Source organism: Rhodocyclus gracilis (genome assembly GCF_009617575.1).
Classification (GTDB): Bacteria; Pseudomonadota; Gammaproteobacteria; order Burkholderiales; family Rhodocyclaceae; genus Rhodocyclus; species Rhodocyclus gracilis.
Window position 1 is genome coordinate 53,512 of sequence record NZ_WIXJ01000002.1, and the last position, 52,135, is coordinate 105,646.

General features: G+C 62.7%; 71 protein-coding genes and 4 tRNA genes (2 of these 75 running past the window's edge). 10 read left to right on the forward strand and 65 right to left on the reverse strand.

What is annotated here, in order from left to right:
• Positions 1-549: the 3' portion of an ankyrin repeat domain-containing protein gene (locus GHK24_RS03365; RefSeq protein WP_153469071.1), read on the forward strand. It extends 270 nt beyond the left edge of the window; the window shows 549 of its 819 coding nt (coding positions 271-819); its start codon lies beyond the left edge, outside the window; the stop codon is at positions 547-549.
• Here GHK24_RS03365 and GHK24_RS03370 read toward each other — a convergent pair.
• From GHK24_RS03370 to GHK24_RS03385, 4 genes are all read right to left on the reverse strand, one after another.
• Positions 546-1,979 carry an exonuclease domain-containing protein gene (locus GHK24_RS03370; protein ID WP_153469073.1) on the reverse strand — a complete coding sequence of 478 codons (1,434 nt, stop codon included), beginning with the start codon at positions 1,977-1,979 and terminating at the stop codon, positions 546-548. The two genes, GHK24_RS03365 and GHK24_RS03370, sit on opposite strands and share 4 nt — an antisense overlap.
• Before the next feature lie 318 nt (positions 1,980-2,297).
• Positions 2,298-2,951 (reverse strand): oxygen-insensitive NAD(P)H nitroreductase, encoded by a 654-nt coding sequence (gene nfsB, locus GHK24_RS03375; protein ID WP_153469076.1) that lies wholly within the window; start codon positions 2,949-2,951, stop codon positions 2,298-2,300.
• 241 nt (positions 2,952-3,192) lie between these two features.
• Positions 3,193-5,244, reverse strand: coding sequence for a TonB-dependent copper receptor (locus GHK24_RS03380; RefSeq protein WP_340666084.1), 2,052 nt, complete (start codon positions 5,242-5,244; stop codon positions 3,193-3,195).
• A gap of 148 nt (positions 5,245-5,392) precedes the next feature.
• Positions 5,393-5,773, reverse strand: coding sequence for a DUF2946 family protein (locus GHK24_RS03385; protein ID WP_153469080.1), 381 nt, complete (start codon positions 5,771-5,773; stop codon positions 5,393-5,395).
• A gap of 612 nt (positions 5,774-6,385) precedes the next feature.
• On the opposite strand from GHK24_RS03385, the gene GHK24_RS03390 reads away from it, so the two are divergent.
• Positions 6,386-6,859, forward strand: coding sequence for a hypothetical protein (locus GHK24_RS03390; RefSeq protein ID WP_153469083.1), 474 nt, complete (start codon positions 6,386-6,388; stop codon positions 6,857-6,859).
• A 4-nt stretch (positions 6,860-6,863) separates the two neighbouring features.
• Here the strand turns inward: GHK24_RS03390 and GHK24_RS03395 are convergent, their stop codons facing one another.
• The 27 genes from GHK24_RS03395 to GHK24_RS03515 form a co-directional block, all read right to left on the reverse strand.
• Positions 6,864-7,250: a hypothetical protein gene (locus GHK24_RS03395; protein ID WP_153469086.1), complete on the reverse strand. Its 387-nt coding sequence runs from the start codon at positions 7,248-7,250 to the stop codon at positions 6,864-6,866.
• A 159-nt stretch (positions 7,251-7,409) separates the two neighbouring features.
• Positions 7,410-7,556, reverse strand: coding sequence for a hypothetical protein (locus GHK24_RS03400; RefSeq protein WP_153469089.1), 147 nt, complete (start codon positions 7,554-7,556; stop codon positions 7,410-7,412).
• Positions 7,553-7,711 carry a hypothetical protein gene (locus GHK24_RS03405; protein WP_153469092.1) on the reverse strand — a complete coding sequence of 53 codons (159 nt, stop codon included), beginning with the start codon at positions 7,709-7,711 and terminating at the stop codon, positions 7,553-7,555. Before GHK24_RS03405 ends, GHK24_RS03400 begins: the two co-directional genes overlap by 4 nt.
• Before the next feature lie 13 nt (positions 7,712-7,724).
• Positions 7,725-7,889, reverse strand: a complete 165-nt coding sequence (locus GHK24_RS13485; RefSeq protein WP_194286365.1) for a hypothetical protein — start codon at positions 7,887-7,889, stop codon at positions 7,725-7,727.
• A 20-nt stretch (positions 7,890-7,909) separates the two neighbouring features.
• A complete protein-coding gene (locus GHK24_RS03410) occupies positions 7,910-8,221 on the reverse strand; it encodes a hypothetical protein (protein WP_153469095.1) in 312 nt (103 codons plus the stop codon).
• Positions 8,218-8,481 (reverse strand): hypothetical protein, encoded by a 264-nt coding sequence (locus GHK24_RS03415; protein WP_153469098.1) that lies wholly within the window; start codon positions 8,479-8,481, stop codon positions 8,218-8,220. The genes GHK24_RS03410 and GHK24_RS03415 overlap by 4 nt, the downstream gene beginning before the upstream one ends.
• Positions 8,474-9,097, reverse strand: coding sequence for a glycoside hydrolase family 24 protein (locus tag GHK24_RS03420; protein WP_228384524.1), 624 nt, complete (start codon positions 9,095-9,097; stop codon positions 8,474-8,476). The genes GHK24_RS03415 and GHK24_RS03420 overlap by 8 nt, the downstream gene beginning before the upstream one ends.
• Entirely contained in the window at positions 9,094-9,426 is a 333-nt protein-coding gene (locus tag GHK24_RS03425) for a hypothetical protein (RefSeq protein ID WP_153469101.1), read from the reverse strand. The genes GHK24_RS03420 and GHK24_RS03425 overlap by 4 nt, the downstream gene beginning before the upstream one ends.
• A 10-nt stretch (positions 9,427-9,436) precedes the next feature.
• Positions 9,437-9,874 carry a tail fiber protein gene (locus GHK24_RS03430; RefSeq protein WP_340666085.1) on the reverse strand — a complete coding sequence of 146 codons (438 nt, stop codon included), beginning with the start codon at positions 9,872-9,874 and terminating at the stop codon, positions 9,437-9,439.
• Between the two features lie 4 nt (positions 9,875-9,878).
• Entirely contained in the window at positions 9,879-10,442 is a 564-nt protein-coding gene (locus GHK24_RS03435; RefSeq protein WP_153469107.1) for a hypothetical protein, read from the reverse strand.
• A 2-nt stretch (positions 10,443-10,444) separates the two neighbouring features.
• The gene (locus tag GHK24_RS03440; RefSeq protein ID WP_153469110.1) at positions 10,445-10,924 is read right to left on the reverse strand and encodes a hypothetical protein; all 480 of its coding nucleotides are present in this window, start codon (positions 10,922-10,924) and stop codon (positions 10,445-10,447) included.
• Complete coding sequence (locus GHK24_RS03445) at positions 10,921-11,322, reverse strand: hypothetical protein (protein ID WP_153469113.1); 402 nt, start codon at positions 11,320-11,322, stop codon at positions 10,921-10,923. The genes GHK24_RS03440 and GHK24_RS03445 overlap by 4 nt, the downstream gene beginning before the upstream one ends.
• Positions 11,319-11,534 carry a hypothetical protein gene (locus tag GHK24_RS03450; protein WP_153469116.1) on the reverse strand — a complete coding sequence of 72 codons (216 nt, stop codon included), beginning with the start codon at positions 11,532-11,534 and terminating at the stop codon, positions 11,319-11,321. Before GHK24_RS03450 ends, GHK24_RS03445 begins: the two co-directional genes overlap by 4 nt.
• Before the next feature lie 59 nt (positions 11,535-11,593).
• Positions 11,594-11,947 (reverse strand): hypothetical protein, encoded by a 354-nt coding sequence (locus tag GHK24_RS03455; RefSeq protein ID WP_153469119.1) that lies wholly within the window; start codon positions 11,945-11,947, stop codon positions 11,594-11,596.
• A 56-nt stretch (positions 11,948-12,003) separates the two neighbouring features.
• A complete protein-coding gene (locus GHK24_RS03460; protein WP_153469122.1) occupies positions 12,004-12,813 on the reverse strand; it encodes a major capsid protein P2 in 810 nt (269 codons plus the stop codon).
• A gap of 138 nt (positions 12,814-12,951) precedes the next feature.
• On the reverse strand, positions 12,952-13,080 hold the full coding sequence (locus GHK24_RS13775; RefSeq protein WP_277986401.1) for a hypothetical protein: 129 nt from the start codon (positions 13,078-13,080) through the stop codon (positions 12,952-12,954).
• Between the two features lie 138 nt (positions 13,081-13,218).
• The gene (locus tag GHK24_RS03465; RefSeq protein ID WP_153469125.1) at positions 13,219-13,857 is read right to left on the reverse strand and encodes a P-loop NTPase family protein; all 639 of its coding nucleotides are present in this window, start codon (positions 13,855-13,857) and stop codon (positions 13,219-13,221) included.
• A complete protein-coding gene (locus GHK24_RS03470) occupies positions 13,854-14,321 on the reverse strand; it encodes a hypothetical protein (RefSeq protein WP_153469128.1) in 468 nt (155 codons plus the stop codon). The genes GHK24_RS03465 and GHK24_RS03470 overlap by 4 nt, the downstream gene beginning before the upstream one ends.
• An 8-nt stretch (positions 14,322-14,329) precedes the next feature.
• Complete coding sequence (locus GHK24_RS03475; RefSeq protein WP_153469130.1) at positions 14,330-14,632, reverse strand: hypothetical protein; 303 nt, start codon at positions 14,630-14,632, stop codon at positions 14,330-14,332.
• Complete coding sequence (locus GHK24_RS03480) at positions 14,622-14,774, reverse strand: hypothetical protein (protein ID WP_153469133.1); 153 nt, start codon at positions 14,772-14,774, stop codon at positions 14,622-14,624. The genes GHK24_RS03475 and GHK24_RS03480 overlap by 11 nt, the downstream gene beginning before the upstream one ends.
• Positions 14,771-14,938 (reverse strand): hypothetical protein, encoded by a 168-nt coding sequence (locus tag GHK24_RS03485; RefSeq protein WP_153469136.1) that lies wholly within the window; start codon positions 14,936-14,938, stop codon positions 14,771-14,773. Before GHK24_RS03485 ends, GHK24_RS03480 begins: the two co-directional genes overlap by 4 nt.
• A 10-nt stretch (positions 14,939-14,948) precedes the next feature.
• A complete protein-coding gene (locus GHK24_RS03490) occupies positions 14,949-16,238 on the reverse strand; it encodes a protein rep (RefSeq protein ID WP_153469139.1) in 1,290 nt (429 codons plus the stop codon).
• Positions 16,235-16,768, reverse strand: coding sequence for a hypothetical protein (locus GHK24_RS03495; RefSeq protein ID WP_153469142.1), 534 nt, complete (start codon positions 16,766-16,768; stop codon positions 16,235-16,237). Before GHK24_RS03495 ends, GHK24_RS03490 begins: the two co-directional genes overlap by 4 nt.
• Before the next feature lie 44 nt (positions 16,769-16,812).
• The gene (locus GHK24_RS03500; protein ID WP_153469145.1) at positions 16,813-16,962 is read right to left on the reverse strand and encodes a hypothetical protein; all 150 of its coding nucleotides are present in this window, start codon (positions 16,960-16,962) and stop codon (positions 16,813-16,815) included.
• On the reverse strand, positions 16,959-17,183 hold the full coding sequence (locus GHK24_RS03505; RefSeq protein ID WP_153469148.1) for a hypothetical protein: 225 nt from the start codon (positions 17,181-17,183) through the stop codon (positions 16,959-16,961). The genes GHK24_RS03500 and GHK24_RS03505 overlap by 4 nt, the downstream gene beginning before the upstream one ends.
• On the reverse strand, positions 17,180-17,461 hold the full coding sequence (locus GHK24_RS03510; RefSeq protein ID WP_153469151.1) for a hypothetical protein: 282 nt from the start codon (positions 17,459-17,461) through the stop codon (positions 17,180-17,182). Before GHK24_RS03510 ends, GHK24_RS03505 begins: the two co-directional genes overlap by 4 nt.
• Positions 17,458-17,619 carry a hypothetical protein gene (locus GHK24_RS03515; protein ID WP_153469154.1) on the reverse strand — a complete coding sequence of 54 codons (162 nt, stop codon included), beginning with the start codon at positions 17,617-17,619 and terminating at the stop codon, positions 17,458-17,460. The genes GHK24_RS03510 and GHK24_RS03515 overlap by 4 nt, the downstream gene beginning before the upstream one ends.
• Positions 17,620-17,833: 214 nt before the next feature.
• Here GHK24_RS03515 and GHK24_RS03520 point away from each other — a divergent pair, with 214 nt between their 5' ends.
• Positions 17,834-18,202 carry a DUF3693 domain-containing protein gene (locus GHK24_RS03520; protein ID WP_194286366.1) on the forward strand — a complete coding sequence of 123 codons (369 nt, stop codon included), beginning with the start codon at positions 17,834-17,836 and terminating at the stop codon, positions 18,200-18,202.
• 144 nt (positions 18,203-18,346) lie between these two features.
• A complete protein-coding gene (locus tag GHK24_RS03525) occupies positions 18,347-18,847 on the forward strand; it encodes a CIA30 family protein (RefSeq protein WP_153469160.1) in 501 nt (166 codons plus the stop codon).
• Between the two features lie 133 nt (positions 18,848-18,980).
• Here the strand turns inward: GHK24_RS03525 and GHK24_RS03530 are convergent, their stop codons facing one another.
• Entirely contained in the window at positions 18,981-19,355 is a 375-nt protein-coding gene (locus GHK24_RS03530) for a carboxymuconolactone decarboxylase family protein (protein WP_153469163.1), read from the reverse strand.
• Positions 19,356-19,535: 180 nt separating this feature from the next.
• On the opposite strand from GHK24_RS03530, the gene GHK24_RS03535 reads away from it, so the two are divergent.
• The 3 genes from GHK24_RS03535 to GHK24_RS03545 are packed head-to-tail and all read left to right on the forward strand — an operon-like array spanning position 19,536 to position 20,750.
• Positions 19,536-19,871, forward strand: coding sequence for an ArsR/SmtB family transcription factor (locus GHK24_RS03535; RefSeq protein ID WP_153469166.1), 336 nt, complete (start codon positions 19,536-19,538; stop codon positions 19,869-19,871).
• Entirely contained in the window at positions 19,861-20,295 is a 435-nt protein-coding gene (locus tag GHK24_RS03540) for a YeeE/YedE family protein (protein ID WP_194286367.1), read from the forward strand. Before GHK24_RS03535 ends, GHK24_RS03540 begins: the two co-directional genes overlap by 11 nt.
• A gap of 11 nt (positions 20,296-20,306) precedes the next feature.
• A complete protein-coding gene (locus tag GHK24_RS03545) occupies positions 20,307-20,750 on the forward strand; it encodes a YeeE/YedE family protein (RefSeq protein ID WP_153469172.1) in 444 nt (147 codons plus the stop codon).
• Here GHK24_RS03545 and kdpE read toward each other — a convergent pair.
• The 15 genes from kdpE to uvrC form a co-directional block, all read right to left on the reverse strand.
• Positions 20,722-21,435, reverse strand: a complete 714-nt coding sequence (gene kdpE / locus GHK24_RS03550) for a two-component system response regulator KdpE (protein WP_153469175.1) — start codon at positions 21,433-21,435, stop codon at positions 20,722-20,724. The genes GHK24_RS03545 and kdpE overlap by 29 nt on opposite strands.
• The gene (kdpD, locus tag GHK24_RS03555; RefSeq protein ID WP_153469179.1) at positions 21,435-24,152 is read right to left on the reverse strand and encodes a two-component system sensor histidine kinase KdpD; all 2,718 of its coding nucleotides are present in this window, start codon (positions 24,150-24,152) and stop codon (positions 21,435-21,437) included. Before kdpD ends, kdpE begins: the two co-directional genes overlap by 1 nt.
• A gap of 272 nt (positions 24,153-24,424) precedes the next feature.
• Positions 24,425-24,724, reverse strand: coding sequence for a hypothetical protein (locus GHK24_RS03560; protein WP_153469182.1), 300 nt, complete (start codon positions 24,722-24,724; stop codon positions 24,425-24,427).
• Between the two features lie 18 nt (positions 24,725-24,742).
• Complete coding sequence (locus tag GHK24_RS03565; RefSeq protein ID WP_228384525.1) at positions 24,743-25,309, reverse strand: PTS sugar transporter subunit IIA; 567 nt, start codon at positions 25,307-25,309, stop codon at positions 24,743-24,745.
• Between the two features lie 12 nt (positions 25,310-25,321).
• Entirely contained in the window at positions 25,322-26,140 is an 819-nt protein-coding gene (locus tag GHK24_RS03570; protein WP_153469185.1) for a TorF family putative porin, read from the reverse strand.
• A gap of 19 nt (positions 26,141-26,159) precedes the next feature.
• On the reverse strand, positions 26,160-26,744 hold the full coding sequence (gene kdpC / locus GHK24_RS03575) for a potassium-transporting ATPase subunit KdpC (RefSeq protein ID WP_153469188.1): 585 nt from the start codon (positions 26,742-26,744) through the stop codon (positions 26,160-26,162).
• Between the two features lie 14 nt (positions 26,745-26,758).
• Positions 26,759-28,825, reverse strand: coding sequence for a potassium-transporting ATPase subunit KdpB (kdpB, locus tag GHK24_RS03580; RefSeq protein WP_153469191.1), 2,067 nt, complete (start codon positions 28,823-28,825; stop codon positions 26,759-26,761).
• A 16-nt stretch (positions 28,826-28,841) separates the two neighbouring features.
• Entirely contained in the window at positions 28,842-30,620 is a 1,779-nt protein-coding gene (kdpA, locus tag GHK24_RS03585) for a potassium-transporting ATPase subunit KdpA (protein WP_153469194.1), read from the reverse strand.
• Positions 30,617-30,709 (reverse strand): potassium-transporting ATPase subunit F, encoded by a 93-nt coding sequence (locus tag GHK24_RS03590; RefSeq protein WP_153469197.1) that lies wholly within the window; start codon positions 30,707-30,709, stop codon positions 30,617-30,619. The genes kdpA and GHK24_RS03590 overlap by 4 nt, the downstream gene beginning before the upstream one ends.
• A 269-nt stretch (positions 30,710-30,978) precedes the next feature.
• A tRNA-Leu gene (locus tag GHK24_RS03595) sits at positions 30,979-31,065 on the reverse strand.
• A 163-nt stretch (positions 31,066-31,228) separates the two neighbouring features.
• Positions 31,229-31,304 (reverse strand) — tRNA-Gly (locus tag GHK24_RS03600).
• A 37-nt stretch (positions 31,305-31,341) separates the two neighbouring features.
• Positions 31,342-31,415 (reverse strand) — tRNA-Cys (locus GHK24_RS03605).
• Positions 31,416-31,478: 63 nt separating this feature from the next.
• Positions 31,479-31,554 (reverse strand) — tRNA-Gly (locus GHK24_RS03610).
• A 144-nt stretch (positions 31,555-31,698) separates the two neighbouring features.
• Positions 31,699-32,283, reverse strand: coding sequence for a CDP-diacylglycerol--glycerol-3-phosphate 3-phosphatidyltransferase (gene pgsA, locus GHK24_RS03615; RefSeq protein ID WP_153469200.1), 585 nt, complete (start codon positions 32,281-32,283; stop codon positions 31,699-31,701).
• Entirely contained in the window at positions 32,283-34,097 is a 1,815-nt protein-coding gene (uvrC, locus tag GHK24_RS03620) for an excinuclease ABC subunit UvrC (protein WP_340642733.1), read from the reverse strand. Before uvrC ends, pgsA begins: the two co-directional genes overlap by 1 nt.
• A 169-nt stretch (positions 34,098-34,266) precedes the next feature.
• Here uvrC and earP point away from each other — a divergent pair, with 169 nt between their 5' ends.
• Positions 34,267-35,472, forward strand: coding sequence for an elongation factor P maturation arginine rhamnosyltransferase EarP (earP, locus tag GHK24_RS03625; RefSeq protein WP_228384527.1), 1,206 nt, complete (start codon positions 34,267-34,269; stop codon positions 35,470-35,472).
• 40 nt (positions 35,473-35,512) lie between these two features.
• Positions 35,513-36,070, forward strand: coding sequence for an elongation factor P (gene efp / locus GHK24_RS03630; RefSeq protein WP_153469205.1), 558 nt, complete (start codon positions 35,513-35,515; stop codon positions 36,068-36,070).
• Between the two features lie 96 nt (positions 36,071-36,166).
• Here the strand turns inward: efp and cowN are convergent, their stop codons facing one another.
• The 13 genes from cowN to rpoE all read right to left on the reverse strand — a co-directional run bounded on the left by cowN (position 36,167) and on the right by rpoE (position 47,134).
• Complete coding sequence (cowN, locus tag GHK24_RS03635; RefSeq protein ID WP_153469208.1) at positions 36,167-36,442, reverse strand: N(2)-fixation sustaining protein CowN; 276 nt, start codon at positions 36,440-36,442, stop codon at positions 36,167-36,169.
• 191 nt (positions 36,443-36,633) lie between these two features.
• Complete coding sequence (gene nagZ / locus GHK24_RS03640; protein WP_228384528.1) at positions 36,634-37,686, reverse strand: beta-N-acetylhexosaminidase; 1,053 nt, start codon at positions 37,684-37,686, stop codon at positions 36,634-36,636.
• The gene (gene acpS / locus GHK24_RS03645; protein ID WP_153469211.1) at positions 37,683-38,060 is read right to left on the reverse strand and encodes a holo-ACP synthase; all 378 of its coding nucleotides are present in this window, start codon (positions 38,058-38,060) and stop codon (positions 37,683-37,685) included. Before acpS ends, nagZ begins: the two co-directional genes overlap by 4 nt.
• Positions 38,057-38,824 (reverse strand): pyridoxine 5'-phosphate synthase, encoded by a 768-nt coding sequence (locus GHK24_RS03650; protein ID WP_153469214.1) that lies wholly within the window; start codon positions 38,822-38,824, stop codon positions 38,057-38,059. Before GHK24_RS03650 ends, acpS begins: the two co-directional genes overlap by 4 nt.
• The gene (gene recO / locus GHK24_RS03655; protein WP_153469217.1) at positions 38,821-39,537 is read right to left on the reverse strand and encodes a DNA repair protein RecO; all 717 of its coding nucleotides are present in this window, start codon (positions 39,535-39,537) and stop codon (positions 38,821-38,823) included. The genes GHK24_RS03650 and recO overlap by 4 nt, the downstream gene beginning before the upstream one ends.
• A gap of 107 nt (positions 39,538-39,644) precedes the next feature.
• On the reverse strand, positions 39,645-40,532 hold the full coding sequence (gene era / locus GHK24_RS03660) for a GTPase Era (protein ID WP_153469220.1): 888 nt from the start codon (positions 40,530-40,532) through the stop codon (positions 39,645-39,647).
• Positions 40,529-41,203 carry a ribonuclease III gene (gene rnc / locus GHK24_RS03665; protein ID WP_153469223.1) on the reverse strand — a complete coding sequence of 225 codons (675 nt, stop codon included), beginning with the start codon at positions 41,201-41,203 and terminating at the stop codon, positions 40,529-40,531. Before rnc ends, era begins: the two co-directional genes overlap by 4 nt.
• A gap of 123 nt (positions 41,204-41,326) precedes the next feature.
• Positions 41,327-42,115, reverse strand: coding sequence for a signal peptidase I (lepB, locus tag GHK24_RS03670; protein WP_167682595.1), 789 nt, complete (start codon positions 42,113-42,115; stop codon positions 41,327-41,329).
• Between the two features lie 29 nt (positions 42,116-42,144).
• Complete coding sequence (gene lepA, locus GHK24_RS03675; protein ID WP_153469226.1) at positions 42,145-43,938, reverse strand: translation elongation factor 4; 1,794 nt, start codon at positions 43,936-43,938, stop codon at positions 42,145-42,147.
• Positions 43,939-44,293: 355 nt separating this feature from the next.
• Positions 44,294-44,545: a glutaredoxin family protein gene (locus GHK24_RS03680; protein WP_340666086.1), complete on the reverse strand. Its 252-nt coding sequence runs from the start codon at positions 44,543-44,545 to the stop codon at positions 44,294-44,296.
• A 1-nt stretch (position 44,546) separates the two neighbouring features.
• Positions 44,547-45,986 (reverse strand): DegQ family serine endoprotease, encoded by a 1,440-nt coding sequence (locus GHK24_RS03685; protein ID WP_153469229.1) that lies wholly within the window; start codon positions 45,984-45,986, stop codon positions 44,547-44,549.
• 103 nt (positions 45,987-46,089) lie between these two features.
• Entirely contained in the window at positions 46,090-46,524 is a 435-nt protein-coding gene (locus tag GHK24_RS03690; RefSeq protein WP_153469232.1) for a SoxR reducing system RseC family protein, read from the reverse strand.
• A gap of 10 nt (positions 46,525-46,534) precedes the next feature.
• Entirely contained in the window at positions 46,535-47,134 is a 600-nt protein-coding gene (gene rpoE / locus GHK24_RS03695; protein WP_153469234.1) for an RNA polymerase sigma factor RpoE, read from the reverse strand.
• Positions 47,135-47,337: 203 nt separating this feature from the next.
• Here rpoE and nadB point away from each other — a divergent pair, with 203 nt between their 5' ends.
• Complete coding sequence (nadB, locus tag GHK24_RS03700) at positions 47,338-48,921, forward strand: L-aspartate oxidase (RefSeq protein ID WP_340666087.1); 1,584 nt, start codon at positions 47,338-47,340, stop codon at positions 48,919-48,921.
• Here nadB and GHK24_RS13870 read toward each other — a convergent pair.
• The 5 genes from GHK24_RS13870 to fabD all read right to left on the reverse strand — a co-directional run.
• Positions 48,893-49,444, reverse strand: coding sequence for a protein YgfX (locus tag GHK24_RS13870; protein WP_340642720.1), 552 nt, complete (start codon positions 49,442-49,444; stop codon positions 48,893-48,895). The genes nadB and GHK24_RS13870 overlap by 29 nt on opposite strands.
• The gene (gene fabF / locus GHK24_RS03710) at positions 49,377-50,615 is read right to left on the reverse strand and encodes a beta-ketoacyl-ACP synthase II (protein WP_340666088.1); all 1,239 of its coding nucleotides are present in this window, start codon (positions 50,613-50,615) and stop codon (positions 49,377-49,379) included. The genes GHK24_RS13870 and fabF overlap by 68 nt, the downstream gene beginning before the upstream one ends.
• A 150-nt stretch (positions 50,616-50,765) precedes the next feature.
• The gene (gene acpP / locus GHK24_RS03715; RefSeq protein ID WP_153469242.1) at positions 50,766-51,002 is read right to left on the reverse strand and encodes an acyl carrier protein; all 237 of its coding nucleotides are present in this window, start codon (positions 51,000-51,002) and stop codon (positions 50,766-50,768) included.
• A gap of 104 nt (positions 51,003-51,106) precedes the next feature.
• Positions 51,107-51,844 carry a 3-oxoacyl-ACP reductase FabG gene (fabG, locus tag GHK24_RS03720; protein WP_153469245.1) on the reverse strand — a complete coding sequence of 246 codons (738 nt, stop codon included), beginning with the start codon at positions 51,842-51,844 and terminating at the stop codon, positions 51,107-51,109.
• Positions 51,837-52,135 carry the 3' end of an ACP S-malonyltransferase gene (gene fabD, locus GHK24_RS03725; protein ID WP_340666089.1) on the reverse strand. The gene runs 655 nt beyond the window's last position, so only the last 299 of its 954 coding nucleotides appear in the window; its start codon lies beyond the right edge, outside the window; its stop codon occupies positions 51,837-51,839. Before fabD ends, fabG begins: the two co-directional genes overlap by 8 nt.

Genomic DNA, 52,135 nt, shown 5'->3' on the forward strand with positions numbered 1-52,135 from the left:
GACACGGCCCTGCGGCTCGCTGCCTTTGCCGGTCAGGAGGCTTTTGTGCATCGGCTGGTCGAGGCGGGGGCGGCGGTCAATATGTACGGCTGGACGCCGCTTGCCTACGCCGCTTACAACGGCCACGCCAGCATCGTTGACTACCTGCTCAAGCGCGGCGCCGAGATCGACGCGCGAACCGAGAACGGCAGCACGGCCCTGATGGTCGCCGCGCGTAATGGCCACCAGGCGGTTGTCGAGGTGCTGCTACAGCATCACGCCAATCCCAATCTCGTCAATGAAAACAACGACGCGGCGCTCGATTGGGCCGAACGCAGCGGCAACACGCAGATCGCAGCGCTGCTGCGGGCGGCGGGCGGTCATGCGGGGAGCGCCATCGTCATCGAGTTGGCGCCGCATTCCACAGCGCCCGCGATGGGAACCGGCGCCGACGCCGCTCCTGTCGTCACGCCGCTGGCCGTCGAGGAAAACGTGGCGGTAAAAACGGAGCCGGCCGCCGCCCACACGCACGGCGCCGGAAATGACGCCAAAAACGGCGTAGCGCGTTAGTCAGATAAGGCCGGAGTGTCCGCCAAGGAGTCCAAGGCGACCGCCCTGATTTTTCCGGACTGCATGAAGCGGTTCAGCACGCGGTAGATTTCCGGATCAAAGGCGGCCGGAGCGTCCGCTATGGCAGCCGTCAGATGTGCCGGAATATCGGCCGCATTGGCGACGCTGCCGAGCCATCGCCAATGATCGAAGAGGTGATGGTCTTCGCGCAGGCCAAATTCGTCGCGCTCGATGTAGCGCACGATCCCCGCATGCGGCCAGTGCTGCAGGCGGATGCGGGCCAGGGCGGCTTGCAAGCGGGCGCCATGCAGCGCCGGACTTTCCTTGCCGACGCACGCGCCGCGGCAGGCACGCTGGCGAAACGCCACGCAGGGCTTGCCTTCGGCGGCATCGCCCAGCCCCAGCAGGCTGAAACACAGATGATTCGCCTCCGCCAGCTTGCGCAGCGCCAGCAGAGCCTCGCGGCGACTGGTGTACAGGCCGTAATCGTCCTGATCAATGACGAAGTTTTCGGGCGCGGCGGCGACGAGTTCCGGGCGAAAGTCACCGAGCGCGCGTTCGTGTAGCCGCCAGGTGTAGAGCTCGGCGGGCAACGGACGCTGCGCGCGGGAAAAGGCGATGTCATTCAGGCGCGCGCCAAACTCGCCGGCGCATTCGCGCCACTCGATGCGTCGCGTGGCGCGAACGAGCGTGCTCTCCCAGCGCGCCGGCGCCAGCAGGCCGAGCACCTGCCGGCGCACATTGGCGCTGCGCGCACTGTGCAGCAGCTTGCCATCGCCATCGTAAAAGGCGAAAGCGCCAGCGGATTCCGGCAAATCATCGGCCAGCGCCGGGTCGAGATGCGGCGGCAGTTCGACGTGGCCGACGATATACGGTACGGCGGCCCAGACTGCGTCCGGCGAAAGGCTCGCACTCCAGCATTGCCAGACGTCCCACAGCACGCGGGCATCGGCCAGCGCACGGTGGCGGGCGTCGACATGGATGCCGTGGCGCTCGATGAGCACCGCGAGGCTGTGCCGGTGATGCTGCGGAAAGAGCCGGCGCGACAACTTCACCGTGCACAGGGATCGCGAGCGAAAGGCAATGCCGAGGCGGGCGAATTCGCGCTTGAGGAAGCCATAATCGAAGCGCGCGTTGTGCGCGACGAGAAGGCGGCCCTGCAGACGTTCGAGCAGGGCAGGGGCGAGTTCGGCAAAGCGGGGAGCGGTCGCCGTCATCGCCGTGTCGATCCCGGTGAGGCCGGTGATGAAGCCGCTGATCGGCTGTTGCGGATCGACGAGGGAACTCCATTCGCGCACGCCGTTTTGATCGACTTCGACGAGGCCGATCTCGATGATGCGATCCACCGCGAAGTTCGCACCGGTCGTTTCCAGATCGATAAAGACGAGCGGCTCCTCAATCAGGGACGCATCGAACGGAGTATCAGCCATCAATCTTTCGCTATCAAAAAATTATTTAAAACAATCAACTGTTGCGCTTTATTAACGCAATGAATGAGGTTTGCTCCGGCCGCGCGATGCGCTCGTAACGATAGAACGAGACGGCGCTCGGCGTATGCAGGCGGGGGGATGCTACTCGTTTCCCCGGCAGGATGGCGCCCGGTTTTAGGGGCAAGCTGGCAAGGCGGGAAGCTGCCCCTATGCCGGGCTAAAGGCCGATGCAGGCCACGGGCGGCGTGGTGATCAGGGCAGGGAGGATGGGTGTGGGGCGCTTGTCCTGGTGGCGACGGAGCCGCGCCCGCCGCAAGTTCAGAGATGGGTGATGATGGCGTCGGCCGGCAGGCGCGACTTCGGCAGCGCGGCGTTGAAATCGTCGCCGCTGCGGTAGCCGAGGCTGGCGATGACGACGCTGGTCAATCCGTCGGCGCGCAAGCCAAGCTCCTCATCAAGCGCTCTGGCGTCGAAGCCTTCCATCGGGCAGGCGTCGATTTCCAGCGCAGCTGCGGCGAACAGGAGGGTGCCGAAGGCCAGATAGAGCTGCTTTTCCATCCAGGGCTGCACGTCCTTGGAGTCGAAGCGGTGCAGGTCGGCGTAGTAGCGACGCGATTTGCGCTGGCCGGCCTTGGCTTCCGGGGTGGCAAAGCGACCGTCCCGGTCTTCCTGCTCCAGAACGGCGGCAAGGTGGCTCTCGTCGAGGGCCTGTCGCGCGCAAAAGACGATGACGTGCGAGGCATTCATGATCTTCGGCTGGTTGTAGGCGAAGCTGCCGTGCGTGGCCTTGGCGATGCGCGCTTTGCCTTCGTCGGTATGGGCGATCACGAAGTGCCAGGGCTGCGAGTTGACCGACGAGGGCGCGTAACGCAGCAGGGTTTCGAGTTGCGCGAAGGTCTCGGCGGGGATTTTTCGCTTCGGGTCGAAGGCTTTGGTGGTGTGGCGCGTGGTGGCGATGCGGGCGATGTCCATGGTGACGCTCCTCGGTTAGCGGGTCAGAGTCCATTAAGGCTGCGCGCGCCGTATGCCTGAGAGCTTGACGCGAGGCATGGGCGCGTTCCGTCTTGCTTGCCGGTGATGGTACCAAATACCCGACGACGGTTGTCGGGATAGCCGTTTCCACCCCGAGAGGGGCGTGCTTCCCGGCGTAAAAAAGGCCTATCCCCAGCCTGTTGCTGCCGGGGATAGGCCCGTTACGGCTCGGCTCTGCCGATCAGAAGGCGATCTGCCCCTTCAGCCAGAAGGTGCGGCCAGGCTCGTTGATGCGGGTGTTCGGCGGGAAGAGGTCGGCGCCCGAGATGCCGCTCGACTGTCCGCTCTTGGAGAGAAACTCGGCGTAAGCCTTGTTGAAGACGTTGTCGACGCCGGCAGTAATCAGCGAACCCTTGGTCGGGCGCCAGCCGGCATTGAGCGAGAAGACGCCAAAGCCACCGCTGCGCCCGAGGTCCTTGCCGTTCGCCACGATGTTGCCGGAGCCCAAGTCGTAACGGTTCTGTGCGGCAACGAGACGCCACAGGGCGCCGTAGGAAAGACGGCCGTCATCGTAATTGATCGCGAGGCGCATTTCGAGCGGCGGTTGTTGCGCCAGAGGCTTGCCGTCGGTGTCGTTGTTGCCGCGCACATAGGCCAGCGTGCCGGTAGTCGTCCACGTGGAGGAGATGCGGTAGCTGGCATCGGCTTCGCCGCCGAAAATCGTCGCGTTGACGTTGCGCGTCTGGCCCTTGTCCCAGTTGATCAGGATGTAGTCGTTGACCTTGGCGTAGAAGGCAGAGAGGGAGGTTTGCCAATCGCCGTATCGCCATTTGCTGCCGACGTCGAGCTGGTTGGTTTTTTCCGGCTTGGTCGACAGGAAATCGCTTTGCTGGGTTGTCGGGTCTTTTTCCAGCAGCTCCCAGTAGTCGGGCAGACGCTCGGCGTGGCCGAGCCCGGCATAGACCGTCGCCCCTTGCCCGGCGATGTCGTGCTCATAGCGGAAGAAGCCGCTCGTCAGGGTGTCGCGCCGCGTCGCGCCTTTGGTGGTGTTGGTCGGGGAGGTGGCGGTGCTGTAGCCATCCGGGCGACGGTCGGTGGCGTCGTGCCAGTCGATACGCAGGCCGCCGATCATGCGTGAGTCTTGCGCCAGATGGTGCGTTGCCTCGGTAAACAGGCCGCGTTGCCCGAATTCGATGTCGTCGCGCCAGGGCAGTGACTCATAGAAGGCGGTGGCAGCGGCGGCGCTCGACTTCATCATCGCGCTGCGGTAACGGTGGCGGTCTTTTTTGGCGTCGCCACCGACGACGATCTGCCAGTCGTCAGCCGGTGTCAGTGTGACGGCGAGACGCCCGCCGGTGGTCGTGCGGTCGGGATTCATGGCGGCATAGGAGGTCGCCGTGTTGGCGTTCGGGCGAAGACTGTAGTTGTCCATAACATGGTCGACGTGGTTGTAGTAGGCCAGCGCCTCGATCTTGTCGACCAGGTCGGAAATGTGTCGCCGCTCGAATTTCAACGACAGGTTTTCGCGCGCGAATTTCGAACCGTCCATCGAGCGGTCGGCGTAGGCGGCCTGGCCGTCACTGCGGCTGTAGGCGAGTTCGGCGAGCGTGTTGTCGTCGGGCGTGAGGCCCAGCGCGAAGTTGCTGCTCCAGCGCGTGTAGCGCGAGTGGATTTTTTGCCCGTTGCCATCGGTGTAATCGTCGGCGTGGGCGCGGGTGCCGCCGAATTTCAGGTAGTAATCAGGCGTGCCGGCACGCGCCGACAGCACTTCGTCGTTACGCCCGGCGCTACCGAGGGTGACGCTACCGTTACCGCTGATGCCGGCTTCGGCAAGGCGCGTCGAGTCGCGTTCGAACAGCACGACGCCCGCCGATTGGCCTGCGCCATAGCGCACGCTCTGCGGCCCCTTGATGACGGTGACGCGGTCGTAGGATTCTGGATAAACGTAGGCTGTCGGCGGGTCCATCCGGCCACCGCAGCCGCCGTAGATTTCCTGCCCGTCGAGCAGGATACCGAGGCGCGATCCGGCAAAGCCGCGCAGCACCGGATCGCCGTCCGTCGCTCCTTTGCGAATGACGGAGAAGCCGGGAATGCTCTTGAGGAAGTCGGCGCCGTCATGTGCCGGCAGTGGCTGGCGCGGTGCTTTCGGGTCGGTGACGACGGTTAGTGGTTGATCCATGCGCGGCGCAGTGACGACCACTGCGTCGAGTGCGCCGGGATCGTGTTCGTCGGCGGCAATGGCATTCATGCAGGGAAGCGCCGCCAACGAGGCGGCGAGGATGGTCTTTTTCACATGTAGTCCTTAACGATACGAGAGACGCGCCGAAACGACGGCCACACAGGGCCGCGATGCTCGGAGCGATCGAATGAGCTGAGAAGCAGGCAGAGGAGGGGGAGCGGCCGTGCAAGGCGCCCCACTCAGGCGTCAGGTAGACGCGGGATCAAGCAAGCGCGGCGGGAGGTGCGCGCGGAGCGTCAGGGCGGTGCTTGGGAGCAAAATCCCGTGGCGGCGGTTCCGCCGGCGGAGCATGCGTCGTCTGCGCGACGTTGCCACCAAGGCAGCCGGGATTACCGGCGCTTAAGCTTGCACAGGCATGTAGCTTGCACCACATGCAGTGCTGTGCTGGGTGGTGCGCGTCTTCCGAATCGGCAGGCGCGACGCTGCCCAGCGAGACAACGCCGGAGGCCGTGCAGATGTCTTCTACCGGAATGGCGCCGCCACGCGCGTCCGCGTACCAATTTGCCAGAGCAGGCGCCAGCGTCGCAAAGACGACAGCAGCAATGGCGAGCCAGCGGACCCAGCGGTGAAAGCGGACGTGCATGCGTCGATCTGCGCTCGTTAGCGGAAGAGATTGGCAAAGGGATCGGACACGCCGTTTGGAGAGCCCACCCGAGAATCCTTTACAGCGCGGCCGTGGACTCGCGGATTGTGCGTCACGATCAATGGCGCCAATCGATCATGTTTCAGAGTGTTTCATAGTATCGTTAATAAAAATTATTCGCAATAATGCAGAGCATTGGCAGATGAGCTTGCAGGGACCCGGAGAGCTAAACGATTCGGTGATGAGGTTCAGCGGCGGAATCTGGCGTCTTCACAACGGTGCGCTCTGCGCTGAGGAAGCGCCGGTGCCTCATTGTCGATGTCGATTTAGTCTGGCGCTGAATATCTGCGTTATCGGCACGGGTGTGGCGCTCGTATCAATCCGGATGTTCTGCGCCTTGGGCTGCGCATTGCGCGCCATATTAAGTCGCATAATTTGTATTATGTTAAGTCGGAAACGGACCAGTAAAAGGCGCAAGACTTCGCCTTTCACACTCGGCGGGCAACTCTCCGCCCTCTGCCCTTGATTTTTGCAACTATCGTCCGTAATGCCTTGGTCATCTGATCGATTAATAAAATCGATCAATCAAGCCACCAACGATAAGAAAAAATCATGGAAAAAAAAGAGCCGCAAACGGCCATCCGGGCGGATCGAGACGAGTGGGCCGAACTTCTGGGCGTATCCCCGACGCCCGCAACGCTGGCGAAGGTCGGCATCAACGAGACGACGTGGACGGCGATCAGGCGCGGGCGTGCGCCTCTTGTTCCAGTCTCAGCGTACCGGGCGGCACGCTTCCATCGCTATGGCGATCTTTCGGAGTTGGCCGGCGGCGAGTGGCGCGGCTTCGCGGTCTGCGACGGCGCTCTGACGGTGCCGGGGGTGAAGCGCCCTATCCCGGCCGGCGAATTGCGGGCGTGGTGGGCCACGCTGGCCGAGTTGCATGCGCTGCGCTTTCAGGTCGTTCAGTTGCAGCGTGACGTTGAGCGCGCCGACGCGGCGCTTGAGGCCGCCGAGCAGCGGGCGGCTTACTACCGGCGCCAGCTGGTGACGGAATCCCGGCTTGCGCTGATGCTGGCCGGGGCGTGAGCCGTCAGAAAGTCAGTTTTCCTACGACTTTCCCTTCCACCGCTATCTCGCAGGTTACATCCCACCACTGCGGCGATTTCTGAACGCTGGTGCAGTGGGCTACGGCTGGCTTTTGGCCGATGGCCCCGGCGGCGGTACCGGCGAACGAGTAGGGATCGAGCGGGCCTTCGATCACGGTCGCCCCGCTGTCCTGAACGATCAGCTTGTAGGCGCGTGAGGTGGTGAAGAAGTTGTCGTCGTAAGTCTTGACGATGTGCCCTGTGACGAAGTGCGATTTCCCTGCGTCGTCAGTGAATCCGAATGCGGGTGATACGTCGCGGCTTTCGGTCGTTGCACACGCTGTCAGTGCCGCCGAAGCGGCGATAGCGATCAGTGTCGATTTGCTCATCATGCCCCCCTTGAATTGACGGCAGCATGCTAGCAAAAAGGCCGGCGATTTGCCGGCCTCTCTGTGTGGGTGCCCTACTTCACTTCTTGACCGCCCTGACGGCGAAGAAGACGGCGGCGGCGACGAGGATCTGTCGCGCGACTCTGCACACCTGGCACTCGGTCATTTGTCGTTGCTCGGCGTCAGCGAAAACATGTCGCGGTACTTCTGCGGCAGGCTACGCACGACGAGGGCGGCGATCAGGGCGCCGGCCGCGACGATGATGGCTTCGCGCAGCACTTCGGGCATTGTCGGGATGATCTTGTTCACGTCCTCACTCCCGTCAGTTGGTCAAGTCGGCGGTGGGCCAGCGCCGCCGACTCTTTTACGTCGCTGATGCGTTCGTGCATGGCGCGCAGGTCGGCGCGGATGCCGCCGTAGATGGCGCCGCCGGTGATGAGTAGGCCGGCGATTTTCATGATCACGTCAGCATCCATGCTACCCCCGCTGTTCCGGCAGGAAGACGGCAGCAGCCCCGGCGGCGGCGACGCCGAGTTGCGTTACTGCGTTGATATGCTCCGGCGGTGCGCCGAAAAGTGCGGCGAGCGCGGCGAGGCCGGCCCAAGTGGATGGTTCGCGAAGGCGGGCGAGTACGTTTTTCATGGTGGTGGCTCCGGGTTGAGTTATTTGGTGAGGTTGGCCCATGCGCCCGACAGGAAAGTGCCAGCCGGGCAGCTGAACGAGGCATCCCAGAGACGGCCGGCGGCAAGGTCTAGCTCGCACTGGGTTTTATTGGTCTGCGGAATACCGACGACTTCGCCGATGCCGATGACGGTACCGGTCACGGCTCCGGCGGCAGCATCGATCGCTCCCTTTCCGATGCCGGACGCAATATCGCCGGTGTTGATGCTGGCGGCTTGCCAGCGTGTGATCAGGTAAAGCGCGAGCAGGCCCATGGCGGCGCCGGCAAGCAGCGGCATGGCAGAGGTTTTCATGCTTCGAATCCGGTGATGGAGGTGAAGCCGCGCACGCCCGTCGACGGGGCGTAGATCAGCTGGCCGTTGCGGTAGTAAAGCCCGCCAATGCCGTCTCCATAGGGGGCGCCGCTGAAAATCTGGTCGGGGGAGCCAGAGACCGGCAGCGGGCCGATGATGCTGCCGCCGCTGCTGCTGGAGCTGCGCTTGTTGGTGAGGACGTAGCCGACGCCGACGACGGCAGCGGCGACGGCGAGCATGGTGGTGAGGTCTTTAGGCATAGGTGCCTCCGGCATCGGCGAAGAGTTGACGCGCTTTTGCGCTTGATATGGTCGGCTGGCCGTAGGGCGAACCGGGGAGGCTGGCCCACTCTTTCGCGCACTTTGCGAGTGCGGTATCGAGTCGGCCGGCGTAAACGTCAGTGAGCGCGCCGCGACGGCGGATCAGCCATGCGGCGGCTTGATCTTGCGAGGCCGGCGAGAAGTCGGGCAGCGACAGCGCCGCCCTCGCCTCGTCCCACGTGCCGGCAAGGAACTGGTAGGCGCCGGCAGCGGTGGAGGTGATCTGGCGTCCGCCAAGCGTGGCGGTGACTTTGCGGCGTGGGTGGTCGCTGTAGTCGTCGAAGAGACCGCCGCCGAAGAGCGTGCGGTAGCCGTCGCGGCCAGCGGTGCCTTCGGCGTTGCGGATCAAGGCGAGGAAGGCTTGCAGGTTGCTGTCGTTCATGTCGATGTTTTTGTTCACAAAATCGGTGGCGGAGTCCCACATGCCGCCCCAGTCGATGCCGTCTGCACTGGTGTCGGTGCTTGTCTCGTCGGTGGCAGCGTTGGCGGCGCGTTGCCATAGCATCAGCAGAATGGCGCCGACGCCAAGACCGATCAGCGCGCCGCGCAGACTCATTTGCCTACCACTGCGGCCAGCAGACGGCGGAAGTAGCCTGGTTTGGCCGGTTCCGGCTCGAAACCTTCTGGCGCGTCTTGCTGGCCGTCTAGGTCGTCGTCTTGCTCCGGGACTGGCTCAACACTCCATGCGCCAGCACGAAAAAATGCGGCGAAGCCAGACGGCACTTCTGCCGGCGGCTCTTCAAGCGTGGCGTGGCGGGGCACGAGCCATGCGCCCGGCTCAAGCGGCGACGGATCGGCACGGCTTGCTCCGGTGTAGAGGCCGGTGTCGCCGTCGTAGTGATAGACCGGTGGCGCCGGCAGTGTTGGTTCGCTGATGTTTTCCATGATTTACCTGTCAGGGCATGTAGGCTATGCAGGGCAGCACGGCGACGTTGCGGGAGCGCGTTTCGGTGCCGCCAGTTGCGCCCGAGTTTATTGGCCCACCGGAAATTGCCGTCATATTCGCGTTGCCGCTGCTGCACTGCACTAGCTGTATTGGCAGTGTGTGACTGTGCGACTGGATAGCTCCTGACTGCGCGCTACCGATCAATCTCCCGGTATCAACGCCTCGGCCGTCGTCGAGGCCGCGCAGAAATTCTCCGCGCAGGTCAGGGATAGAGAACGTCGTCGAGCCATCGCCGGCTCCGTACGTCGTTCCAATCCGGTTGAAAAGCCACGCGTACGCCGTGCGCGACAGCAGTGCGCCGTTGGCTTTGATGTAGCCGTAGGGCGGCGTCGCCGTCAGTTCCCAGACGAAGAGCGGCCGATCCGGCGGCGGCGTTGAGATACCCACGGCGTCAGCCTTCGACGATGACGACGTTGGCGTTGCTGGCGATGCTGCCGATGGCTTGCACGGCATTCGCCGGGCACCAGCCTTCCGCAACGTAGCTGCCGCCCGGTGCGATCTTCACGCCGTTGGCGGCGGTGGCCGGGCCGGCGCCGAAGAACAGATACACGACGCCGGCCGCGTCATTGTTCTGGACCATCAGATATCGGCGCCCCGGCTTTGCAGCGAGGATTTGCGTGCTGGCGTTGGTGACGTTGGCGGTGGTCTGCGTCGCGTTGCCCGTGCTGTTGGTGATGGCGACTGAGCCGGCGGCGCGGTCGTAGCCGGCGTTTCCTGAGGTGATGCCCACCTGGACATCTTGCGCGGTGGCGCTGGTGATAACTACTTCATCAAATCCACCATCCGGCTGACTCCAGAAGCCATCGAGAACGTTCGTTGCGGTGAAGGCCGGCGAGCCGTGGCGCATGAAGATTATCGATACCGGGTTTGCAAGCGACAGGACGCGGAAGTAGCTGCCGGGTACGCCGAGTCGCCATTGCTGGCCGGCGGTGAGTGTTTGTTGGTAGGTCTGCACGATCAGCCTTTCTTAAGTGCGCTTACGGCGACGATGCCGGCGATGATCATTCCGCCGGCGACCATGAAGCGCTGGCCGCTGCTGGCGTCCTGCGCGGTTTTGTAGGCAGAGCCGACGTTTTCAGCCGACTGTGCGACGAGCTTCTGCGATTGCTTGTCGAGTTCGAGCACGTCCTTGGCGAAGCCGAGCAGCTTGTCGATGCCGCTGTAGGCGCTGACGGTGCCTGTTTTCGCGAGGTCGATAGCACCATTGATAGCGCCTTGATCCAGCACGGAGACATTCACGGTCGAAGAATCGGACGAGACGCCAACGCCGGTATCGACGACGAGGCGCTTATCAGTTGTGTTGGTTGTGGTCGTATTGGCTGACGAACTGCTGCTGCCGCCCCCGCCTCCACAACGGTATCCGCCGCCGATCTTTGCAGCGGTGGCCGAGTCGCCGAACGGCTCGCCGATTGCGTAAAGCTGTTGCCGGGTAGTCATAGCGTTTTCCCAAGGATGATGCCGCGCACCTGATAGCCCTGCTGCGCGAGCTTGGAGACAAGCCCACGGCGGCGCGTCTGGATATGCACGGCGGCGGCGCCAGAGGCGCGCGCGGCGTTTTCAATGGCCGGCACGATGGTTGCCGTCAGATCGACGGGCGAGCGAACCGCCCTGCCCGCTCTGATCCACACAATGTCGCCGCCGGTCATGCGCTCGCGCACCAGCGCGAAGGCGCCTACTTGGCCGGCCTCGTCGTCGACGTGGTAGCACTCGGCACCGGCCAACAGATCATCGAGCGACGACAGGCCTCCCGATGTATCTGTTTTCGGCGCGTCGAGGCCAGCCAGCAGCGCGCGGACGGCAGCAGCGGAGGCAGGGCGCAGGGTGATGGCGCTCATTTACGCGACTTCTTCCAGACGGCGTAAGCGGCCAGAGCGGCGAGGCCGATATAGAGCCAGTTGATTGACTTCGCCGAGTTGGCCGTAGAGCCGTGCGTTGCGACGTTCCAGCCAGAGAAGTCGAGCGATGTTATTGAGGTCTGATCGGCGCGGGCGCTCGACGGCGCAGACTTTGGCGAGAGGATTCCGCCGAGCACTTGCGATCCGGCCATGATTCCGACGCTCCATGGGTCGGCTCCCTTCGGGGAGACAGCAGCGGTTTCTCCAGCCATTACTTCACCAGCAGGAGAATGACGCCGCCGACGAGCAGTAGCGGCAGCAGCGAGTTAAGCGACGTGTTGTTCACGATCTGCCCGTTAGGAAGTCGCTGGCCGTTGATGACGACAGGCTGAGTGTTGTTCGCTTTCACAACGCCGCCGATAGCATCGATCATCCGAGGGAAACCGTTGTTAATGATTGAATCCCAGTTGATACCGCCCCCGGAAGACGAGGAAGTTGTGCTGTCAGACCCGAAGGACGGCAGCGGGTCGTCAACGTAGTAGCTTGGAGAGCTATCCATGCCGGAGTAGTTCAGGCCAAAGTCGCTCGGCTTGGTAAGGTTGAATCCGTACAGGTCGTTGCTCATTTTTTGCTCCAAAAAAAGGCGAGGAGCGCCCTCGCCTTTTGGCTCCGCGCGGTGGCTTAGGCGTTGTTCGGCTTGTCGAGCATTTCAACGTACACCTGTATCGAATCTGCCGCCGTCAGGAAAGTGTTGAACTCCAGCGACTTGGCATCAGCCGTCACCAGCACGCCCGACTGGTTGTTATCAACGATCGGGTCGTATACGTAGGTGTTAGCCTGCGGAACCTTGCGATATTCCTGCTGCGAAAAACGAGCGTCGTAGCAGCCCAAATCCCAGATTGCGAGGCCGTTTTTCTTGACTTCGAGGCGGTTCAGGTTGCCGGGCGTTGCGCCGGAAAACGAGGTGCCGGCGTAGAAGAAATGCACCCGCTTGACCAGCGCGCCCATGGGGTTGAAGTTGACGGGGAACTTGCCTGCGACGTTGGAACTGGTCGGGAAGTAGAGGATTTTGTGAATAACGTCGTTACCCTGACTCGCGGTGAAGTAGCCAAAGGAAGTCAGCGTCGGCGCGGTGGCGCCGGTGATGGTGATTTCGACGGTCATATCGTCGAGGTTCGGGAGGTCGTAGCCGCCCAGTTCCTTGCCTTGCAACGTCGGCGCGTCACGCTCGGTGAAGTCGATAGTCAGGTGGTTCGCGTCGTCGAACAGCCCTTTATATTTGTTGATGCGGTCGAGGAACGTGCCAGTGATGTTGTAGACGGTGCGGACGCCGAGCTTGAGCTTGATATCCGTGATCATCGCCTTCGTAAACGTGGTGCCGCCAAGGACGAGAACGAGGCGCGTCAGCGTCAATGCGTACTTCGGAATTTTCACCGTGGCAACGCCCGTATTGACGACGTTATTGAACGGGGGAATTTGCTGAATGATCATTTTTGGCGGACTCCTGTTAGCCGTTCAGGGCGGTGTCGACGAGCGACGAGGTAATGGGCAGCTTGCGGAAGATGTAGATGGCGGCGAGCACGGTGACGGCGCTCATCGCGGCGGCTTTGATGGTGGAGGCGTTCATGGTTAGGCGCTCAGGAGGCTCTTGACCTGATCGGGCAGGTAGGGCTTGGCGAAGTTGATAATGACCAGCGAGATTGCGGTGATGATGACGCCCTTCATGATGGCGTCCGTCGAGGGAATCGGCAGGGACATGTCTTAGGCTCCGGTGGTGTTGGGGTGAGTTAAAAATGAAAACGGCGCCAGATTCACACCTGGCGCCGCCTCATACAATCCCCTGTAAAAAGAGCTACGTAGCTCCTACAGCTATAGCATGTAGCTCCTACATAGCCCTTAAAACTCCAGCCGGCCGCGCCGCGTTTCGCCGGTGTCGGCGCGCTCGATCCACTCCAGCTGTTGCAGGTTGCGTAACTCGTCGGGATCGCAGTCCAACTCGTCTGCCATTACCTTGCGGTCATTGCGACCTTGCAGCCGGCCGCAATGAATCAGCGTTGCGTTGCCGATGATGGTCTTATCGATCAGCGCCGGGCGCTGGCTGATGCCGAAGATTGTCAGCCCTTCGCTGCGCCCTTGCGTGACGCAGAGCAGCCAGCCCGGCGGCGACCAGCCGGCGCGCGTGACTGTCGCCAGCTCTTCGGCAACCAGCGTGCAGTTCTTCCAGTGAAAGGCTAGGCGGCACAGGCGGTCAAACTTCTCTTTGTATGATGTCGGCTCAAATCCGGGGCGGAAGATGGCGCGAAGTTCGCCCGATTTTCCGGCGGCGAGCATGGCGCGGCCAAGGTCGCTGATGCTGGTGAATACCTGGCCGAATGCGGAGTAGTCGCTGGTCGGTTTGGCGTCCCAAACGACAAGCCGGCTTGGTCGGCCGGCTTTGAGTTGTCGCTTGATCCACTCGGTTTTGCCAGACCCGGAGGCGCCGATGACGGCGATGATTCGGGCGAGCGCCGGGGCGCCTGATGTGCGCTTTCTCATGCCGGCATCAGCTGCCCACCGGTGTCGCTGATCGGCAACGCCGGGGCGGCAGCAGTCGGTGCCGGCTTGTCGCCCTGCTCTTTCTTCTCGTCCTCTGCTGTGCGCTCGGCCATGAACGCCTTGTGCGCTTTCGCCGTTTGCACGGCCAGCGGCAGGGCTACGCCAACAAGGGCAATCTCGGCGCCGTACTGAGCCAGCCAGCCGCCGACGTTCCACTGATACTTCGCGGCGACAGGAACATATGCACTCGCCAGCTTAGTGAGCTTGTCTTCGGTGTAGATCGTCGGCAGGTAAGGAAGCAGCGGCGAGGCCATGGCGACGACGACGCCGAAGAGCGCGCGGGTTTCGTCGACTGGATCAACTATCGGCGCGGCAGCAGCGGCGTCGGCTTGGGCTTGCGCCTCGGCGTCCGCTTGGCCGTCTGCCGCCGTTTCGATGATCGCTTCGATTTGATCGGTTTCCATGGCTGGCCTCAGTAGATGTCGAACGCGTTGCGCGTCTTCTCCGGCGCCCTGGGTGGCGGCGCCGGCGGCACTTCAGCCGGCGCCGCCGAGCGTGCTGCGGGCGGCGGGGTGGTATTCGTCGGCGCCGGTTCTTCAAGCGCCTTGATGATCTTCTCGCGGATGCGTTCGTCCGACAGTTCGGATCGGGCGAACATTTGGCAGTGGCAGCGGTTGCAGGTGACGACGGCCAGTTGAGACTTGCTTACGCTCACACGCGCGCGCTCGCTGCCGCATGCGGGGCAGCGGTAAAAGCCGATTGCGTTACTTGCCATGTTGGAGTTCCTTCACTTCTCGGTTGAGGGCGACCAGTGCGGCCAGCACCGGCTCCATGTACTGGGCAGCGACGAGCCGGATGTGCACCGGCGCCTTCTCCCACTCGGCGACGGCCTTCTGTACGCACTGGTCGGCGGTCATGCCGTCAGTTCCTCTTCATTTTTGGCGGCGGCGGCATCGAGCCGGCTTTCGAGTTCTTCCAGTTCGCCCAGGGCGAGCTTGATCAAATCCCACCCAGAGTCTTGCGGGATGCGGCTCTGCGCCTCTTCGATCTTTTCGCGGACGGATCGCAACTGTTCTTTCACGGTTTTCCTCCTAGTTGATGGCGTAGCGGCCAGCGAAGGCGCCACGGATGACGACGGCGCCGCTGTTGGTCGGCGCTATCGATGCGATGGCATTGACGTAGTCGTCAATGTCGGCCTGACACGTTGCGTCGGCCACGTACCGCATGAAGTCGGGCAAGCGGGCGCGGCGCAGGACGGTCTGGAATTGCTCGGTGGTGAGTTCGCCGACTTCGATCTGTTCCGGCAGCCGCGAATCGTCGGCGGCGATTTCATCGTCGGTGCGGTCGCTGTCGACGCCGAGCGCCTTCTTGAGTCCCGGCGTCCACGTGATCGCGCGCTTGCCTGCGATGTGCTTTGCGTATTCGCGGAAGCGGCACGCCGCCCACGCGTCGCCGTTGCCGGCCCATGTGAGCAGCTGGAAGGGCGTGAAGTGCATCAGACCTTGCCGCTCGCCGGCCGCGCCGGTCTTCTGGTAGCTGGCCGTCATTTCTGACGACGCGCCCCAGCGCTCATCCCGGCCATACTTTGCGATGTACTCTGCCGCCTTCGTTCCGCCGCGCACGTTGAAGCTGTGCTTCATCATGTCGGTGACTTTCGAGCGGTCGCCGAAGCCCACCTTCAGCAGCAGATTCACCCACTGCAAGCGAAGCTCGGCTATCTCCGGGCTGTCGAGGTCGCCATGTTCGTTGATCGGAGCGCCCTCGCCCAAGCCGCCGGCCTTGGCGAACACGAGCATGTGGACGTGCGGGTGCCAGCCGTTCTCTTGGCTGATCGTCAGTTCGAGCGCCGACACTCGGCCGACGCAGCCGGCTTGCTGCATCAGGCGCTTCCAGGTGCGCGAGTTCTGCATGCGCTGGCGGACGTTGGCGAAGCGCTCAAGCATTTCGCCGAGGTCGTGGTCAGCTTCGTGCGGAAAGGTCAGCGTGAAGAGGTAGGCCGCACCGCCGTTTCCGACGTGCGCCGTCATGCCGGCGGACAACTCTCGGCGCCGCTCTTCGCAGATGCGCGCCGCGCATACTGGGCACGTCCAGATTTCACCGCAACGGTTCAGGCCGGTGAGGCTGCTACCGCTGCCGTCCGCGTTGCGGAAGACGCCGACGCTACCGCTTTCGCGCTTGAGCGACCGGCAGCACCAACAGGTGCGGTGCTGCTCTTTCCACTCGACGCCCTTCTGCCAGAGCAGCCCTTGCGCGGTGCGCTGGAGGGCGTAGCGCCCCGCCGTCGCGGCTGGCGATTTCGTCTTTGCCGCGCCGCCCGCGTGTAGGGATTTCGTGTAGATACCGAGAGGGCGACCGGCGCCCGCAGAGACGGCCGCGCTCATGCCGCAACCCTCCGGTCGACGGCGCACGAAGCGGCGACGGAAACGAGCCATGCGGCCATTTCGGCCGGCGTGTGTTCGCGCTCTGCCTTCGAGCACTCCGGGTAAGCATTTCTGTTCTTTTTTCTGCTCGTCGCGATCACGTGCGAAGGCTGATCGATGCGCAGTCGGAAGGCCGGCAGCATTGATGGCGAGACGCCGACGACATAGAGCCAAGTGCGCTTGCGCGCTCGATGCCCGAGCCAGTGCTGATCAAGGCAGAAAGTGAAGCCGCCGAACTGGTCGAACCCTTTACCTGGCAGCGGCAGGCCAGCGGCAGGCCATAGCGACGACTGCGCCGGATGTTCGAGCACGCCGCCGAACTGGCGAACGGCATCGATCGCAAAGAAGGCCAACGCCTTTTCATCCTCGCGCGGCTTGGCAAAGGCGCGCAGACGGCCCCAAGCACGGCACGGCGGATGCGCGACGACGGGCAGCGGCCCGGCGTAGGTGCGCGCGTCACGATCGATGTCGTAGACGTCGCAGCCGGGCATGGTCTTGTAGATCGAGTCGCGGCGAGCGAAGAGGACAGCGACCATCATGCCAGCACCGTCCAAAGTACCAGCGCGAAGCCGGTAGCGGCAGCGCCTACGGACGCGACGAGACCGGCGAACTGCAGCCGGCGGCGGCGAATCTCGGCGGAGAAGATGGCCCGCTGAATGGGCAGCATGCGTGGATGGCTCATCATGCCGCCAACCCGATCTGCTGCTTTTCCGGCAGTAGCCGGTTCAGGTACGCCTGCAGTTCGAGCGTGCGCGCCTGAATCGCCTGGCGCTCGAGGTGGCTCAGTTCGTACCAGCGGCAGAAAACGAGATCGATGTCGAGGCCGGCGGCGTTGAGCAAGACGACGCGCACCTGTGCGCCGGTCGCTTGCTCCCACAGGTCGCGGAAGCGGATGTCGGGCATCATGAGGCACCGCCTTCCTCGCGCGCTTCGATCATGGCTTCGGCGAGCGCGTAGCATTCGCGAGCGATGGCGCTGGCGAATTCTCCCGGCTCAAAATCGGGCGCAAGGCTCGCCAGATAGCCCTGCAACGCCTTGCCGGCGAAGTAGTCGCGCAGCGTCATGCCTGGATGCTTGACGGTGAATTCTTCCTGCCCGCTTGAGCAGATAGCCCCTCTGCGTTCGACGTGCCTTATCTGGATGACTTCGCACGGGAAAGCCGGCTGTTTTCCGCTGGCGCTCATGATTTCCGCCTCGCTTCGAAGTCTTGAGCGGTGGCGAACAGCTCGGCCGAGACGCGGTTCTTGGCGCAATAGCGCAGGGTGGCGAACCAGCCCCAGCGCTTCAGGTTCTGCGCGGCGCGGATTGCGGCGGCGGCTGACCCTTTACGATCTGTTTCCATTGCGTTGTCTCCCCAGACGATGGCCCCAGCGTTTCGGTAGGTGCCAGTCCCGGCCCTCGCTACTGTGCTGGGGAGACAGAAAGTGGGCGCGCTTGGGACTGGCGACGCGACTTATAGCGCAACGCTGCCAAACCATGCAAGAGCGCTACGTTATTGCAGCGCTCTTTACCTAGCGCATATCCTCTGCATGTCCATTCAGTCTGGGGAGACGTTCATGGAAACAACTGCTGATGTTATTGAGGCACTAAAGATCAAGCTTGGTGCGAGGTCTGACTATGCCATCGCGAAGAAGATGGGTTGGTCAACGTCCCGCGTTTGTAACTATCGAAAAGGTCGGGCAAACCTTGACGATTTAGCCGCTTTTCAGGTCGCCGAGATTCTTGATTTAGACCCAGCAAAACTGATCGCTCTGAAGCACGCCGTGGCAGCAAAAAACGAGGAAGAACGGGCCACTTGGAAGGCCATTCTTGAGCGTCTCGGCGGCGCTGCTGCCCTTGTCCTGCTTGGCGTTGGTCTTGGTGGATCGCCCTCGCCCGCTCAAGCCTCTCAAACTCAGGCTTCCGAGACTTTTTGTATTATGTAAACTTATAAGCGTGACAGAATAAACGCATGCGCCTTGATCGTTAGCATCAAGCCCCTTCTCCACAACATCGCTCTCGAGCGACAAGTGACAACACAGCGGACGAGCCTGAACGATAATCAGCGCTTCACTCTTGGAAAAACGCAGATGCTCCTGATCGACTTCTCCGATGCGCAGGCAAGTGGCGACTGGCAGGCGATTGGCGATCGTGTCATGGGGGGCGTCTCGCAGAGCGTCTGGCTACCGCAGGAGCTGAGCGGTGCTGCCTGCGCCGTATTCACCGGAGTTGTATCGCTGGCCAACAACGGCGGTTTCGCCTCGGTGCGTAGCCCGGATGTGTCGTGGGACTTGCGCGAGTACCGTGCGCTCCGCCTTACGGCGCGTGGCGATGGGCGGACTTACAAATTGTCCTTGAGCGATGACGCGGCTTTTGACAGCGTGCAGCACCAGAGCATGTTTGCCGCGTTCCCCGGCGATTGGCAGTGCATTGACTTGCCGTTTAGCGGTTTCGTCGCCCGTCGGCGTGGCCGAACGCTAATCGATGCTCCGCGCCTTGATTGCTCGGCGATCCGGCGCCTTGGGCTGATGACCGAACTGCGCCAAGGCGGGCCGTTTCGGCTGGAGTTGCTTCGCGTGGAGGCTGTTTGAGCCAGCGCAGCCAAGGATTGGCGATTTGCGCCCTCCTCCCCGCTGGCTTTTGAGAGGCGAGCGATGCGCGTAGCGTGAGAGGCACATGCAACCCGGCGCTCGATACCGGGTTGCACGCGTAACCGTCTCGGACTCAGGCCGTAAGACGAGCCGCTTCGATCGCCGAAAACTCTTCAAAGGCCGCCAGAGCGTTGGCGGAGTACATCATCGAAGGGCCGCCCCCCATGTAGACGGTCATTCCCAGACACTCCTCGACTTCCGCACGCGTCGCCCCCAGTTTGACCAAGGCTTGGGTATGAAAGCCGATACAGGCATCACATCGCGCGCCCACGCCAAGCGCCAGCGCGATCAGTTCCTTGGTTTTTTTATCGAGCGCGCCGTCGCGGGAGGCGGCGCGGGCGAGTTCGGAGAAGCCCTTCATAACGTCGGGAATATCGACGCGAAGGTGCGCGAGTTGCTTCGATACCGATTGCGTCAGGTCGCGGTAGCTGGTGGTGGCGGTGCTCATGATGTTCCTTTCGTGGTGAGGGTGTGTCGGCGGCGCGTTCTGCACACCGCGAAGATGTGTTTGTCCGGAACATCGCTTGTCGTAAGAGCGCTGACGAGCGAAGCGCGCTAGAATCAAACAATCCACTTGCAAACAATATATAAATATATATATTGTTGTCAACCTCAAACGGCTAAGAACATGGACACCTCAGCGACGATGGTCGACGTTGAAGAACTCCGGGGCGCGGCGACGCGAACTGTCGGAGTGTTGAAAATCCTGGCGAACGAGGATCGGCTCTTGCTGCTCTGCCAGCTTTCGCAGGGCGAGCGCTGCGTCAGTGAGCTCGAAGAACAGCTAGGCATTCGCCAGCCGACTCTCTCGCAGCAGTTGGGCGTCTTGCGTAGCGAAGGAGTGGTCGCCACCCGCCGGCAGGGGAAAAACATCTACTACAGCGTCGCCGAGCCGGCGATGCTGGAGATCCTCGCCCTGCTCTACCGCCTCTATTGCCCACGGAGCGAGTCTGATGGCGATTGACTGGGCCGCTTTCACCCCTTTATCTGCCCTCGCCGGCGGGACGCTGATTGGTCTCGGCACTGCCTTGCTGCTGCTTGGTAACGGCCGCATAGCCGGCATCAGCGGCATTCTGGGCGCCTTGCTGCGGCCGGCGACGGGAGAAATCGCCTGGCGCGTCGCCTTCGTTAGCGGCCTCATCGCCGCGCCGTTGCTGTGGCCCCTGCTGGCGCCGCGGCCGGTCGTGCATGTCGAAGCCGGCGCCCCGGCGTTGCTTATCGCCGGCCTGCTTGTCGGCCTCGGAACGCGCTATGCCTCTGGCTGCACCAGCGGCCATGGCGTTTGCGGCTTGGCGCGCCTGTCGAAACGCTCGCTGGTGGCAACGCTCGTCTTCATGGCGAGCGGGGTGTTGACCGTAGGGATCACCCGCTATTTCTTGTTCGCATGAGACGCACGGCCATGCCACTACTGAACGCCCTGCTATCGGGCCTGATTTTCGGCGCGGGATTACTGCTGTCGGGCATGGCCAATCCGGCCAAGGTGCTTGGCTTTCTTGACGTTGCCGGCGCCTGGGACCCGTCGCTGATGCTGGTCATGATCGGCGCCATTGCCGTCGCTTTCTTGCCTTTTCGCTTTGCCCGTACGCGGACAAAAAGCTGGCTCGGCGAAGCGATGAGCCTGCCGAGACGGCAGCAGATTGACCGCCGCTTGCTTCTCGGCAGCGCGCTCTTTGGGATTGGCTGGGGAATCGCCGGCTTCTGCCCCGGCCCCGGACTTCTCTCCATCGGGCTAGGGCTGCCGCAGGGGCTGCTCTTCGTACTTGCCATGCTCGCCGGCATGGCCTTGTTCGAAGTAATTGAGCGTGCGCGCGCGGCTAAGCCGTCGCCGCCGACGAGTCGCTGACGAAGCGGTAGCCCACGCCGGACTCGGTGAAAATGTGGCGCGGGCGCGTCGGATCGTCCTCGATCTTCTTGCGTAAAAATCCCATGTATACGCGCACATAGTGGCTGTCTTCGACGTGCGACGGCCCCCACACGGCCTTCAGCAACTGCCGGTGCGTCAGCACCGAATCGGGGTTGGCAATGAGATAAGCCAGTAGCCGGAATTCGATCGGCGTCAGGTGAATCGGCTGCCCTTCTTTTTCGATCAGGCGCTTTCCCAGATCGATTCGCAGCTTGCCGAACTCATAGACACTCGCTCCGCCAGCGCTGCCGCGTGCGCGCCGTCGCAAGTGCGCCCGGACGCGCGCCAGCAGTTCAGCGACGCCAAATGGCTTCATCAGATAATCGTCCGCGCCGGCATCGAGCGCCGCCACCTTGTCGGCCTCTGCCGTGCGCGCCGACAGGACGATGACCGGAATTTCCGACCAGGCGCGGAAGTCGCGAATGAAATCGATCCCGTCGCCGTCCGGCAAGCCCAGATCGAGGACGATCAGATCGGGCTGGCGCGTACCGGCTTCGATCAGCCCGCGTTTCACCGAGTCCGCCTCGAACACCTGCCATTGCTCGTCTTCGAGCGCCAGACGAACGAAGCGGCGGATGTGGGCCTCGTCTTCGACGACGATGATCACCGGCTTGTTATCGGCCATTAATGCCCCTCCGCGTTATCCGTCAGTTCGGCGGCGGCGAAATCCGGAGGATTGCCGCGCGGTAGCGAAAACTCGAAGCGCGCGCCGCCTTGCGGGCGGTTGTGGGCGTGAATCTCGCCGCCGTGCGCTTCGATGATGGCGCGACAGATCGCCAACCCGAGGCCGACGCCACAGGTCGAGCTTTCGGCCTGCCCGCGCTCGAATTTGCGGAAAATCAACTCTTCCTTACCCGGCGGGATGCCGGGACCGCTGTCTTCCACCCAGACATGCACCTTACGCTCGGAAAGCTCGGCGCCAATGCAGATCGGCGTTCCCGCCGGCGTATATTTCGCGGCGTTTTCGAGAAGATTGCAGAACACGCGTTCCATCAGGACGAAATCGATCTCCAGCAGGGGCAGGTCGGCGTCGAGCGCCACCTGAATGGGGTGCCGACCGATGCCACGTTCGATGATGCGCAGCGCGCTGACGACCACTTCGTCGAGCGGCTGCCACTGGCGGTTCAGCGTCACCCGGCCGGCCTGCAGGCGCGCCATGTCGAGGAGGTTATTGACCTGACCACTGACGCGCAAGGCTTCCTCTTTCAGCGACTGCGCGATCTCGGCCTGTGCACCACTCGGTGCCGGACGCGTCAGCAGGAGCGAATCTGCCAGCCCGACGAGGACGCTCATCGGCGTGCGCAAGTCGTGCGAAATCGCCGACAGCAGCGAATTGCGCAGGCGCTCCGATTCCATCTGGACGGTGCTGTTGCGCGCCACTTCGACGTAGTGCACGCGTTCGAGCGCAATGGCGATGAGCGAGGCAAAGGTATCGAGCAAACGCCGCTGCTCCGGGATCAGCAGGCGGTCGACACTGCGCAGTTCGAGGGCGAGCACGCCGCGCAGGCGCATCGGCGCTTTCAGCGGCAGATAAAACCCCGGCGTGGCGGCGAGCGTATCCGTGCCCTGCCCTGCGACTTCGCCATGATCGAAGGCCCACTGGGCGATCTCGCGATCGACGATCGGCAGGCCGTTGAGCGAGGGCAGCGGAGCTTGCAGGTGATCGTTGTCGTCGGCAAGGAGGAAGGCCGCCTTCGCGCCGAATTCGGCGACGATGAAACGCTCGCCGATTTCGGCGATCTGCTCCGGCATCAGCGCCGCCGAGAGGTCGCGCGACATTTCGTAGAGCGCGCGCACGCGCTGTTCGCGGCGAGTCGCCACGTTGGCCTGGTATTTGTAGCCTGCCGTCAGCTGACCGGTAATCAAGCCGACCACCAGCATGACGAGGAAAGTCATCAGGTACTGAACGTCGGTGACCGCAAAGGAGATGCGCGGCGGCACGAAAAAGAAGTCGAAAATCGCCACCGACAGGAAGGACGCCAGTACCGATGGCCCCCGGCCATACCGCACGCTGACCAGCACCACCGCCAGCAAAAACAGCATGACAATGTTGGCGAGGTCGAAAATCGGAAAGAGCACAGCCCCGGCCAGCCCGGCCAACGCGCAGGCGACGGCTGCCATGGCATAGGAGGTCCACGGCGTCGTCGATTTTTCGCTGACGGTCTGCCGCTCGAAGCGCGTGCGCTCTTCGTCGCCTTCGCTGCTGGCGACTTCGATGATATCGAGATCACCGGCGATGCGGCCGACGCGCTCGGCGAAGGATCGCCGCCACGGACGCCAGTTGCCGCCGGTACGGCAGACGACGATCTTGGCGAGGTTGTGGTCGCGGGCATATTTGACGACCAACTCCTCCGCGCTGTTGCCGGAGAGCGTCGCCGTCTGCGCGCCGAGGTCTTCGGCAAGCTTGAGATTACGCAGTATGCGGTGACGGTTGCGTTCCGGCAGACGTTGCAGATCGGTGGTCTCGACGTAAACCGCGTGCCAGGGCACTTCGAGGCGGGCAGCGATACGCGCCGTGCTGCGAACCAGTTTTTCGCTGCCCTCGCCCGGCCCGATGCAGGCGAGCAGGGAATCGCGCGTCTGCCATACCGAGGAGACGAATTTTTCGCGCCGGTACTGCTGCATTTCGTCGTCGACGCGGTCGGCTGTGCGGCGCAAAGCCAGTTCGCGCAGGGCGATCAGGTTGCCCTTGCGGAAGAAATTGCGCACGGCGCGCTCGGCCTGGTTGGGCAGATAGACCTTGCCGTCCTTCAGGCGCTGCAAGAGTTCGTCGGGCGTCAGATCGACCAGCACGACCTCGTCGGCAGCATCAAACACCTTGTCGGGCACCGTTTCCCAGACGCGGATGCCGGTGATCCCGCTGACGACATCGTTGAGCGTTTCGAGGTGCTGGACGTTGACCGTCGTGTAGACGTCGATGCCGGCCGCAAGCAGTTCGTCAACATCGAGCCAGCGCTTGGGATGACGCGATCCGGGCGCGTTCGAATGCGCCAGTTCATCCATCAGGATCAACTGCGGCATGCGCGCCAGCGCGCCATCGAGGTCGAATTCGCTCAGGTTGCGTTCGCGGTAGGCGATCTCGCGCAAGGGCAAACGTTCGACGCCCTCGGCCATCGCCTCGGTGTCGCGGCGGCCATGTGTCTCGATGACGCCGATGAGCACATCGACGCCTTGCGCCTGCTGCTGGCGGGCCGCGCTGAGCATGGCGTAGGTCTTGCCGACGCCAGCCGAGGCGCCAAAAAATATCTTCAGTTTGCCGCGCCGGGCGCGGCTTTCCTCCTGCTGGACGCGCGCCAGCAGCTGGTCAGGATCGGGGCGTTGCGTATCTCGCAGGTCGGGCATCGAAAAAATCCGGCAAAGCGCGTCAGATCTTTGACGTGCGGAAGGTGTCAGGTTGGGTCGGCATTACGGCATCGTTCGCCGCCTCGTCCGGACCAAGACGGGCGCGCGCCGCCGCCATCTCCGCCAGCACACGGGCGCGTGCCAGTTCGGGAAAGCGTGCCTTGCAGCGCGGCGAGCACGGCTGTGCGCGGCCATAAGACAGACGATGCAGAATCGCCGGGATCGCGTGCCACCGCTCGCAGACCGGGCAACAGTGCAGCACATCAGGCGCCCTAGGCGGTGTGTTCGGCATAGCGCGCGAGCGCCTTGGCTTGCGGGGCAATTGAAGAGGAGACGATGAAGGTCGCGCTTCCCGATTCATTCTCCAGCGCCAGCGCCAGACTGGGAGCGGCCACGCCGCTCACCGCCAGACGCGCCGAGGGCCCGTAGGCGGCGAGAAAGAGCTTGAGTGCCGTCAAACCGAGCCGGCTCGCCGGGAAACTCGTTTGCGTCATCGAGCCGTCTGGTGAAAGCGCGGCGATTTCCAGTACATCGTGTCGGGCGGCAATCCCGACACATAGGTCCGTTTGCATGCGTACTCCTCTGGTTGCTCAGGCAAGGTTCGCGCACCCGCGGTGCGCGCCCTCCCGGAGCAATTGTGCGACTTGCGTAGCGTCACAGCATAGGCGCAGTCGCTGGCGAAGTCGTTGATCGGCGAACAACTGCGTTGCCTCGGCAAAAAGATGCAGGTGCTTTTCCGTCGCCTGCTTGGGCACCAGCAAGACCAGCAGTTCGGAGACGGGCAAGCCATCCGGCGCATCGAAAGGAATCGGCGCCGCCAGCCGGATGAAAAGCACATACATCCGCTCAGCGTCCTGCACGCGCGCGCAGGGTATGGCGACGCCATGCCCGAGCGCGCTCGAGCCGATCCGCTCGCGGCGCCGTAAACCGTGGGCAACGCCATCGGCTGAGACGCCGTAGGTGTGCGCCATGTGCTGGCCTACAGCCGCGAACAGATCGTCCCGGCTGGCGGCGGCGAGGTCGAGCAGGACATCGCCGACCGTCAGGTGCTCGGCCAGTGTACTCGCCATGGCCGGCGCCAGCATCCGCTCCGGCGCCGCCATCAGCAGGCGGCGCAGCGGAGTCGACCACTCCATCAAGGGGTGACGAACGGTCATGGCGGCGACTCGCTAGAAGCTCTTGCCGAGCGAGAAGACGACGGTCGCCCGACCCGCATCGCGCGTCTGGCTGCCGTTCTGCGCGCCCTGGTTATTCATCGAGTTCGAGAAGCAGTAAGGCTGACTGCGCCCGCAATCGCCCTTGGCATTGGTGTCGACATAGGCCGCACCGACGACCCAGCCGTCGATCTCCTTGCTGGCGCCGAGCTTCCAGTCGGTATAGCTGCCGTCATTAAGATTCCGGGCGTGCAGACGGCCGACGTGGCCGTTCAGGCTCCAGCCTTCGCCGAGATCGATCGTCGTCGACGCGTCGAGATACGAGGTGCCGCGCGTGTCCGGCGTTGAGAAGTAGTCGTCGATCGCGTAGGAATACTTCAGGGCCAGCATCTGCCAGCTTGCGCCGATGTAAAGCTCTTTGTTATCAATCGATCCGCTGTTTTTCTTCGAGTTATTTGTCAATGTCGCATCGGTACCGGGATAGGCGTAATAGATGGCGCCGACGTCGAAGAGAACATCGCCGACGCTATGTTTGATGCCGCCGTAGAAGTCCATTTCCAGGTTGCCGCCGGGGTAGCCGGCGCCGGAGCTGACGTTGGAGTTCCAGTTGCCGAGGTATACACCGCTGGCGTGCGTGTAGTCGAAGCCGCCTTGTAGGGCCGGCTTGCCGAAGGTCTGATCGATGCCGCGGAAGCGGTAGTTGGAAAAGAGGCCGAGATTGCCGGTCAGCGTGTTGTCGGCGGCGGGAGCGCTCTGCGCCAGAACACACGGGCTGCTGAGGGCGGCGGTTGCCAGAAGGACGGCGGAGGAGAGAAGTCGACGCGTAGAAAGCATGAGCAAGGATTCCTGTGAATTAACGGGTGGCATCGAGGGCCAGATTGAGAGCCAGCACATTGACGCGCGGCTCGCCGAAGACGCCCCATTGACGTCCTTCGGTATTCTTTTCAACGAGGGCGCGGACACGCTCGACCGTCAGTCCGCGCGCCTTGGCGACGCGCTGAACCTGCCAGTCGGCGGCGGCGGGGCTGATGTGCGGATCGAGGCCGCTGCCGGAAGCCGTGACGAGATCGACGGGGATCGGGCGGTCGTTCTCCGGGTCGGCGGCTTTGAGCGCCGCTACCCTGCCCTGCACCGCGTCGACCAGCGCCGGATTCAACGGCCCGAGATTCGAGCCGCCGGAAGCCGTGGCGTTATTCGGCTGCGGCGCCGTCGCCGACGGACGCCCCCAGAAATAGCGCGGGTCGCTGAAGTTCTGGCCGATCAGGCGCGAACCGATCTCCGTACCGTCGCGGCTCACCAGGCTGCCGGAGGCTTCTTCGGGAAAAAGCTGGCTGACGACACTCGTCACCGCCAGGGGGTAGAAGGCGCCGGTGACCAGCGTCAGCAGGATGAACAGGCTGACGCCCGGACGCAGCAGATGTTGCAAAGCGTTTTTCATGTGACGTTCCTTTCTCAGACGAGCCCGCTAGCCGCGATGCCCATATCGATCAGCTTGATGCCGACGAAGGGCACGACGATGCCGCCAAGGCCATAAATGGCGAGGTTCTGGCGGAGAATGGCGGCCGCGCCGAGGGCACGGTAGCGAATGCCTTTCAGCGCCAGCGGAATCAGGAAAACGATGATCAGCGCGTTGAAAATCACCGCCGACAGGATGGCCGAGGACGGGCTGTCCAGCTGCATGATGTTCAGCGCCGACAGCGCCGGGTAGGTGCCGACGAAGGCCGCCGGGATGATCGCGAAGTACTTGGCGATATCGTTGGCGATGCTGAAGGTGGTCAGCGAGCCGCGCGTCATCAGCATCTGCTTGCCGGTTTCGACGACCTCGATCAGCTTGGTCGGGTTGGAGTCGAGGTCAACCATGTTGCCGGCCTCTTTCGCCGCCTGCGTGCCGGTGTTCATGGCCACGGCGACGTCGGCCTGCGCCAGCGCCGGTGCGTCGTTGGTGCCGTCGCCGGTCATCGCCACCAGCCGACCTTCGGCCTGGTACTGCCGGATCAGCGCCAGCTTGGCTTCCGGCGTCGCTTCGGCGAGGAAGTCGTCGACACCGGCTTCGGCGGCGATGGCGGCGGCCGTCAGCCGGTTGTCGCCAGTGACCATGATCGTCTTGATGCCCATCTTGCGCAGGTCGGCGAAGCGCTCCTTGATGCCGCCCTTGACGATGTCCTTCAGCTCGATCACGCCGAGAACGCGCGTGCCGTCGGCGACCACCAGCGGCGTGCTCCCCAGCCGGGCGACGGCCTCGACCTGCTCGACCACCGAACGCGGGAAGCTCGCGCCCAGCCCCTCGACATGACGGCGGATGGCGTCGGCGGCGCCCTTGCGGATTTCGCGTTCAGCGAGATCGACGCCGCTCATGCGCGTCTGCGCCGAGAAATGCACGAAGCGCGCGTCAAGCCCGGCGATGTCGCGTTCGCGCAGCTGGAAGCGTTGCTTGGCGAGAACGACGATGCTGCGGCCTTCGGGCGTTTCGTCGGCGAGCGAGGCGAGCTGCGCGGCGTCGGCCAGATCGGCTTCGGAGACGCCTTCGGCGGGCAGGAAGGCCGCGGCCTGGCGGTTGCCGAGCGTGATCGTGCCGGTCTTGTCGAGCAGCAGTACGTCGACGTCGCCGGCGGCTTCAACAGCGCGCCCCGAGGTGGCGATCACGTTCGCCTGCATCATGCGGCTCATGCCGGCGACGCCGATGGCCGAGAGCAAACCGGCGATGGTCGTCGGGATCAGGCAGACGAGCAAGGCGACGAGCACCGTGAGGCTGATCGGCGTGCCGCTCCCGGCGACGTCGACACTGAACAACGAGTACGGCAGCAGGGTCGCAGTCACGCCGAGGAAGACGATCGACAGCGCGACCAGCAGGATGGTCAGCGCCACTTCGTTCGGCGTTTTCTGCCGCTTGGCGTTTTCGACCATGGCGATCATGCGGTCGACGAAGGTCTCTCCAGGATTGACGGTGACGCGAACAACGATCCAGTCGGAGAGCACGCGCGTGCCGCCCGTCACCGCCGAGAAGTCGCCGCCCGATTCGCGGATCACCGGTGCCGATTCGCCCGTGATCGCCGACTCGTCGACCGAGGCAACGCCTTCGATCACCTCGCCGTCGGCGGGGATGACGTCCTGCGCCTGAACGAGGATCACGTCGCCGCGACGCAGATCATTGGCCTGCATCATCTGCCAGGGCGCGCCGAAGCGCGGTTCGGCAAGACGCCGCGCCCAGGTTTCCTTCTTCAGGCCGCGCAGCGAAGCGGCTTGTGCCTTGCTGCGGCCTTCGGCGAGGGCTTCGGCGAAGTTGGCGAAAAGCACCGTAAACCAGAGCCAGACGGCGATGGAGAGGATGAAGCCGGCCGGCGCCTCGCCTTCACCGCCCAGCGCCTGAATGCCGAGGATCGTTGTCAGCACGCTGCCGACATAGACGACGAACATCACCGGGTTGCGCCATTGCACGGCGGGGTTGAGCTTCTTGAAGGCGTTGGCGGCAGCTTCCACCACCAAAGCCGGGTCGAGCAGGGAAAAAGTCTTGCGTGTCATGTCTGATTCTCCTCGCTCACTGACCGGACCAGAGCAGCAGATGCTCGATCACCGGCCCGAGCGCCAAGGCCGGAACATAGTTGAGCAGCCCGACCAGCAGTACCGTGCCGATGAGCAGCACGACAAACAGCGGGCCGTGCGTCGGCAAGGTGCCGACACCGACGCCAATCCGTTTCTTCGCCGCCAGCGAGCCGGCCATCGCCAGCACCGGCACGATCACGCCGAAGCGACCGAACCACATGGCGAGGCCAAGCATCACGTTGTAGTACGGCGTGTTGGCCGACAGGCCGGCGAAGGCGCTGCCGTTGTTGTTGGCCGCCGAGGTAAAGGCGTAGAGGATTTCCGAGAAGCCATGGGCGCCAGGATTGGCGACACCGGCGCGGCCGTCGGCGAGCATGACGGAGATGGCGGTACCGATCAGCACCAGCAGCGGCGTGACGAGGATCGCCAGCGACGTCATCTTCATCTCGTGCGCTTCGATCTTCTTGCCGAGGTACTCAGGCGTGCGTCCGACCATCAGTCCCGCGACAAACACCGCCAGGATGGCGAAGGCGAGCATGCCGTAGAGTCCGGTCCCCGTGCCGCCGAAGACGACTTCGCCCAGTTGCATGGCGACGAGCGGCACCATGCCACCCAGTGGCGAATATGAATCGTGCATCGAATTGACGGCGCCACACGAGGCCGAGGTCGTCACAGCGGCGAAGAGGCCGGAGTCGGCGATGCCAAAGCGGGTTTCCTTGCCTTCCATCGAGCCGCCGCTGGCATCGACGCCCAATGGCGTCAGCAGCGGGTTGGGCTGCTGCTCGAACGTCATGGCAGCACCAGCGAGAGCGACGAAGAGCACGGTCATCGCGGCGAGGATCGCCCAGCCCTGACGACGGTCACCCACCATCTTGCCGAAAGCGAAACAGAGCGCGCAGGGGATCAGGAAGATCGCCAGCATCTCGATGAAATTCGAGAACGGCGTCGGGTTTTCGTAGGGGTGCGCCGAGTTCGCGTTGAAGAAGCCGCCACCGTTGGTGCCGAGCATCTTGATCGCTTCCTGCGACGCCACCGGCCCCATGGCCAGCGTTTGCGTCTGCGTTTGCGCCGGATCGGTCAGTACGGCGCCGAGAGCATCTTTCAGCGCCTGCCCGTCCGCACCGAGGCGCGGCGCGTCGTAGTGCGTCACGTCGAGCGTCATCACGTCCTTGTAGGCGTCGAAATTCTGAATCACGCCCTGACTGCACAGGAGAACCGCACAGATGAAGGAAAGCGGCAGCAGCACGTACAGCGTCACACGCGTCAGATCGACCCAGGCATTGCCCACCGTCTTGACCGAATGACGGGCAAAACCGCGAATCAGGGCAATGACGACGACGATGCCGGTGGCCGCGGAGAGGAAATTCTGCACTGTCAGCCCCAGCATCTGCGTCAGGTAGCTCATCGTCGATTCGCCGCCATAGCCCTGCCAGTTGGTGTTGGCAACAAAGCTGATGGCGGTGTTGAACGACGAATCCGGGCTGACGTTGGGGAAGCCTTGCGGATTGAGCGGCAGATACACCTGCAGGCGTTGCAGGCCATAGACGGCCAGCAAACCCAGGAGGTTGAAGAGCAGCAGCGCAAAGGCGTACGCCAGCCAGCCCATTTCTTCATCGTGGCGGATGCCGCACACGCGGTAGAGCGGCCCTTCGATCTTGCCACCGGCGCGGAAGCGCCCTTCCATCACGTAGGCGATGTAGGTGCCCAGGGGCTTTGCCGCGACGAAGAGAACCAGCAGAAAGAGGCCGAGGAGGATCCAGGCATGATTGCTCATGAGAAATCCTCCGGCCACAGCAGCGCAGCAAGCAGATAGACCAGCAGCGTGGCGGCAGCGAAACCACCGAGGGCGTAGAGGCCGGTCATTTTTTGCCTCCCAGCCGGTCACAACCGGCGGCGAAGCCAAGCATCAGGACAAAACAGACCCCGAAGCCTGCCAGAAAGGCGATATCCATAAACATACTCCGTGAAGGTGAAACAACACGGTTATGCTAGGAAATCAGCTATGCAATTTCTGGTAAAACCTGCGGCGGCAATATAAAAAAACCGTAAAACCGGTCGTCGAAGCCAGGCGCCATCGACAACGGGTAGCTGCTGGATACGGCGTTATTGCGAGGTTTCGCGAAAAACAGGTATGGTGCCCGGAGCGGGAATCGAACCCGCACAGCCTTTCAGCCGAGAGATTTTAAGTCTCTTGTGTCTACCGATTTCACCATCCGGGCGCCGCGAGCAGGGGAAAGACAGCGGAGAAAAAACGGCGTGGATAAACCCATTAGCAGCGACCACATGCTGGCGCATTCTAGCCTGCTGGCTGATGCGCTTCGATAACGAAATTAACTCGTTAACGGAAAAGGGGAAAACGCATCGCGCTTTCCCCTTTTTTAATGGAGCGGCAGAAGAGTCTCGAACTCTCGACCTCAACCTTGGCAAGGTTGCGCTCTACCAACTGAGCTACTGCCGCAAAAACCTACGTAAAACCTACGTAAACCATTTCTACCTGGAGGCGCGAGCCGGAGTCGAACCGACCTACACGGATTTGCAATCCGGTGCATAACCGCTTTGCTATCGCGCCCTGCCCGCTCGGCGCGGGACTTGCAACTGCACAAAAAAGCAAAAATGCTTTTTTTTTGAAATCTGGAGCGGCAGAAGAGTCTCGAACTCTCGACCTCAACCTTGGCAAGGTTGCGCTCTACCAACTGAGCTACTGCCGCGTGAAACGAGTGCGCATTATAAAGTCTGTTTTTCCCCTGTCAAGCGATGATGCGACGTTTATCCGAGGAAAAATTGCGGTTTCGTGAATGCAGCGCCCGCCGAGCGGCATGCTCTCACTGGCTGCGTGCACGATTCCGCGTCGATCAGTGGCGGCGCTTCTCCTGTTCGACGATCTCCGGCCACGCCATGCGCATGTAGTAGCCCATCGACCACAGGGTGAGAACGGCTGCCACGTAGATGAGCCACGTTCCCGAGGCTTGCGCATCGATGCCGGCGACCGGCGCATGGTAGAGCAGCAGGGGGATTGCGGCCATTTGCGCCATCGTCTTGACCTTGCCGATCATCGACACGGCCACGCTCTTGTGCGCCCCGATCTGCGCCATCCACTCACGCAAGGCCGAGATCGTGATCTCGCGGCCGATGATGATCGCGGCGATCACCGCATCCAGCCGGCCAAGCTGCACCAGCATGATGAGGGCGGCGGCGACCATGAGCTTGTCGGCTACAGGGTCAAGGAAAGCGCCAAAGGCGGAAGTCTGCTCCAGACGGCGGGCAAGGTAGCCGTCGAGCCAGTCTGTCGCCGCGGCGGCGACAAAGATCAGTGTCGCCAGACTGTCGCGTGTGAGCAGGCCGGGCACCCAGGATTCCGGCGCGTAGTAGACGCCGATCATGGCCGGAATCAGGACGATGCGCAGCCAGGTCAGAAATATGGGCAGATTGAAAGGCATCAGCGTAGAGCGGCGTGGATTCGTTCGGCGAGTTCGCGGCTGATGCCGGGAACGGCGCACATTTGTTCGACCCCGGCGTCGGCCAGCCCCTGCAGGCCGCCGAAGTGGGAGATGAGTGCCTTGCGTCGTTTCGGACCAATGCCTTCGATGTCTTCAAGACGCGAGGTACGACGGGTTTTACCACGTTGCGCGCGGTGTCCGGAAATGGCGAAGCGGTGGGCCTCGTCGCGCACCTCCTGAATCAGGTGCAGCGCCGGGTGTTCGGGCGGCAGATGGAGCGGTTCGCGGCCGTCGGGAAAGATCAGCGTTTCGAGCCCCGGCTTGCGCGCCTCGCCCTTGGCCACCCCGATCATCGGCAGGTGCGACAAGCCCAATTCTTCCAGCGCGGCGGCGGCCGAGGCCACCTGCCCCTTGCCGCCGTCGATGAGGATCAGCGCCGGCGCGATGCCTTCGCCGGCAGCCACCTTGTCGTAGCGGCGCAACACAGCCTGGCGCATCGCCGCGTAGTCGTCGCCCGGCGTGATGTCACGAATGTTGAAGCGTCGATATTCGGCGCGACGCATACCGTCCCCCTGATAGACGACGCATGACGCGACGGCCGATTCGCCCATGGTGTGGCTGATGTCGAAGCACTCGATGCGATCACCGTCGAGCGCCAGCACCGTCTGCAAAGCCTGCAAACGCTGCCCTTGCATCGAGAGCGTCGCGCGGCGGGCGACGATGGCAAGACGAGCATTCTGCTCGGCCATTTCCACCCAGCGGCGCGCCATCGCCAGTCTCGCCTCGCCAACCGGCACCGTGCGTCCGGCGAGCGCACTGAGCGCCTCGGCCGCCTCGTTGTCGCTCGGCAGCGGGCTGACGAACACGCGTTCGGGAACCGGATGCACCAGATAGTGCTGTTGCAGGAAAGCCAGCAAGGCCTCTTCCGGGCTGCATTGCGAGGCGTTGCCGGGGAAGAGCGGTCGGTCGCCGAGATGGCGCCCGCCGCGCACCATCGCCAGATTGACGCAGAGCATGCCGCCTTCTTCGACGGCGGTGACGATGTCGACGTCCTCGCCGCGGCTGCTTTCGATGAACTGCTTTTCCTGCACATGGCGCAAGGACTGGATCTGATCGCGCAATTGCGCGGCGCGTTCGAAGGCCAGATTGGCGGCCGCGGCCTCCATGGCGGAGGTCAACTGACCGATGACCTCCTGCTGCCGACCTTGCAGGAACATCGACGCCAGCCGGACGTCGGCGGCGTAACTCTCGGCATCGATCAGGTCGACACACGGCCCGGAACAGCGACCAATCTGCTGCAAGAGACAAGGGCGCGAGCGATTGGCGAAAACCGAGTTCTCGCAGGTGCGCAGACGGAACATCTTCTGCAACAGATGCACGCTGTCGCGCACCGCGACGGAGGACGGATACGGGCCAAAGTAATCGGCGCGCCGGTCGGTCGCACCGCGAAAAAACGCGAGACGGGGAAACTCGTCACGCGTCAGGACGATGTACGGATACGACTTGTCGTCGCGAAAGAGGATGTTGTAACGCGGCGCCAGTCGCTTGATCAGGTTGTTTTCAAGGAGCAGCGCCTCCGCCTCCGAGCCGACGACCGTCGTCTCGACACGAACGATCTGCGCCACCATCAAGGCAATGCGCGGGCTGGGATGATTCTCGCGGAAGTACGAGGAGACCCGCTTTTTCAGGCTCTTCGCCTTGCCGACGTAGAGCACGACATCGCCCGTACCGATCATGCGATAAACGCCCGGCAAATCCGTCAGCGTCGCCAGAAATGCTTTGGCATCGAACGGAGCGGTGGCGGGAGAGGCGATTTCCGGCTCGGCAGCGGCATTTGCGGGCAGGGAGGCCCGCGTGTCGGACGCTGGCGACAAGGTCGCAGAATCAGGCGGCGGGGCGTTGTCGGAGGCGGTAGGCAACGCGTCTGGTAGCGGTCTGGGCGGCTGGGGTAGCATGTCGGCCCCGATGTTATCACGCGCACCGATGCCCACCCTCGCCCCTTCCCGTGCTGAACGCTGGGATATTTTCTGTACCGTCATCGACAACTACGGCGATATCGGCGTCAGCTGGCGACTGGCGCGGCAGCTCGCTGCCGAACACGGCATTGCCGTCCGCCTGTGGGTCGACGATCTACGGTCTTTCGGCGCGCTCTGCCCGACGCTCGATACATCGCGGGAGCGGCAGCAGATCGCTGGCGTCGACATTCGTCGGTGGCACAACGTCACCCTGGACGAAGAGGAGTCGGCTACGCTGACCGAAGACTCCGATGACGCACTTCCCGGCGAAGTCGTCATCGAAGCCTTCGGCTGCACTCTGCCGGAGTACTTCGTCGCCGCCATGGCAGAGCGGGCACACCCGCCGTGCTGGATCAATCTCGAATACCTGAGCGCCGAGCCGTGGACGCTGGGTTGTCACGGACTCTCCTCGCCGCATCCGCGTTGGCCGCTGACGAAATACTTTTTCTTCCCCGGATTTGACCCAAACGGCGGCGGCCTGCTGCGCGAGCGCGAGGTGCTGGCGCAACGCGACGCACGTACCGGGCAAGGACAAAAGCCAGCGCACATCGAGCATTACCCGAACCTGGCGCCACTTCCCGGGCGCGGTCTGCGCATCTCGCTTTTTGCCTACGAGACGCCCGCGATTACGGCTTTGCTCACTATCTGGGCAGAACTGGCAACGCCGGCGGCCCCGATCTGCTGCCTCATCCCCGCGTCGCGCGCCCTGCAAGCTGTCGCCACGTTTTTTGGCCAGTCGCTCCAACCCGGCGATGTCTGCCGCCGTGGCGCACTCGAAATCCACGTACTGCCCTTTGTCGAGCAAGCGCACTACGACGCCCTGCTGCAAACCTGCGATGTGAACATCGTGCGCGGCGAAGACTCTTTCGTGCGCGCGCAATGGGCGGCGAAACCCCTCCTCTGGCACATCTACCCGCAAGACGAAGACGCCCACTGCGTCAAACTCGACGCATTCCTCGACATCTATTGCGCCGCCCTGCCCGCCGCCGCCAGCGCCGCCCTGCGCCGATTCTGGCATGGCTGGAATGCCGGAGAACTCGATGCCGACACCTGGTGCGCTTTCGCAGACGCGCTGCCCACGCTGACCAAGCACGCCGCCGTATGGTCGGCAAGGCTCGCCGAGCAAGAAGATCTCGCGAGCCGGTTGGTGCTTTTCTGTCGCGCAAGGGTATAATTCAGGGTTATTTTTTTAATGCCATTATCGGAAACGCACTATGAAAACCGCTCAGGAGCTTCGCGCAGGCAATGTGTTCATGGTCGGCAACGACCCGCTGGTTGTCCTTAAGGCCGAATACAACAAGTCGGGCCGCAACGCCGCCGTCGTCAAGATGAAGATGAAGAATCTCCTGACCGGCGCGCCGAGCGAAACCGTCTATCGTGCCGACGACAAGTTCGAAGTCGTCGTGCTCGAGCGCAAGGAAGTCACCTACTCCTACTTCGCCGACCCGATGTACGTCTTCATGGACGCCGAGTACAACCAGTACGAGATCGAGTCTGACTGCATGGGCGACGCGCTCAACTACCTCGAAGACGGCATGCCCTGCGAAGTCGTCTTCTACGACGGCAAGGCGATCTCGGTCGAAATGCCGAATTCACTGGTCCGCGAAGTCATCTACACCGAACCGGCCGTCAAGGGCGACACCTCGGGCAAGGTCATGAAGCCGGCCCGTTTGTCCACCGGCTTCGAACTGCCGGTACCGGCTTTCGTCGAAATCGGCGACAAGATCGAAATCGACACGCGCACCAACGAGTACCGCGCTCGCGTCAAGTAACCGACGACGCAGCGTCATGCAAAAAGGCGGCCGAGGCCGCCTTTTTCTTTTTTCGTCATCCGCGTTTTGTCAGAAGCCCGACATGGGCTACACGGGCTACATGCACTCCTCTTCGATCTGCCCGAGCAAGGACAGCGCATGCTCGTCGCCCACCCCTTCGAGCGCATCGCGCAGGCCCTGCAAGTAGCAATGCAGCATGAAGAGTTCGTCGTGTTTGCCGCTATTCAGACGCTTCAAGAAATAGTCCCAGAAGGGATTACCGTTCTCCGGACGCTCGGCATGCACACGGATCAAGCCCACTAGCTGGCGTGCTCTGGCGTCGCAGTCGATGTTGCTGAAACTGACATAGCGATCTCGCGTTTCTTCGGTCATCTCGCAAATCCTGGCGCAGCCGCCCTCACGTTGGCGGCAACTAATACATGAAAAACATGGCGCTAGCCGACAAAGCAGATAAATCACATCAGCTTTGAAAACGCCGGCCCCGTACCCCCCGTCAATGCGCCGTTTCGGGCGTATGTCGGAAAACCACCCGCCAAACGAACGCTACGGGGTACCAGCAAACTTCACGCCAGTTGCTGGGCTGCGGCAACGCCAGCGAGGTAGCGCGCATCGTCGCCGAGCGCATTGCGGGGGATGGCGGCCTGCGTGCTCCGCAGCGCCGCCCGCCGGACGGCGCGCTTTTCTTCCGCCTCCGGATGCCACTGCTCAAGCAAGGTGTCGACCGAGGCAGGCGCATTGCAGACCAGCAATACGTCGGCCCCGGCTGTCCAGGCGGCATGTGCGCGGGCGAGGATGTCGCCCACGACACCGGCCCCGGCCATCGACAGATCGTCGCTGAAAATCGCGCCGGCAAAGCCAATATCGCGGCGCAAGAGGTCCATCCAGACCGGCGAAAAGCCAGCGGGACGCTCATCCACTGCCGGATAGATGACGTGCGCCGGCATCACGGCATCGAGCGCAAGATGGCGATAAGGCTCGATATCGGGCGCGATCTCGTCGCGCGGGCGCGTATCGACGGGGATCGCCACATGCGAATCCGCCTCCGCCCAGCCATGGCCGGGGAAATGCTTGCCACAGGCGCCCATGCCAGTCTGCCGCAGTCCTTCGATGAGCGCGCCGGCCAGCGCGACGACGGCAGCCGGGTCGCGGTGAAACGAACGGTCGCCAATCACGCCGCTATGCCCCCAGTCGAGATCCAGCACCGGTGTGAAGGAAAAATCGATGCCGCAGGCGCGCAGCTCGCTCGCCAGTACAAAGCCAATCGCCCGCGCCGCCGCCTCGCCTGCCTCGGCGTCGCGATCCCAGGTATCGCCCAGACGCCGCATCGCCGGCAGCCGCGTGAATCCCGCGCGGCAGCGCTGCACTCGCCCGCCTTCGTGGTCGATGCCGATCAGAAGTTCGGGACGCACGGCACGCATCTCGGCACACAGCTGCGTCAGTTGCGCCGGGTCACGGTAATTGCGGGAAAACAAGATCACGCCGCCGACGAGCGGATGGCGAAGCCGGCGCCGGTCGCTCTCGGTGAGCGCATGCGCTTCGACGTCGATCATCAGTGGGCCGGGAAGCGCCAGCGGCGAAGCGGAAAGCCCCTCGGAATCAAGGCGAGAAGAGTTCATACGTATTCCAGAACGACAAAGGCGACGGCAAATTCGCGCTCGTCGCTGATCGAAAGAAAGGCGCGCAGGCCGCGCGCCTCCAGCTGATCGCGCAAGGCGGGGGCAAAGGCAAAGGCGGGCTTGCCCAGCGCGTCGTGGATCACCGCGATGTTCGGCAAGGTCGCCGGCGCCACAACGCCCGTTCCCAATGCCTTGGCGAAAGCCTCCTTGGCCGCGAAACGTTTGGCGAGAAAACGCCCCGGATCGCTCGCCTTGGCGAAGTCGGCAAACTCTTCCGGCGCCAGCATTTTTTCCAGCGCCCGTTCGCCGTGCCGCTCCCACAGGCCGGCGAGCCGGGCGACGGCGGCGATGTCGGTGCCGACGCCCGCGATCATCGCGTGGTCGTGCAGGCGTGCGCTTGAGCTTCGCGCATCAGGCGCTTCATCTCGCTCACCGCCTCGCGCAGACCAACGAACACGGCGCGGCTGACAATGGCGTGGCCGATATGCAACTCGCGCACTCCAGCGAGGCGGGCAACCGGCTGCACGTTGAAATAGTTGAGCGCGTGCCCGGCGTTGAAGCGCATATCCAGCGCGCGAATGGCATCGCCCGCTGCGCGGATTTTTTCCAGCTCGGCGATCACGGCCGGCCGCTCGGGATCGCGCCCCTTGGCATGAAAGGCGTGCGCGTACGGGCCGGTGTGCAGTTCGCACACCTGCGCGCCAATGCGCGCCGCCGCCTCGACTTGACGCAGGTCGGCGTCGATGAAGACGCTGCTGACGATCCCGGCGTCGGCCAGACGACTGACCGAGTCTTTCAGCGCCGCCTCGTTGCCAGCGACGTCAAGACCGCCCTCGGTGGTGACTTCCTGACGCCCTTCGGGGACGAGCATCGCCATGTTCGGCTTGATGCGGCAGGCGATCTTCACCATCTCGTCGGTCGCTGCCATCTCCAGGTTGAGCTTGATCTGCGTCAGGTCGCGCAGCTTCAGCACATCGTCGTCCTGAATGTGCCGGCGATCTTCGCGCAGGTGGATGGTGATACCGTCGGCGCCGCCCAGATGCGCTTCGACGGCCGCCCAGACGGGGTCGGGTTCATAGGTGCGACGCGCCTGACGGATAGTCGCCACGTGGTCGAGATTTACGCCGAGTTCGATCATGACAGTTCCTGTAGCTCCATGAAAATCTTGCGGGTTTCGAGCCCCTTGCCGCCCGTATAGTGGGTGATCAATGCCCGCATCAGCGGCTTCGCTTCCGCCAGCGAACGGGGATCGGTGAAATCATCGTGCGCCAGATCGATCAGGGTCCGACCGCTGACGCACAACGGCGAGTCGCCCGGCGCCGCAAGACGCACCGGACCCCGCTCGATTTCGTAGGCGTAACTGGCCTCGGCACTGATCCCGGCCCCCTCGACGTCATGCGCCAGCGTCAGCCCGTAGCCCAGTTCGCTCAACAGGGCGCACTCGAAACGCCGCAAATCGGCCTCGTGCAGACCATCGGCAAAGCGCCGCAAGGTCTGCGCATAGACGGAAAACAGGCGCTCGTGCGCATCTTCGCGAGGCAACAGGTTGAGCAGCAGTTCGTTCAGGTAGTAGCCGCAGAACAGCGCCTTGCCGGAGAGCAACGGTTGTCCGCCCAGCCATTCGGCCTTCGTCAGGGTCTGCACCTCACCCTTGCCCGACCAGCCCAATTCCAGCGGCTGAAAGGCCATGAGCAAGCCGCGCAGAGCCGAGCGCGGACGCCGCGCTCCTCGCGCCATCAGCGAGACGCGCCCCCAGTCGCGCGAGAACACCTCGACGATCAGACTCGTTTCGCGAAACGGATAGGTATGCAGCACATACGCTGCCTGCGCATCGACGCGGTGCCGCAGCATGGCTCAGAAAGTCGCCGCGCCGCCGGCAAGACGGCGCCCTCGCCTCGACCTCGGGAAGCGGATGGCACCAAGGAAAGAACGGTCGCGCGGGCGGCGACGAACAGAGTTCATTCGTAACCGAGACTCTTGAGGAGGCGCTCGTCGTCGGCCCAGCCGGATTTCACCTTCACCCAGACCTCGAGAAACACCTTGCCGTCGAAGAGTTGCTCCATATCCTGACGGGCTTCGCTGGCGATGCGCTTCAAACCCTCGCCGCCCTTGCCGATGACGATGGCCTTGTGCCCCTGCCGATCCACGACAATCGCCGCGCTGATGCGGCGCAGGGCGCCATCGACTTCAAATTTTTCGATCTCCACGGCGGCGGAATACGGTAGCTCGTCGCCCAGCAGGCGGAAGAGTTTTTCGCGCAGAAATTCAGCGGCCAGAAAGCGTTCGCTGCGGTCGGTAATCTGCTCTTCGTCGAACAGCAAACCCTCGTGCGGCAGATGGCGCCGGGTTTCCGCCAGCAAGGCGTCGATCTGCGCACCCTTGGCGGCGCTGACGGGAACGATGGCCGCGAAATTGCGGCGTGTCCCGATCTCGGCGAGGAAGGGCAAGAAACGCGCCTTGTCTTCGATGCGGTCGATCTTGTTGAGTACTGCAATCACCGGCCGATCCGCCGGCAGCAAATCGAGCACCGCCTGATCAGCCGGGCCGAAACGCCCGGCTTCGATGACAAAAAGGACGGCGTCGACATCGCCCAGCGTCTGGGTAACGCCGCGATTCATCGAACGATTGAGGGCGTTGACATGACGCGTCTGAAAGCCCGGCGTGTCGACGAACACATACTGCGCATCGTCGTCCGTGCGAATGCCGGTAATGCGATGCCGCGTGGTCTGCGCCTTGCGCGAGACGATGCTGATCTTCTCGCCGACGAGACGATTCAGGAGAGTCGATTTGCCGACGTTCGGACGCCCGACGATGGCGACGAATCCCGATCTGCGTTCGTTGCTCATGCGTGCTCCTTCAAGCGCTCCAGGGCCCGTTCAGCGGCCATCTGTTCGGCGATGCGCCGGCTCGAACCGCTGCCTTCGGTGCGCACCCCCAGTTCGTCGATCACACAGGCAACGACGAAGTGCTGAGCATGCGCCTGTCCATCGGCCCCCACCAGCGAATATTTGGGCAGCGAGAAACGCCGCCCCTGCAATAGTTCCTGAAGCCGCGTCTTGGCATCCTTGTTCGGCTGCCCCGGCGTGATGGCGGCGAGCAAAGGAGCGTAGAGGCGCGAAATCACCGCGTCGGCAGCATCGAAACCGCCATCCATCCAGATCGCGCCAAACAGCGCTTCCATAGCGTCGGCAAGGATCGACGGGCGCTCGCGACCACCACTGCGCGCCTCGCCTTCGCCCAGACGCAGGGAGTCGCCCAAAGCGAGCGACTGCGACAGACGGTGCAAGGTCTCCTGACGCACGAGGTTGGCTCGCAAGCGCGACAGATCACCTTCGGGCAGCGCAGGAAATTGCTCGAACAAGCGGCGGGCGATGACGCAGTTGAGAATCGAATCGCCAATGAATTCAAGGCGCTCGTTGTGTGGCGAACTGTGGCTACGGTGCGTCAGAGCTTTCAGCAACAAGGCGCCGTCGGCAAACGAATAGCCGAGCGCCAACTCAATCGGACGCGCCGTCATGCAGCACGCCCCGCGTTAGCGCACGGCAACTCAGCCGCATACCTGAACGCGTCATGCGCGCTACGGGCAAACGGAAACCCTCGCAGGGTCGCCGTCATTTCATGCCGATTCACTGGCATCTCCTTAGTGAAACGATCCGACACGTTTCAGGTCATTAAAATTAAACCAGATGAAAAAAGCTTTGCCGACGATATTCTGCTCGGGAACAAAACCCCAGTAGCGACTATCCCGGCTATTATCACGATTATCGCCCATCATGAAATACTGCCCTTCCGGCACTTTGCAAATCACGCCGGAATGGTTGTATAGGCAATCTTCGCGATGCGGGAAAGCCGACGCGTCGTTGATAAACGCCGGAGCATCCTCATCATTCAGGAAGCGATGCTCGACCGGGCCGAGTTTTTCGACGAACTGGTGCGAGTAAAACAGGCGTTCGGGGTGCAGATAATCGTCGACCTGGGTGACCTCAACCGGTTCGCCGTTGATCGTCAGACGCTTGTCCTGATAAGCGATGGTATCGCCGGGCACGCCGACAACGCGCTTGATGTAATCGACCGAAGGATCTTCCGGGTAGCGAAACACCATCACATCGCCGCGCTGCGGACTACCGACGTTGATGATCTTCTTGTCGATGATCGGCAGACGAACACCATAGGCGTATTTGTTGACGAGAATAAAATCCCCCACCAGCAAGGTCGGAATCATCGAACCGGAAGGAATCTTGAACGGCTCAAAAACGAATGAGCGCAACACAAAAACCAGCAGGATGATGGGGAAGAAACTCGCCCCATATTCCACCCACCAGGGGTCTTTGCTCCCCGCCGCGCGCCGCCTCCGCATGATAAATACGTCGACCGCCCAGATGGCTCCACTTACCAGCAGGAGGATAAACAGGATCAGCGCAAAATTCACGAAACGGCTCCGTTACTTCGTTAACAGCGTTATTTTCCGTCCACCCGCAGGACGGCAAGAAAGGCCTCCTGCGGAATTTCAACCGCACCGACCTGCTTCATGCGTTTCTTGCCGGCCTTTTGCTTTTCCAGCAGCTTCTTCTTGCGGGTGATATCACCACCATAACATTTGGCGAGAACGTCCTTGCGCATCGCCTTGACGTTTTCACGCGCGATGATGTGCGAACCGATTGCCGCCTGAATAGCCACGTCAAACATCTGTCGCGGGATCAATTCGCGCATTTTCGAGGCCAACTCGCGCCCACGATATTGCGCGCTGGCGCGGTGCACGATGATCGACAAGGCGTCGACACGCTCGGAATTGATCAGCACGTCGAGCTTGACGACATCGGCGGCGCGATACTCCTTGAATTCATAGTCCAGCGAGGCATAACCACGCGAGGCCGATTTCAGCTTGTCAAAGAAATCCATCACCACTTCGGCCATCGGGATTTCGTAGACCAACTGCACCTGGCGCCCGCGATACGTCATGTTGATCTGACTGCCACGCTTCTGATTGCATAGCGTCATCACCGCGCCAAGGTAATCCTGCGGTACGAAAATCGTCGCTGTGATGATCGGCTCGCGAATTTCTTCGACCTTCGACGAATCGGGCAAGCGCGAGGGATTTTCGACGGTAATCACCGTGCCATCGCGCATCGCCACTTCGTACACCACGGTGGGCGCCGTCGTGATCAGGTTCTGATCGAACTCGCGCTCAAGGCGCTCCTGGACGATCTCCATGTGCAGGAGGCCGAGGAAACCGCAGCGGAAGCCAAAACCCAGCGCCTGCGACACCTCCGGCTCAAAACGCAGCGAGGCGTCGTTGAGCTTGAGCTTTTCCAGCGAATCGCGCAGCGAATCGTACTGGTTGGACTCCACCGGATAGAGGCCGGCAAACACCTGCGACTGGATTTCCTTGAAACCCGGCAACGCCACCTCAGCCGGCCGGTCCGCACGGGTCATGGTGTCGCCAACACGCGCCGCGTCGAGTTCCTTGATACCGGCGATGACAAAACCAACCTCGCCCGCCGAGAGCGACTCGCGCGTCAAGGACTTCGGCGTGAATACGCCGACCTGTTCGCACAGATGGAGCGAGCCCGTCGACATCAGGCGAATCTTGTCTTTCGGCCGCAACACACCATCGACCACTCGCACCAGCATGACGACGCCGACGTAGTTATCGAACCATGAGTCGATCACCAGCGCCTTCAAGGGGGCCTCGGAATCGCCCTTTGGTGGTGGCGTACGGGCGATGATCGCCTCGATGATGTCTTCAACGCCCTGCCCGGTCTTCGCCGAAGCGAGAACCGCCTCGGTCGCGTCGATACCGATGACGTCCTCAATTTCCTGACGCGCCTGATCGGGGTTGGCCGACGGCAGGTCGATTTTGTTGAGCACGGGAACGACTTCGACGCCAAGCTCAATCGCCGTGTAGCAATTCGCGACTGTCTGCGCTTCAACGCCTTGCGACGCATCGACAACCAGCAAAGCACCTTCGCAGGCCGACAGGGAACGCGAGACTTCGTAGGAAAAGTCCACGTGCCCCGGCGTGTCGATCAGGTTCAGCTTGTAGACCTGACCGTCGCGGGCGCGATAACTCAGCGAGGCCGTCTGCGCCTTGATGGTGATGCCGCGCTCCCGCTCGATATCCATCGAATCAAGAACTTGCGCCTCCATCTCGCGATCGGACAAGCCGCCGCACAGGTGGATGATCCGGTCCGCCAGGGTCGACTTACCGTGGTCAATATGGGCAATGATGGAGAAATTGCGGATATGTTGCATGCGCTCAGTCGCTGTACTCTGCAGTAAAAACATTAAAAAGCCGGCATAACCCACTGATTATCAATTCAATCAGTCAAGCACCTACCGACCTTGAATAAACACGGTGAAGAACACCGACGACGGCACTTGCCGCGACGGTTTTTGGCAGTGACGGAGAAACGAAGCTGGCTCCCCCCACAAACGTGCTCGCCGGCCATCGACCGCCAACGCCGCCAGAACGGCCGCGCATTATACCGCGAAGGCATCCCCACCGCCGGGCGCCGGGCAAGGCAAAGCCCGGCAAATGGGTGATAAACACTCGCCTGCCGCGTCACGCACGACCGCAAAGCCTCCGCCAGCCAGATGCACGACCGACTCAGGCATGCGCCGTCAGATATGCGCGAACCTTCTCCTCATCAAGATGATAGTGACAAAGCTCCGTATCACCATGCAGCAAGACGGGGACGAGTTCGTCGTAACGCGCCAGCAAGGCCTCGTCGGCATCGACATCGACAACCGCCAGCGACGCTGAAAACTCGCCCAGGAGCGGCGTCAGCGCCACTTCCATGTCGTGACACAGATGGCAGTACGACCGCGATATCAGGGCCAACTGGACATTTTTGGACACTTCACTCTCCTTTGCGCTCGCCTAGCGGCTTGATATTGATGAATGTCTGCATGTCGCCGCGACGAACCAGCAAGGAAACCGATGCCGACCGATCGGTTTGCACGAGGAGCTTGTTGAATTGCTCGACGCTTTTCAGTTCGGTAACGACGCCGCGCGCAATGACCGCCAGCAGAACGTCGCCGGGACGCAGATCGCTGCGCGCGCCGCTGCCGCGCACATCTTCCACCAGCAGACCACCGTTCAGCTTCAACTCCCGTCGCTGCTCAGGCGTCAGTTCCGAGACGGCAAGCCCCAGCCGGTTGGTCGCGCCCTCGCTGGGGGCTGCCTTGTTGCGGCTCGCCCGCGTCGCGACACGCTCGTCCTGACTCTCGCCGACGAGGACCGTCAATTCGCGCGCAATCCCCTTGCGCCAGATCACGAGAGGCACCCGCGTACCCGGTCTGACGCCACTGACCATGCGCGGCAAATCGCCCGAACTGAGCACTGGACGTCCATCGAACTTGAGGATGACGTCACCCGCCTCGATACCTGCCTTGTCGGCCGGACCGCCGCGCTCGACCGAATTGACCGCTGCACCTTGCGCCTTGGCCAGACCGAAAGAATCGGCGAGATCCTTCGTCAGCTCCTGGATCACCACGCCAATGCGGCCGCGGCTCACCTTGCCGGTGGCTTTCAGCTGCGTCTGCACCTCCATTGCCACGTCGATGGGAATGGCGAACGAAATCCCCATGAAGCCGCCGGAACGACTGTAAATCTGGGAGTTGATGCCGACCACCTCACCTCTCATGTTGAACAGTGGCCCGCCGGAATTCCCCGGATTGATGGCCACGTCCGTCTGAATGAAAGGCACCAGATTTTCCTGTGGCAGCGAACGTCCTTTGGCACTAACGATGCCCGCCGTCACGCTGTTTTCGAAGCCGAAGGGCGAACCAATCGCGACGACCCATTCGCCGACGCGCAGCGCATTCGGATCACCGAGGCGCACCGTCGGCAAACCGCTGGCGTCGATCTTGATCAGCGCAACGTCCGTCCGCTTGTCCGCGCCGATCACCCGTGCCTTGAACTCGCGCTTATCGGTGAGCTTGACGGCGATCTCGTCGGCCGAATCGACGACGTGGGCATTGGTCAGGATGTAGCCGTCGGCGCTGACGATAAAGCCCGATCCCAGCGAGCGGCTCTCGAATTCCCGCGGCGCGCCCTGCCCTGATGGCGGATGCTGCGGCATGAAGCGGCGAAACAACTCCGCCATCGCATCGTCGTCGTCAAAGGGAAAGGGGGTTGCGCCACGCGCGGCATTGCGGATCACCTGCGTCGTGCTGATATTGACGACCGCCGGCCCTTGCTTGTCGACGAGATCGGTGAAGTCCGGCAACAGACGCCCCTGCGCCTGCGCCACGAACGAAATCAAGCTGAAAAAACAAACCGCAAAAAGATGTTTCATGATCAGCGAAACCTCCTGAAGCAGAGTGTAGAACGGGGAGATGACAGAACGAGGCGGCCCCGACCACACCGGGAACCGCGCGCGGGGTGCCGCGAGTGGATCGCTAACGCCCTGCGCTCAGTGGCTCGATCACGGGCTGCATACCAGCATCCAGCACGCCGCGCCGCTGATTACGCCGCAGCAGCAGCCAGCCAGCCAATAGCCCGAAAGCGGCACCGGCGAAGCTCGCCAATTCGCCGGCAAGGAAGGCGCCGCCTATCGCGCCGGCAAGAAAGAGCAGCAAGGGAATGGCGTAGGCGACAAGCGCGCTGCGCCTGACCGCGCCATCGGCGATGGTCACGCGGACACGTGCGCCGACGCTGAGCCGCTGTGGATTCAAAGCACGGAAATTACGCGGGGCGCTACAAAACATCCGGCCGATATTCGGCCCACCGCCACAGCCACCGGGCTCATGGCAACGACCGCACCCACCTTCATCCATCTGCACCAACGCAAAATCGCCATCCAGCGCCGTCACGGTACCTGAAGCGTCAACCATCGTGCTCCTCCTACCAGCGCCGATCCGGCGCCGTCGCCAAGAGGGGACGCAGGCGCGCGGCCACCGCTTCACGCGCACGGAAAATGCGCGACCGCACCGTGCCGATCGGACAATTCATGGTCTCGGCGATTTCCTCGTAACTCAAGCCTTCGATTTCGCGCAGGACGATTGCCGTGCGCAACTCTTCGGGAAGCGCGTCCATCGCGGCATTGACAGTCTCGCCGACCTGCTTCGACTGCAGCAGACTCTCCGGCGTGTTGATGTCGCGCAACTGATCGCCATCCTCGAAATTCTCCGCCTCGTCGGCATCGAATTCGGTCGAAGTCGGGGCGCGGCGACCCTGTGCAACGAGGTAGTTTTTGGCGGTATTGACGCCGATTCGGTACAGCCACGTGTAAAAAGCACTGTCACCGCGAAAGGACGGTAGCGCGCGATAGGCTTTGATGAAGGCCTCTTGGGCAACATCTTCAACCTCGGCGGGGTCCCGGATAAAACGAGAAAGTAGCCTTCCCAGCTTGCGCTGGTATTTTGCGACGAGAATATCGAAAGCGTACTTCTCGCCGCTCTGTGCGCGCTCGACCAGTTTCTGGTCTGTTTCGCGTTCGCTCATGCTGGATGAATCCCCATTGGATAGCCCAATACGGCGTGGAGTATAGCGCAAGCCAAGCAACGGAAGTGGTGCGAAAAAAATATGGATTCCACATACATCTTGCAACATATCTCAACGCCGCCGGAGGCCCGTGCCACAAGGGATTCGACAGCTTCCTGCAAGGAGCGTGGTATATTTGCCGCTTTTCGTTGGAAGCCAGTCCCGTGACGCTTCACTTCGACGTTCTGATTATCGGCAGCGGTCTTGCCGGTCAATCGGCCGCATTGCGGCTCGCAGATACCCACCGCGTTGTCGTCATCAGCAAACGCGCTCTGGAAGACAGCGCCTCCAGCTGGGCGCAGGGTGGCATCGCCGCTGTTCTCGACAGCCGCGACTCGATCGAGGCCCATATCCGTGACACCTTCACGGCCGGCGCCGATCTCAACGATGCTGCCGCCACCCGTTTTGTCGTCGAAAATGGCCGCCGCGCCATCGACTGGCTGATCGAGCAAGGCGTGCCCTTCTCGCGTGACGAAAAGGGCTACCACCTGACTCGCGAAGGCGGTCACAGCGCGCGCCGCGTCATCCACGTCGCCGACGCTACTGGCCTTGCCGTTCAGGAAACCCTGACGCCCAAGGTGCGACGCCATCCCAACATCACGATTCTTGAAAACCACATCGCGATCGACCTGATCACGGCAGCCAAGCTGGGCCAGCCTGATGACCGCTGCCTAGGCGCGTATGTGCTGAACACGCAGAGTGGCGAGGTGCTGACGATTGGCGCGCCGAACACGCTCATCGCCACAGGCGGCGCCGGCAAGGTCTACCTCTACACGACCAACCCGGATACCTCGACCGGCGACGGCATCGCCATGGCCTGGCGGGCCGGCTGTCGTGTCGCCAACATGGAATTCATCCAGTTTCACCCGACCTGCCTGTATCACCCGCAAGCCAAGTCATTCCTGATTTCCGAAGCGGTACGCGGCGAAGGCGGCATCCTGCGCCTGCCCGACGGCACACGCTTCATGCCGGCACACGACGAACGCGCCGAACTCGCGCCACGCGACGTCGTCGCCCGCGCCATCGACTTCGAGATGAAAAAACGCGGCCTCGACTGCGTCTATCTCGATATCTCGCACAAGCCGGCGGACTTCCTCTCCGAACACTTCCCCAACATCCTCGCCCGCTGCCTGGAGCTGGGCATCGACATCACCCGCCAGCCGATCCCGGTCGTTCCGGCGGCCCACTACACCTGCGGCGGCATCGTCACGGACCTCGACGCGCGCACCGACCTGCCCGGTCTCTATGCCGCCGGCGAAGCCTCGTACACGGGGCTGCACGGCGCCAACCGACTGGCCAGCAATTCGCTGCTCGAATGTCTTGTTTTTTCCGAGGCGGCGGTCAAGCACATTCAGGCTCATACCCCTCCGGCCCTGCCGACCCTGCCGGCCTGGGATGCCAGTCGCGTCGCCGACCTCGACGAAGAGGTCGTCATCTCGCACAACTGGGATGAACTGCGGCGCTTCATGTGGGACTACGTGGGCATCGTGCGCACGACCAAGCGACTGCAACGCGCACAACACCGGATTCGTCTGCTCATGCGCGAAATCGAGGAGTTCTATTCGAACTTCCACATCACGCACGATCTCATCGAACTGCGAAACCTTGTCGTTACCGCCGACCTGATCGTGCGCTGTGCGCTCAAACGACGCGAAAGTCGCGGCCTGCATTTCAGCCGCGACTACCCCGACCTCCTCGCCACGCCCAAGCGCACCATTCTCAGACGCGGACGCCCGACGCGCCGCTAGTATCAGCGCGCCAACGCAACCAGACGCGCAGGGCGCGGAATGGCTCGCGCCCATGAAAGCAATCGGCAGGAAGCGTCAGGCTGAGGCGACGATCTCGCCTCCCCGCCTCGGCGGCTTCCACACGCAGGCGCAGCACGACGCACCACGGCAGCAGCGCCGTCTCCGGCAAGACGCAGCACTCCTCCCATTGGCCCGCAGCATCGCGCACCGCGAACCCACCCCGCACGCCGCAGCGTAACGCGCTCACCGGCGCCGGACGCGCACTCCGCCAAAACGAGAGCAGCAACAGCAGATCGCAAACAGCAGCAACCCACGCCGGCCAGGCGGGAACCCAAACGCAAAGGGCTGCACCGAAGTGCAGCCCTGCAAGAAAGAGCGGTAGTGCGCGCGATGGGCGAAGCTCAATCAGCCGGACCGACGACACGACGGTCGCCGATCCGCTGCCCGCCGCCGAATCAGACGCGCCGGATGACAAGCGTGCCGTTGGTGCCGCCGAAGCCGAACGAATTCGACATGGCCACATCAATGGCCATCGGCCGCGCCTCGTTGGCGCAGTAGTCGAGGTCGCAGTTTTCGTCCTGATTGAAGATGTTGATCGTTGGCGGCGAGACCTGATGGTAGACCGCCAGCGCCGAGAACACCGCTTCGATACCGCCGGCAGCGCCGAGCAGGTGACCGGTCATCGACTTCGTCGAGTTCACCACGAGCTTCGCCGCATGATCGCCGAAAGCGCGCTTCACGGCGACGGTCTCCGCCTGGTCGCCCAGCGGCGTCGAAGTCCCGTGCGCGTTAAGGTACTGCACATCGTGTGGATTCAGGCCCGCGTCGCGCAAGGCTGCCTCCATGCAACGCGAGGCACCTTCACCATCCGCACACGGCGCGGTGATGTGATTGGCATCGGCGCTGCGGCCGTAACCGACGAGCTCGCCATAAATGCGGGCGCCGCGTGCACGGGCACGTTCGAACTCTTCCAGCACGACAACGCCAGCGCCTTCGCCGAGGACGAAACCATCACGATCACGATCCCACGGACGACTTGCCGTGGCCGGATCATCGTTACGCGTCGACAGGGCACGCGCCGCGCAGAACCCCCCCATACCGAGAGGCGAAACGGTCGATTCGGCACCGCCGGCGATCATCACATCGGCGTCGCCGTAGGCGATGATGCGCGCGGCCTCACCAATGCTGTGCGTGCCGGTGGAACAGGCCGTTACCAGCGAGATGTTCGGTCCCTTGTAGCCATACATGATCGACAGATTGCCGGAGATCATGTTGATGAGGGAGCCAGGAACGAAGAACGGCGACACCTTGCGCACGCCCCCCGCCAGATAGTCGTCGTGCGTCGTTTCGATCAGCGGCAGGCCGCCGATACCGGAACCAACCGAGACGCCGATGCGTTCAGCATCATCAGGATTGGCCGTCAAACCCGCGTCACGAATAGCCTCCATCCCGGCGGCGATGCCGTAATGGATGAAGGTATCCATGCGCCGCGCGTCTTTCGGGGCAATGTACTGGGTGACGTCGAAGTCCTTGACTTCACCAGCGATCTTCACCGGGAACGTCGACGTATCGAAGCGCGTGATCCGATCGATACCGGAGCGTCCGGCAAGGATGTTTTGCCAGGCCTGATCAACCGTGTTGCCGACCGGAGATACGATCCCTAGGCCGGTAATGACAACTCTGCGGCGCGCCACTTTTTGCTCCCGGAAAATAACGAAACGACCGGATACGACTACTACCGGATTTCAAAAGACTGCCGGCAATACGTGCCGGAAAAAGAGAACCGGACCGCCACACTCGCGTGCCAGTCCGGCGACAGGGCGACCAAAGCGTCGCCACTGCAATTACTTCTTGTGATTGACGACGTAATCGATTGCTTGTTGAACCGTCGTGATCTTTTCTGCTTCTTCGTCGGGGATCTCGCACTCGAATTCTTCTTCGAGGGCCATCACCAGTTCGACGGTGTCCAGCGAGTCGGCACCCAGATCGTCAACGAACGAGGACTCGTTCTTGATATCCGCTTCGTTCACGCCGAGTTGTTCAGCAACGATCTTCCTGACACGCTGTTCAATGTTTTCCATTTTAGGGCTCCTTCCCTGATTGCCGGTTTCAAACAAACCGGCGCATTCTACCAAATCGACCGACGCATACCAAACTTCAACGCCGGCCCTCCAAGAACTCCTTACTACATCAACATGCCGCCGTTGACATGCAGCGTCGTCCCGGTGATGTACGCCGCACCGGGCGATGCGAGGAAGGCAACCGCAGCGGCAACGTCCTGCGGCGAACCCAGACGCCCCAGCGGAACGTTGGCCAGCATCGCTTCTTTAACCTTCTCGTCCAGCACATGGGTCATGTCCGTGGCGATGAAGCCCGGCGCTACGCAATTGACCGTAATGTTGCGGCTACCCAGCTCGCGCGCCAGAGCGCGGCTCATTCCGCCAACGCCAGCTTTGGCAGCGCAATAGTTCGCCTGCCCCGGATTACCGGCATGACCGACCACCGACGTCACATTGATGATGCGTCCGCCGCGCGCCTTCATCATGCCGCGCATGACGGCTTTCGACAGCCGGAACACCGCCTTGAGATTGGTCTCGATGACCGCATCCCACTCATCGTCCTTCATGCGCAAAGCAAGGTTGTCGCGGGTGATGCCGGCATTGTTCACCAGAATACCGACCGCGCCGTGCGTCTTTTCGATATGCGCCAGCAGCTGTTCGACCTGGGCGGCGTCACGCACTTCGAGCACGCCGCCTTCGCCCTTGAACCCCGCCTCGGCGAGATAGGCGCCGATACGCGCCGCACCCTCTTCACTCGTTGCCGTCCCGATGACGGTAGCCCCCAGGCGGGCGAGTTCGAGCGCAATGGCTTGACCAATACCGCGCGATGCGCCGGTAACGAGGGCGATTTGTCCATCAAGCATGAGCCGACTCCACGGAAGAAAGGGCTGCTTCGAGGGTAGTGAGATCTGCCAGCGCAATGCCGGTAACGCCTTCGGCACAGCGCTTCGTCAAACCGGCGAGTACTTTGCCCGGCCCGCATTCGATTACCGAAGTCACACCCTGCGCAGCAATCGCCCGCACGCTATCGACCCAGAGAACGGGCGAACACGCCTGACGGACCAGGGAGGCTTTGATGACCTCCGGATCCGTCTCGATGCGGGCAGCGACGTTATTCACGACCGGAATCTGCGGCACGGCGAAATTGACCGCCG

What these genes read in the sequence shown, in the direction of transcription:
- era (WP_153469220.1), bottom strand. Translation starts at nt 40,532, where the DNA reads ATGAGCAACGAACGCAGATCGGGATTCGTCGCCATCGTCGGGCGTCCG.
- GHK24_RS03455 (WP_153469119.1), bottom strand. Translation starts at nt 11,947, where the DNA reads ATGAGCAACGACCTGTACGGATTCAACCTTACCAAGCCGAGCGACTTT.
- rnc (WP_153469223.1), bottom strand. Translation starts at nt 41,203, where the DNA reads ATGACGGCGCGTCCGATTGAGTTGGCGCTCGGCTATTCGTTTGCCGAC.
- GHK24_RS03480 (WP_153469133.1), bottom strand. Translation starts at nt 14,774, where the DNA reads ATGACCGCCGACCAGTGCGTACAGAAGGCCGTCGCCGAGTGGGAGAAG.
- kdpC (WP_153469188.1), bottom strand. Translation starts at nt 26,744, where the DNA reads ATGAAAAACGCTTTGCAACATCTGCTGCGTCCGGGCGTCAGCCTGTTC.
- GHK24_RS03535 (WP_153469166.1), top strand. Translation starts at nt 19,536, where the DNA reads ATGGACACCTCAGCGACGATGGTCGACGTTGAAGAACTCCGGGGCGCG.
- GHK24_RS03460 (WP_153469122.1), bottom strand. Translation starts at nt 12,813, where the DNA reads ATGATCATTCAGCAAATTCCCCCGTTCAATAACGTCGTCAATACGGGC.
- kdpA (WP_153469194.1), bottom strand. Translation starts at nt 30,620, where the DNA reads ATGAGCAATCATGCCTGGATCCTCCTCGGCCTCTTTCTGCTGGTTCTC.
- GHK24_RS03395 (WP_153469086.1), bottom strand. Translation starts at nt 7,250, where the DNA reads ATGATGAGCAAATCGACACTGATCGCTATCGCCGCTTCGGCGGCACTG.
- kdpE (WP_153469175.1), bottom strand. Translation starts at nt 21,435, where the DNA reads ATGGCCGATAACAAGCCGGTGATCATCGTCGTCGAAGACGAGGCCCAC.
- GHK24_RS03470 (WP_153469128.1), bottom strand. Translation starts at nt 14,321, where the DNA reads ATGGAAACCGATCAAATCGAAGCGATCATCGAAACGGCGGCAGACGGC.
- GHK24_RS03690 (WP_153469232.1), bottom strand. Translation starts at nt 46,524, where the DNA reads ATGGTTGACGCTTCAGGTACCGTGACGGCGCTGGATGGCGATTTTGCG.
- GHK24_RS03440 (WP_153469110.1), bottom strand. Translation starts at nt 10,924, where the DNA reads ATGACTACCCGGCAACAGCTTTACGCAATCGGCGAGCCGTTCGGCGAC.
- GHK24_RS03490 (WP_153469139.1), bottom strand. Translation starts at nt 16,238, where the DNA reads ATGAGCGCGGCCGTCTCTGCGGGCGCCGGTCGCCCTCTCGGTATCTAC.
- GHK24_RS03545 (WP_153469172.1), top strand. Translation starts at nt 20,307, where the DNA reads ATGCCACTACTGAACGCCCTGCTATCGGGCCTGATTTTCGGCGCGGGA.
- GHK24_RS13775 (WP_277986401.1), bottom strand. Translation starts at nt 13,080, where the DNA reads ATGTCCCTGCCGATTCCCTCGACGGACGCCATCATGAAGGGCGTCATC.
- GHK24_RS03410 (WP_153469095.1), bottom strand. Translation starts at nt 8,221, where the DNA reads ATGAAAACCTCTGCCATGCCGCTGCTTGCCGGCGCCGCCATGGGCCTG.
- GHK24_RS03570 (WP_153469185.1), bottom strand. Translation starts at nt 26,140, where the DNA reads ATGCTTTCTACGCGTCGACTTCTCTCCTCCGCCGTCCTTCTGGCAACC.
- fabG (WP_153469245.1), bottom strand. Translation starts at nt 51,844, where the DNA reads ATGCTTGATGGACAAATCGCCCTCGTTACCGGCGCATCGCGCGGTATT.
- GHK24_RS03445 (WP_153469113.1), bottom strand. Translation starts at nt 11,322, where the DNA reads ATGAGCGCCATCACCCTGCGCCCTGCCTCCGCTGCTGCCGTCCGCGCG.
- cowN (WP_153469208.1), bottom strand. Translation starts at nt 36,442, where the DNA reads ATGACCGAAGAAACGCGAGATCGCTATGTCAGTTTCAGCAACATCGAC.
- GHK24_RS03560 (WP_153469182.1), bottom strand. Translation starts at nt 24,724, where the DNA reads ATGCAAACGGACCTATGTGTCGGGATTGCCGCCCGACACGATGTACTG.
- GHK24_RS03565 (WP_228384525.1), bottom strand. Translation starts at nt 25,309, where the DNA reads ATGACCGTTCGTCACCCCTTGATGGAGTGGTCGACTCCGCTGCGCCGC.
- GHK24_RS03425 (WP_153469101.1), bottom strand. Translation starts at nt 9,426, where the DNA reads ATGGAAAACATCAGCGAACCAACACTGCCGGCGCCACCGGTCTATCAC.
- pgsA (WP_153469200.1), bottom strand. Translation starts at nt 32,283, where the DNA reads ATGCCTTTCAATCTGCCCATATTTCTGACCTGGCTGCGCATCGTCCTG.
- GHK24_RS03465 (WP_153469125.1), bottom strand. Translation starts at nt 13,857, where the DNA reads ATGAGAAAGCGCACATCAGGCGCCCCGGCGCTCGCCCGAATCATCGCC.
- GHK24_RS03475 (WP_153469130.1), bottom strand. Translation starts at nt 14,632, where the DNA reads ATGGCAAGTAACGCAATCGGCTTTTACCGCTGCCCCGCATGCGGCAGC.
- GHK24_RS13870 (WP_340642720.1), bottom strand. Translation starts at nt 49,444, where the DNA reads ATGTGGCCATGTCGAATTCGTTCGGCTTCGGCGGCACCAACGGCACGC.
- efp (WP_153469205.1), top strand. Translation starts at nt 35,513, where the DNA reads ATGAAAACCGCTCAGGAGCTTCGCGCAGGCAATGTGTTCATGGTCGGC.
- GHK24_RS03370 (WP_153469073.1), bottom strand. Translation starts at nt 1,979, where the DNA reads ATGGCTGATACTCCGTTCGATGCGTCCCTGATTGAGGAGCCGCTCGTC.
- GHK24_RS03505 (WP_153469148.1), bottom strand. Translation starts at nt 17,183, where the DNA reads ATGATGCCCGACATCCGCTTCCGCGACCTGTGGGAGCAAGCGACCGGC.
- GHK24_RS03390 (WP_153469083.1), top strand. Translation starts at nt 6,386, where the DNA reads ATGGAAAAAAAAGAGCCGCAAACGGCCATCCGGGCGGATCGAGACGAG.
- GHK24_RS03500 (WP_153469145.1), bottom strand. Translation starts at nt 16,962, where the DNA reads ATGATGAGCCATCCACGCATGCTGCCCATTCAGCGGGCCATCTTCTCC.
- GHK24_RS03685 (WP_153469229.1), bottom strand. Translation starts at nt 45,986, where the DNA reads ATGAAACATCTTTTTGCGGTTTGTTTTTTCAGCTTGATTTCGTTCGTG.
- nfsB (WP_153469076.1), bottom strand. Translation starts at nt 2,951, where the DNA reads ATGGACATCGCCCGCATCGCCACCACGCGCCACACCACCAAAGCCTTC.
- GHK24_RS03530 (WP_153469163.1), bottom strand. Translation starts at nt 19,355, where the DNA reads ATGAGCACCGCCACCACCAGCTACCGCGACCTGACGCAATCGGTATCG.
- nagZ (WP_228384528.1), bottom strand. Translation starts at nt 37,686, where the DNA reads ATGAACTCTTCTCGCCTTGATTCCGAGGGGCTTTCCGCTTCGCCGCTG.
- kdpD (WP_153469179.1), bottom strand. Translation starts at nt 24,152, where the DNA reads ATGCCCGACCTGCGAGATACGCAACGCCCCGATCCTGACCAGCTGCTG.
- GHK24_RS03450 (WP_153469116.1), bottom strand. Translation starts at nt 11,534, where the DNA reads ATGGCCGGATCGCAAGTGCTCGGCGGAATCCTCTCGCCAAAGTCTGCG.
- acpP (WP_153469242.1), bottom strand. Translation starts at nt 51,002, where the DNA reads ATGGAAAACATTGAACAGCGTGTCAGGAAGATCGTTGCTGAACAACTC.
- GHK24_RS03590 (WP_153469197.1), bottom strand. Translation starts at nt 30,709, where the DNA reads ATGACCGGCCTCTACGCCCTCGGTGGTTTCGCTGCCGCCACGCTGCTG.
- GHK24_RS03525 (WP_153469160.1), top strand. Translation starts at nt 18,347, where the DNA reads ATGCTCCTGATCGACTTCTCCGATGCGCAGGCAAGTGGCGACTGGCAG.
- lepA (WP_153469226.1), bottom strand. Translation starts at nt 43,938, where the DNA reads ATGCAACATATCCGCAATTTCTCCATCATTGCCCATATTGACCACGGT.
- GHK24_RS03495 (WP_153469142.1), bottom strand. Translation starts at nt 16,768, where the DNA reads ATGCCCGGCTGCGACGTCTACGACATCGATCGTGACGCGCGCACCTAC.
- GHK24_RS03520 (WP_194286366.1), top strand. Translation starts at nt 17,834, where the DNA reads ATGGAAACAACTGCTGATGTTATTGAGGCACTAAAGATCAAGCTTGGT.
- recO (WP_153469217.1), bottom strand. Translation starts at nt 39,537, where the DNA reads ATGCTGCGGCACCGCGTCGATGCGCAGGCAGCGTATGTGCTGCATACC.
- acpS (WP_153469211.1), bottom strand. Translation starts at nt 38,060, where the DNA reads ATGATCGCGGGCGTCGGCACCGACATCGCCGCCGTCGCCCGGCTCGCC.
- GHK24_RS03650 (WP_153469214.1), bottom strand. Translation starts at nt 38,824, where the DNA reads ATGATCGAACTCGGCGTAAATCTCGACCACGTGGCGACTATCCGTCAG.
- GHK24_RS03420 (WP_228384524.1), bottom strand. Translation starts at nt 9,097, where the DNA reads ATGAGTCTGCGCGGCGCGCTGATCGGTCTTGGCGTCGGCGCCATTCTG.
- rpoE (WP_153469234.1), bottom strand. Translation starts at nt 47,134, where the DNA reads ATGAGCGAACGCGAAACAGACCAGAAACTGGTCGAGCGCGCACAGAGC.
- GHK24_RS03540 (WP_194286367.1), top strand. Translation starts at nt 19,861, where the DNA reads ATGGCGATTGACTGGGCCGCTTTCACCCCTTTATCTGCCCTCGCCGGC.
- GHK24_RS03515 (WP_153469154.1), bottom strand. Translation starts at nt 17,619, where the DNA reads ATGGAAACAGATCGTAAAGGGTCAGCCGCCGCCGCAATCCGCGCCGCG.
- GHK24_RS03510 (WP_153469151.1), bottom strand. Translation starts at nt 17,461, where the DNA reads ATGAGCGCCAGCGGAAAACAGCCGGCTTTCCCGTGCGAAGTCATCCAG.
- GHK24_RS03385 (WP_153469080.1), bottom strand. Translation starts at nt 5,773, where the DNA reads ATGCACGTCCGCTTTCACCGCTGGGTCCGCTGGCTCGCCATTGCTGCT.
- kdpB (WP_153469191.1), bottom strand. Translation starts at nt 28,825, where the DNA reads ATGACACGCAAGACTTTTTCCCTGCTCGACCCGGCTTTGGTGGTGGAA.
- earP (WP_228384527.1), top strand. Translation starts at nt 34,267, where the DNA reads ATGCCCACCCTCGCCCCTTCCCGTGCTGAACGCTGGGATATTTTCTGT.
- GHK24_RS13485 (WP_194286365.1), bottom strand. Translation starts at nt 7,889, where the DNA reads ATGAAAAACGTACTCGCCCGCCTTCGCGAACCATCCACTTGGGCCGGC.
- GHK24_RS03415 (WP_153469098.1), bottom strand. Translation starts at nt 8,481, where the DNA reads ATGCCTAAAGACCTCACCACCATGCTCGCCGTCGCCGCTGCCGTCGTC.